The sequence below is a fragment of the Mycoplana sp. BE70 genome (genome assembly GCF_031455855.1).
GTDB lineage: Bacteria > Pseudomonadota > Alphaproteobacteria > Rhizobiales > Rhizobiaceae > Mycoplana.
The window spans coordinates 446,384-491,316 of the sequence record NZ_JAVDTM010000003.1 but is presented as its reverse complement, the minus strand read 5'-3'; the positions used below and the strand labels follow the sequence as shown (position 1 = coordinate 491,316).

Below are 44,933 nucleotides of genomic sequence, written 5' to 3'. Positions count from 1 at the left end.
CTCGGCGACCGCCACAAGCTCGGCCTCGCCTTCAACGAGATGGTGAAGAACGGCGAACTGAAGGCGCCGGTCGTCATCGGCCGCGACCACCTCGATTCGGGTTCCGTCGCCTCGCCGAACCGCGAGACCGAAGCGATGAAGGACGGCTCGGACGCCGTGTCCGACTGGCCGCTCTTGAACGCCCTGCTCAACACCGCCTCGGGCGCGACCTGGGTGTCGCTGCACCACGGCGGCGGCGTCGGCATGGGCTTCTCGCAGCATTCCGGCGTCGTCATCTGCTGCGACGGCTCGGAAGATGCGGCCCGCCGCATCGAGCGGGTGCTGTGGAACGACCCGGCCACCGGCGTCATGCGTCATGCCGATGCCGGCTACGACATCGCGCTCGACTGCGCCCGCGAAAAGGGCCTGCGCCTGCCGGGCATTCTCGGCAACTGAATCCTCTTTGGCCGCGGACGGTGACTGGCAGCGCGCGGCGAAAATGCTTAACAACTAAGCCAGCAAGGAGAACGGCATGAACTTTTCGAAAACCCTGAAACTGGCCCTGTTCGGCGCGGCCGCGCTGGGTCTGACCGGTCCGGCCATGGCCGACCAGCTGGCCGACATCAAGGCGGCCGGCAAGATCGTCACGGCGACCGACATGCACTACGCCCCCTTCGACATGCTGAACAACGGAACCTACGAGGGTGTGACCAAGGATCTGTTCGACGAGATCGCTAAGGAAATCGGCGTCGAGCCGGTCTATCAGGATATTCCCTGGACGGCCGAGCTGCCGGGCCTCGAGGTCAAGAAGTTCGACATCGTCATCGCGCCGGTGACGATCACGCCGGAGCGCCTCGAGCGCTACACCTTCACCCTCCCGATCGCCGATGCGACTGTCTCGCTGGTCAAGGCCGCCAGCAATAGCGAGATCACCAAGCCCGAGGACATCAAGGGCAAGACCGTCGGCGTCCAGCAGGGCACCGCGCAGTTCAAGCAGCTCGAAGCCTACGGCGAAAAGCTGGGCGGCGTGACCGTCAAGGAATACGGCACCACCGACGAGGCCTATGCGGACCTCGCCGCCGGTCGTCTGGATGCGGTTGCCGGCTCGCTGCCGAACCTCACCTACCTGGTGAAGAACCGTGGCGAGACCTTCGCGCTGCTGACGCCCGCCCAGTTCGGCGAGCCGAAGTATTTCGCCTGGGTACTGCGCAAGGAGGCCGACAGCGAAAGCTTCGCCAAGGCCATCAACGACGCGATGTTGAAGATGACCGACGACGGCCGTGTCAAGGCCATCCAGGAAAAGTGGTTGGGCACCTACACCGAACTTCCCCGCGAAGTCCCGACGAAGTGATGAAAACGCCGCGGGCGGGAATGATCCCGCCCGCGCGCATCGGCCAACCGGAGTGGCGATGTTTTCGATTTCGATCTTTCTGGACAGCTTTTGGCCGCTCTTCTGGGCGGCGCGCTACACGCTGTCAATCTCGATACTGGGCATCGGCCTTGGGCTGGTGATCGGTGCGTTGGTATGCGCCGCTGCCTTGTCGCACGTGACCTGGCTGCGCCGGTTTGCGGCGTTGTGGGTGAGCTTCCTGCGCGGGGTTCCGCTGCTGGTTCAGCTGCTGCTGTTCTACTACTTGCTGCCGGTCATCGGCATCGACGTACCGGCCATGGTCGCAGCCGTCGTGACGGTCGGCATCTGCGCCAGCGCCTACATTTCCGAAATCTGGCGCGGCGCCATCATGGCGCTCCCGAAGGGACAGGCCGAGGCCGCAACTGCCATCGGGATGGGGCCGCGCGACATCTGGGCCCGCGTGATCCTGCCGCAGGCGATCACGCTGTCGCTGCCGGCGCTGGTCAACGAATTGATCCTGCTGGTCAAGGCGTCCTCGCTGGTATCGGTCGTCGGTATCCTTGAGATTACGCGCGCCAGTCAGGCGCAGGCGGCGACGACCTTCCGTCCGCTCGAAGTCTATCTGGCGGCGGCCTGCATCTACCTGCTCATCAATCTCTGCCTGGCCGCATTGGGCCGTTATCTTGAACACCGGATGGCCGTGTAATGGAGTGGAGCATTCTGCAACAATACGGGCCGATGCTGCTGCGCGGCTTCGCGGTCACGATCCTGTGCTGGGCGCTGGGCACCATCTTCAGCATGGCGCTGGGCCTGGTCATCGCGCTGGTGCAGCGCTACGGGCCACGTCGGCTCGGCTGGCTTGTCCAGGCCTATATCGAGGTCATTCGGGGCACACCCTTTCTCGTGCAGCTTTTCGTGCTCTACTATGGCGGTCCGCTTGTCGGGCTGCGGCTGGATGCCGTGCCGGCGGGGCTTCTTGGCCTGACCCTCTATGGCAGCCCTTATTTCGCGGAAATCTTCCGCTCGGGCTTCAATGCCGTGCCGGTGGGCCAGATCGAGGCTGCCCGCGCGATCGGCATGTCCGAGCTGGCCATCGTGCGCCGCATCCTTCTGCCACTGGGTCTCGTCTCGGCTCTGCCGGCGCTGGTCAACTTCTCGATCATCCTGACCAAGGAGACGGTGATCCTGTCGATCATCACCGTGCCCGAGCTGATGTATCAGGTGCAGCGCATGTCCACCGAGACCTTCCGCTATCTCGAGGCGAACCTGGTGCTGGCGCTGTTCTTCTGGGCGCTGGTGGAAACAATCTCGCGCGTCGGCCGCCGGCTGGAAACGCGCATAACGAAACATCTTCTGATCGAAAGGACGTAAGATGCTTGCCGCCTCAGCCGTCGAGATCCGCAACGTCAACAAGTACTACGGTGGCTTCCACGCACTGAAAGACGTGGATCTGTCGATCCTGCCGGGCAAGGTAACCTGCCTGATCGGGCCGTCGGGCTCGGGCAAGTCCACGCTTCTGCGCTGCGTCAACTTCCTTGAGGAATATGATTCAGGCGAGATTCGCATCGACGGGCAACTGATCGGCTACGACACTCCAGGCGGCCGCAAGATGGCGGGCCGCAAGCTGCGCGAGATGCGCCGGTCGATCGGGATGGTGTTCCAGCAGTTCAATCTCTGGCCGCATATGACCGCACTTCAGAACGTCGCCGAGGGGCTGATCCGCGTGCGCGGTTTGCCGAAATCCGACGCTGAGGCTCGCGCCGCCGAGGCACTGAAGAAGGTCGGCCTCGGCGACAAGATGGGCAACCATCCCTCGCGCCTGTCGGGCGGCCAGCAGCAGCGTGTCGCCATCGCCCGCGCCATCGCCATGGAGCCGCGCCTGATGCTGTTCGATGAGCCGACCTCGGCGCTCGACCCGGAACTGGTGGGCGAGGTGCTGAATGTCATGAAGACGCTCGCCTCCGAGGGCATGACCATGGTCGTCGTCACCCATGAGATGGGCTTTGCCGCCCATGTCGCCGATCGGGTGGCCTTCATGGAGAAGGGCGAACTGGTCGCAACGGACGCCCCGAGCCGGATCCTGCACCACCCCGAGGACCCGCGCATTCAGGCCTTCCTGCGGACCTATCACGAGCGCAACAGCTTCTGAACATTGCTCCTTTGGCTGCTGCGGTGCGGCAGCTTTTCGCGAGAACGCTACCGATATCGAACCGTCTGCTTTCGGCCCCACACCAGTCATTCCGTTCAAGAAAAGGCCGACTCAACTCATTGAACGAGGCGGACATGATTTCCGCTTCAGCCGTCTCATTGAAGTGAAATGTACAAGTCTCTGTGGACTCGGCCCCCGCAACCAACCACACCGGCAAAGCCGCCCACTCGGGATTTGACCAAAAGCGCCTCCGCACCAGCGGAGAGGCGCTTTTTGCGTTTCTACTCCGTGTCCAACTCGCCGGCGTCCAGCTCCAAGATAATCGTGACGCGCCAGGGCCTCGAACCGCAAACTAACTTGCTGTCCTTTCGACTGAGACAAATGTATTTTCTCTGGCAGCGACCGCACTGTGAATTGGTCATTTCGCGGCCTCTGCATGTTCCGGTCGAGAGACTGGCGGCGCTTTCGCCCCATTAGTCCCCAAAAGGGATCTCACTCACCGCCAGCGGATCGATGCCGGTCGATGCTGCTTCGGCCTGGATTCGGGCCATGTCGATGGGGCTGTAGGGGATGCCGTGCTTCAGCCGGTCTTGCTCCAGCCGGCTTTCGAATTCTCCCGGCATCAGGATCTCGTCGAAACCCTCGGCGCGAGGGCAATCGTGTACGGCGCGCACCAAATCATCCATGCGCTGGCGGAAACCGTCTTCGGTGACGAACAGGCCCGGCCGGATGGCGAGGAAGAAATGGCCGACGTTTTGCGGCCGCTCGAAATCCTCGAACTGGTTCGCGACGCCGCCGGCGAAGGCCGCGCCGGAGAAAACGCCGCCGAAAATGTCCATGAGCATGGAGATGGCCGAGCCCTTCGGTCCGCCGATCGGCAGAACGACCCCGCCGTCGAGCGCCGCGTTCGGATCGGTCGTCGGCCGTCCTTCCTTGTCGAGCGCATAGCCGAGCGGAATATCCTGGCCGTGGCGTGCGGCGCGGCGGATTTTTCCACGCGCGGCGACGGCGGGCGACATGTCTAGGACATAGGGGACTTCCTTGCCGCTCGGGGCACCGGCGGCAAACGGGCTCGTGCCGAGCAGCGCCTGCTTTCCGCCCCACGGCGGCATGGCGCGGGAGGCATTGGTGAACACGAGGGCGATATAGCCCGCCTCGACGGCCTGCAGCACGTAGCAGGCGGCCATGCCGAAATGTGTACTGTTGTTGACGGAGACCAGCCCGATGCCGAATTCCCTGGCCATGTGGATCGCCTGGTTCATCGCGTAGGTCGCGGTGACGAAGCCAAACGCGTTCTGGCCGTCCACCAGCCCGGCGACGGGCGTGGTCTTTTGCAGCGATAGCGACGGCCGTGCGTTGATCAGTTCCTTCCTGACCCGGTTCAGGTAATGTGGCAGGTATTGCAGCCCATGGGTGTCGACACCGCGCAGGTCGGCCCTCACCAGGCAACCGGCTACCACCGCCGCGTCGGCCTCGGGCAGGCCGTTCGCCTTGATGACCTGTGTTGCGAACGCCTTCGCGTCCTCTGCCTTTGCATAGATTCTGGAGAGGGCCGGTTCGGCCGCGGCTGGCGACAGGGACATGTCGTATCCTTTCTGTGGCAAGTACAAGATCAGGTGAAGCCGTACAGCCTGGCCGGATTGTCCACGAGGATCCGGCGAAGCGTGGGATAACCCTCCGTCCATTCGAGCGTTCGGTTCAGCGCCAGCCCGTCGTCCTCCGGATAGAAGCCGTTGCTGCCGCAGACGGATGGCTGGTGCGCCCTTGCATGCGGCCAGTCGCTGCCCCAGAGCATGCGGTCGGGATTGGCGGCGATGAGGGCCTTGGCCCAGATTGCGATGGCGGAACAGTCCGGATCGGCGAGCCGACGGGGGGAGGAAAGCTTGACGTAGGTGCTGCCGCTTTCAAGCAGTGACAGGATTCGGCGGCTGTGCGTCACGAACCTGACGTCGTCCAGCTTCGGCTTTGCGAAATGATCGAGAACCGTCGCGACGGGAAGGCTGGCGAGCTCGTCGGCGACCTCGGCAAGAACCTCCATGTCGGCATAGAGTTGCATGTGCCAGCCGAGACCGGCAATCCTGTCGGCCAGATTTCGGATGGAGGCGGAGAGGGCGCGCCGGTCGGGCGGTGCGTCGCCGACGACCAGGTTCAGCCGGGCGCCGCGAATGCCTTGGAAATGGAGCTTCTGCAGGTCCTCCTCCGTGGTCTCCGGGGAGAGCACGGCAACACCACGCGCCTCCGGACCAAGCCGGGACAACGTGTCCAGCAGGCAGGAATTGTCGGAACCGTAGGGGCTTGGCTGGACCACGACGACGCGGCCCAGGCCCAGCACCTGCTGGTGTGTCACAAGGTCGTCGGCCGTTGCCGGCTGCGGCGTGTAGACCCGCCCCGGAGCGTAGGGATAGCGGTCGGCCCCGGCGAACACATGCACATGACTGTCGCAGGCCCCCGCCGGCAGCGCAAAGACAGGCGGACTGTGCCGCACCCCGAGGATCGGCACGGTCGGGAGAGTTTGGGGAGCCGCGACCGACATCAGAGCCTGATGTCTGCCACTTGCCTGGCACGCTGGGTGGCGGCGCCGAGAAGGAAGTTGATGTCGGTGCCGGTGGAAACGTAGCGGGCGCCCATCCGGATGTACCGCTCCACGAGGTCCGGCCGCGACGACAGACCGCCGACGCCCGTCTGCTTGCCATGCCGGCGGCAGGCGTCGATCGTCTGGCGATAGGCGTCCTCCACCAGCGGGGAATCGAAGTCGCCGGCGATGCCGAGATCGGCCATCAGGTCGTTCGTGCCGATCAGCACCATGTCGACGCCCTCCACAGCGGCGATCTCGTCGGCCCGGCGAACCGCTTCGCCGGATTCGAACTGGACGATCACCATAGTCGAGTCGTTGAGGGCGCCCACCAGATCTCTCGCCTTGAAGGAGCGGAAGGCGGTGTGTGGCAGGCTGCCGGAGAAACCGCGCGTGCCGAGCGTCGGGAATTTCGCCGCGGCCACGACCTCGCGTGCTTCCTCGGCCGAATGCACGTCGGGCGCGATGATGCCCATCGCCCCTCCGTCTAGCGCACGGGCGATGTATTCCGGGCGGTTGGCGGGAACCCGCACGAAGGGCGCCACCCCCGAGGCGAGCGCCATCATGCAGATCTGCGCCGTTTCGTTGAAGTCGAAGCTGGAATGTTCCATGTCGACATAGATCGCGTCGAAGCCGGCGGTCTTCGCCAGCGTGACGATCTCGACGGATCGCACCAGCCGGACCGTCATGGACGACACGACTTCGCCTTGCGCCATCTTTTCCTTGAAGGCGTTTCTTGTCAGTGCAAGCAGTTCAGTAGACACGTTTTCCTCCCGGTCTCCGATATGAAAGAGCCCTGTTTGGCCGAGAAATGCCAGCCACAATCTTCAGTACGGATATAAAAAGACGCTATGGAATGAGGCAGCCGATTTGGGTGCGTAATCGGTTTCAGCCGCCTCGGGTGAGGGGATCAGATGACGCCCTCCTGCCGCAGCGCCTCGAACTCGTCTCGGTCGAGGCCGAAACGGTCGACGAACACGCTCTCGTTCTGCTCACCGAGCCTGCTGCTTGGAACGAGCGGAAGGGGGGCGAGCCCTTCGTAGCGGATCGGGCTGTTCTGGACGACGATCCTGCCGAAATCCGGGTGGTCGATCCATTGCAGGCTGCGCCGCTCATGCATGTGTGGATCGAGGACCACCTCGTCCAGGTCGCGCACTGGTGCGTGGGGAACGCGATGGGCGAGAAAAAGCGCCACCAGTTCCGCCTTCGTCCGCTGCGCCGTCCAGTCGCCGACAAGCCGGTCGATCTCCTCCATGTGCGCCACGCGGGTCCTGAGGTCGGTAAAGCGCGGATCGTCCCGCAGCTCTTCCCGTTTCATCGCGTCTAAAAGTGCGTGGAAGTGACGGTTATTGTTGCAGATAATGGCGATGTATCCATCCTTGGCCGGATAGACGTTGTAGGGCGATTCCGCGAGCCCCCCGTGGCGGTTGCCGGTCCGTGCCGGCGCCTTGCCGCCATTGGCGTGGTAGAGCGCGAGGTTCGAGCAGAGCGAGGCGTAGACCGATTCCTGCATCGACACCTCGACGAGGCGACCCTTGCCGGTCACCTCGCGTTCGTATAGCGCCGTCATGATGCCACCGTAGAGGTGGATGCCGGCGAAGAAGTCGCAAAGGGCCGGGCCGGACTTGACCGGCGGACCGTCGGGAAAGCCGGTAATGCTCATGATGCCGGACATCGCCTGCACAGTGATGTCCATGGCGGGGTAGTCGCGATACGGGCCGGAGCGGCCATATCCCGTGCTCGAGGCGTAAATCAGCCGCGGATTGGCTTTCTGCAACTGCGCCGGGCCAATGCCCAGCCGCTCGGTGACGCCGGGGGCGAAATTTTCCACCAGAACATCCACGTCCCGGACCATGCGCAGCAGCAGATCACGCCCTTTTTCCGACTTGAGGTCGAGGGTGACGGATTTCTTGTTGCCGTTGAGCATGGCGAAGGGCAGGGCGGCGCCGCCTATGCCGGCCCGGACCCGCAGGTGCTCGCCCGTATGCGGTTCGATCTTGATGATCTCCGCACCCGCCATGGCCATCAGGAAGGTGGCATAGGGGCCGTTGTAGATATGCGAGAGATCGAGCACAGTGATGCCCGCCAGCGGATAATGCCGTGCGCCGGTGTCGGACGCCGGGCCGGGGTTCGAGAGATCGTCCGACATCAGAACGTCCCCAGCGCCGCGAAGCCGTGGACCTCGTCGAAGTCCGCCATGATCTTCTTGCCGATCAGGTCCTTCAGCGTCTCCGTCGTCCCGCCGCCAAGCGTGCCGTAGCGCGCCCCGCGATAGAGGCGGGAAACGGGATATTCGTCGGTGAAGCCATAACCGCCGTGGATCTGGATCGCCTCGCTGGTGACCCGGTTCGACATTTCGTTGCAATAGGTCTTGGCGACCGCTGCCAGATGCGGGTCCGGAAACGGATTGGCCGAGGCGCAGGCGCGGTAGAGCATGCTGCGGCCGACCTCGATGTCGCGGTACATCTCGGCGATCTTCCAGCGCATGCCCTGGAAATCGCCGATGCGCTTGTTGAAGGCGGTGCGCGCGCGCAGATAGCGGACAGATTCCTCGAACGCGCCTTCGGCGAGCCCGAGCGAGATGCTCGGGTTGAGGCAGCGCTGGGTGTTGAAGGCGGTGAGCAGCTTGCGGAAGCCGTCCTCCCGGATCACCACGTTTTCGAGCGGAAGTTCGCAATCATTGAACTGCACTTCGGCGAGGTTTTCCCCGCCCATAGTATGATAGCGGGCGGTGACCTCGAGCCCGGGCGTGCCCTTCTCGATAAGTACGCAGCCAATGCCCTCGCGTCCCGGTTGGCCGTCGATGCGGGAGAAGACCACGAAGGCGGCGGCCTCGTCGACGCGGCTGATCAACGTCTTGACGCCCTTGAGGATGACGCGGTCGCCCTTGATGGTAGCGTTCGTCCTGTAGTTGGCGACATCGGTGCCGGCATGCGGCTCGGTCATGCAGATGGCGAGGATGGCTTCGCCGCTGCAGACGGCGGGAAGAAGGCGCTGCTTGAAATGCTCCGGTGCATAGGTGGAGATGATGCGCGTCTGGGCGCCGACCTCTCCGAGCACGGCCATGGCGGTGACGTAACAGCCCTTGGCGATCTCCTCCAGCACCAGCGCCGTGTCAAACACGTTGAGGCCCATCCCGCCGTATTCCTCCGGCACGGCCATGCCTAGAACGCCGAGCTCCGCCAGCCGGCGGATGTTTTCCCACGGGAAAGTGCCATCCATGTACTTGTGCGAACGCGGCTTGAACTCGTTCTGCGTCACGTCGCGGATAGTCCGCACGATTTCCCGCTGCTCGTCGTTCAATTTGAAGTCCATTCTCGTCTGTCCTCCCTGCAATTGGATCATGGAACCGGGGAAAGGCCGCCGTCGACGTTGATGGCGGCGCCGGTGATGTAGGATGCAGCGTCCGAGGCCAGGAAGCAGGCGACGTTGGCGAGTTCTTCCGCCTCGCCCAAACGCCCGAGCGGCACTGCCTTGGCAAAAGGCGCGAGGTATTCCTCGTACGGGACGTCGTCAGGCGCGTTTTGTCGGTGGCGCCGCTCCCACTGCCCGCTCTTGATCGTGCCGATGCAGAGCGCGTTGACGAGCACATTCCACGGCGCCAGTTCCTGTGACATTACCTTGGACAGGGTGATGCCGGCGGCGCGGCTGAGCGTCGTGGGCGCGCTTTCCGCCTTGGGCGCCTTGGCGTTGATGCTGACGATGTTGATGATGCGGCCCCACCGCTGTTCCTGCATGTGGGGCAGCACGAGCTGCGAGAGTACGATGGCCGCGACGACCTTCAGATTGTAGTCGTCGAGGAGCGATTTGCGCGACAAATCTGGAAAGGCGCCACGGCTGGAACTGCCGGCATTGTTGACGAGGATGTCGATCGGTCCGATCGCATCGACGGTCGCCTCGACCGCCGAATGCAGCGCGCTTTCGTCCGTGACGTCGCAGGGATGGCCGAAAATCGCGCCGGGAGTTTCCTTCGACAGCCTTTCGACGGCTTTCGCCAGAACGTCCGGCCGGCGCGCCAGGATGCCGACCCTGGCGCCCGAACGGGCAAGCCGGCTGGCGATCGCGAGGCCGAGGCCCTCGCTTCCTCCCGTCACCAACGCTGTCCGGCCGCCAAGGTCGATATGCATGATCAGAGCTCGCGCAATGCGTTGAACTGGTCGACGTAGCCGGAGCCGTCGATCCGGACCCCGATGACGGTGGTCTTGCCGGATTTCAGCGCGATCTTGATCGCGTCCTGCAAACCGTTCTCGGTATCGACCGTGGTGCCTTCCGCGCCAAAACCTTGGGCGATCTTTTCCCAGTCGCAGCCGCCGACGTGGACGCCGTGCAGCGGAATGCCCTTGATTTCCTGCTTCACGCGGATGAGGCCGATCTGCTGGTCGTCGAGCACGATGACGATGATCGGCAGGTTCTCGCGGACGGCGGTCTGCAATTCCGCGACCGCCATCAGGAAGCCGCCGTCTCCGGTGAACGCGACCACCGGGCGGTTTGGATGGGCCAGACGGGCGCCGAGCGCACCGGGAACGGCGTAGCCCATCGAACCGAGGCCGTTGGAGGTAAGGAATTCACGCGGGCCGTAGGACTGCCATTTCTGCACGACAAGGAGGCGGCTGGCGCCGGCATCGCAGGTGGCGACCGTGTCGCGCGGCAGGACTGCGCGGGCAACCTCCATGGCGCGCTGCGGCGAAAGCCCGGTGGCGGGCGTGTTGAGCGCATTGACGACGTTTGTGCGGAAGGTCGCGGCGGCCTTTTCGCCCCAGTTTCCGCCACTGCCGCAGAGCACCGCCACCTTGGCCAGCAGGAGCTTGAGGTTGCCGAGTACCTCGATTTCCGAGGGAACGAGCGCGTCGAGAGAGGGGGTCGACGACAGTGCCACCACCGGAATGGTATAGGGCCAGGCCTTGGGCTGCAGTTCGACCGCATCCAGCCCGACGGTTATGATCAGATCGGATTCCATGACCAACTGACGCTCGATCAGGCCGCCGATGATGCAGCCGGCCCGGAGCGGATGGTCCTCGGGAATGGCGCCCTTGCATTTCGAGGTGACGAGTACCGGAGCACCAAGCGCCTCGGCGACCGCCACGAGTTCCTCGGAGGCCTGGTCCCAGAAGACGCCGAGACCGGCCAGCAGCACCGGCTTGCGCGCGGCGCGGATACGGTCCGTCAGCGGCTTGAGCGCCTTGTCGTCGGGCTCCGGGCTCAGGAGATTGGGCAGCAGCGAGGGCTCGGCGAGAAGTTCCGTGGCTTCCTTGGTGGTTTCGCTCTGCGGGATGTCGAACTGGACCGGCCCAGGGGCGGGGGCCGTCGCCGTGCGCATGCCCCGGCGCAATTGCTGGCGGATGGTTCGGGCATCGACCGTGGTGCCCCATTTCACCAGCGGAGCGTAGAGCGCCACCTGATCGATGCGCTGCCGCAGGCCGACCTCGTGCGCGGGATGGGAGTAGCGGTCAGTCAGGACGATCAGGGGGGCGCGGTCGAGCGCGGCATGGGCGACGCCGTTGACCATGTTGGCGGCGCCCGGTCCGCGGGTGGAAAGGCACACACCCGGCGCACCGGTGATCTCGCCCCAGGTGGCGGCGAGCATCGCGCCGGCGGTCTCCTGCTTCATCAGGATGAAGCGCATGTCGCGCTGGCGCGCCGCCTCCATCAGTTCGACCGACTCTCCTCCCGGGTGACCGACCAGGAACGGTGTTCCCGCCTCCTTGAACGCATCGGCCATTACTTCCACCGTTGTCGACATTTCCTATTCTCCTGTTCGATGCCACCATTGGGCGGCAGATATTGGGTGTTCGTCCGCAGCGGCCGGCAAGTCAGTCCACGTGCCAGTAGAGGCCCTTCGGCTCCATGTAGGTGCGCATTCCGTTGCGGCCTTTCTCTCGGCCGAGGCCGCTCTGCTTGAAGCCGCCGAACGGCGTCGAGATCGACGTTTCCTTGTAGGTGTTGATCCAGACCGTACCGGCCCGGATGGCGCGGGCGACGCGCCACGCCTTGGCGAAATCGCCTGTCCAGATGCCGGACGCGAGGCCGAATTCGATGTCGTTGGCTTGCCTCACCAGGTCCTGCTCGTCGGTGAACGGGATCACCACGGCGACAGGCCCGAAGATTTCCTGTTGTGCGACGCGGGACTGGTTGGTGACGCCGGAGATGACCGTGGCCGGATAATAGGCGCCCCGTGCGAGCGCGCCTTCGGACGGAACGTCGCCGCCCGTCAGCACCTTTCCACCTTCCGCGCGCGCCGCCTCGACCGCCTTCGCCACGTGCTCGCGGTGCTGGAAGCTCACCATTGGCCCCATGCTGACTGCCGTATCGCCCGGCGCGCCCATCCTGAACCTACTGGCCTGGTCGCAGATCGCCTTCAGGAAGGCGTCGTGCACGGAGGCCTCGACGAATATCCGCGATCCCGCCACACAGGACTGGCCGCCGCCGGAGAAGATGCCGTCGGCCGCCACCTTGCAGGCGCGGTCGAGATCGGCGTCGGCGAAGACGATGTGCGGCGACTTTCCGCCGAGTTCGAGCACGACCGGCTTCAGCCGTGCGCCACAGGCCTGCGCGATCGCGCAGCCCGACGCGGTGCCTCCGGTGAAGCTCACCATGTCGACATCGGTATGGTCGACCAGCGCACGACCGATATCGGCATGGCCGGTTACGACGTTGAGCACGCCGGCCGGCAGTCCGGCTTCGATGGCGAGGCGGGCATATTCAAGCGCGATCCGCGGGGTCACTTCGGAGGGTTTCAGGACGACCGTGTTGCCGGCTGCGAGAATGGGCGCGAGCTTCTGCGCTTCGAGGGTCAGCGGCGAATTCCATGGCGTGATCGCCGCGACCACGCCGACCGGCTCGTAGACCGTCATCGTCATGCTCGGGCCACGCTGGGTGTTGACCTCACTCTCGAAGGTCTCGCAGACGGCGCCGTAGTAGCGGAAGGTCGATGCGGCGCTCGTCGCCTGGCTCCGGCATTCGGAGAGCGTCTTGCCGTTGTCCTCCATCTGCACACGAGCCAGATGATCGATCTGGGCGAACATCAGGTCGGAGATCTTGTAGAGGAAGCCTGCGCGTTCATGGAACTTGAGGTCGCGCCAGGCGGGATCGGAAAGCGCCGACCTGGCCGCTGCGACCGCCGCATCGACGTCCGCGCCGCTGGCGGAGCCGATCTGCGCCACCTGCCTGCCGGTGCTGGGATCGATGGAGGCGAAGGCCTGTCCACCGCCCGTGCGCCACGCGTTGCCGATCATGAAAGGTAAGATGGTCATTGGACGTTTCCCTGAAATTTCCTGCCGGTTGAACCGGCCTGTTTTCTTGCCAACGGCCTCAGGCGGTCGTTCGGGGCGAGAACAGGACGAGGTCCTGCTCGGGGATGCTCATGCCGGTCAGGAAGCGGCGTGTGTTGTCGACAGCGCGTTCGAGCACCGAGCCGAAATTGTCCACCGTTCCGCCGGCCGAGTGCGGCGTCACCACGGTCTGGTCGAGCGTGAGAAGTGGGCTGCCGACCGGCGGTTCCTGTTCGAACGCGTCGATGCCGGCGGCATAGATGTGGCCGCTGACGAGCGCGTCATGGAGGGCGGCTTCGTCCACCAGTCCGCCGCGCGCGCAATTGATGAAGATCACGCCCGGCTTCAGCTTGGCGATGCGGGCGGCGTCGAACATCTTCGCCGTCTCGTTCATCAGCGGTAGGTGCAAGGAGAGGATGTCCGCGCGCGCGGTGATCTCGTCAAGTGAGGCATAGGTGACCTTGAGCTCGCGCTCAACCGACGGATCGCTCCTGTACGGATCGTAGTAGAGCACCGTCGCGCCGAAGCCGGTGAGCAATTGCGCGACGGCCTTGCCGATGGCGCCGAACCCGACGATGCCGACCGTTCGCCCGTTGATCTGCCGGCTCACGCCCCGGGCCGCTTCCTTGTCCCATTCGCCGGCGCGGGTCTGGCGGTCGAGATGGGGCAGGCGCCGGCAGGCGGCAAGCATGTGCAGCACTGTGTGTTCCGCAACCGGGATAGCATTGCCGGCCTGGAGCCTGGCGACGGTGATCCGGTGCTCGGCGCAATAGTCGAGATCTATACGGTCCACGCCCGCGCCGAGCTTCTGGATGAAGCGAAGCTTCGGCGCCGCCTGAAGCAGGGAGGCGGGCATCGGCGTCGCCATCACGAAGACGATGTCGGCGTCGCGAAGCGCTGCCGCTTTTTCCTCGGCGCTGCGGCCGGCGGAAACGCTCAGCGTCCAGTCCTTCGGGATGCCTGAGGCGATTTCCTCCATGATGCGAGGATGAAAGGGATCGATGATGCCGACGATGGACCGTACCATGAAACACAACCGCTGCATGTTGAACTGAGGCAAACATGCGGTTGGAGGCGATAACCGTCCAATCATTAAGTCGCAGGGGGGTATCAGGTGAGCTTATACGGTGGTGCTCAAACCAGGCCGATAATGCCGGCGAAACCGGCTGTCGCCAGAAGCCAGAGCGGGTTGATCCGCGTTGCCAGCACCAGCACGCCCACGATGCCCGTGACGGCGTAGCTGGCGAGACTCGAGTTCGCCGCGATGCAAAGCAGCCAGGCGCTGGCGATCATCAGGCCGGTCGTTAGGGGAACGAGGCTGCGCCTGAGGATGATGAACCAGCGCCGGCTTTGCCAGCGCTCCGAAAGACCAGTCGCAATATAGGCGATGACGGTCGCCGGGCCACAGATCGCGGCGGTGGAGACCAGAGCGCCGACGAGGCCATAGACCTGCCAGCCGATCAGTGTGACGAAGATGACGTTGGGGCCCGGTGCGGCCTGCGCCAGCGCGAACAGCGTCACGAACTGCTCGTTCGACAGCAGCGAATGCTCGCTCACGACGAAGCGGTGCAGTTCGGGAAGGATCGGATTGATGCCGCCAATCGCCAGAAGCGACAGGAGCAGGAGATGGATGGTGAAGTCGAACAGGGCGGAGGACGAACTATTCATTCTGCGCAACCCAGGTCCAGAGTATCGCGACGGGAAGCGCTAGAAGGATGATCCAGACCAGCGGTAGTCCGAGAAATGCCATGGCGACGAAGACCATCGCGGCGAGCACGATGGTGCGCGCCGAGCGCAGGACCGGCCAGGCGATCTTTGCCGCCATGGCAACGATCAGCCCGGCCGCGGCCGATGCGATCCCGCGGAAGGCATCCTCGACCGGTTGCAGGTCCCCGTATCGCGCGTAAAGCATCGAAAGCCCGATGACGACGGCGATCGGCATGATCATCAGCCCGAGGAAGGCGATGACCGCGCCCGGAATGCCGGCCATCCGGGCGCCGACATGGACCGTGATGTTGATGACGTTGGGGCCGGGCAGCAGTTGCGACAGGGCCAGAACCTCGGTGAACTCCGATGCCGTCAGCCACTTGCGTTCTTCTACCAGCATACGCCGGATAAACGGCAGGACGCCACCGAAGCCAGAGAGGCCGACGAGCAGGAAAGCCTGGAACAGTTGCGGCAGCCCCACACGGGGCACGCCCGCTCGCCGTGACAGGGCCGGGTTCTCTTTCTCTTCCTCCTCGGCCTCGAACCTCATGCTTTCCGCCCTTGCTGCGGGCGAGCACTGAACGGCATCCGTGCGACGATAGAGGGGAAGCGATTCAAGGCTGGAAACTCTGGACCTGACGACCGGAAAGCATGAAAAGCGCAAGGAAGCCATCAGAGTCAAATTAGTTTTTAACCCTAGTACATAAGTGCTGTTTATGTTTTCCTCTTGGCGGAGGAGGAATACCTACATGATGACACTTCGCCATATGGAAGTTTTCCATGCGATCATGGTCACCGGCTCGGTGACCGGGGCCGCGAGGTTGCTGAATATAACCCAGCCTGCCATCAGCGCAGTGCTGAAGCATTGCGAAAGCCGGCTGAACATGAAGCTTTTCCTGCGGGCGGGCGGACGGCTGCAGCCGACGGAGGAGGCGCTTGCAATCTTTCCCGACGTGGCGGCGATCTTCGGCCGCGTCGATGCGGTGGGCCGTCTCGCCCAGGATCTCGTCGGCGGCAAGCTCGGAACGCTCTCGGTCGCTGCCGCCTTTCCGATCGCCAACGGCTATCTCGCCAAAGCCATGGCCTCGTTTCTGGTGGAGCGGCCGAAGGTCCGGTGCACGCTGCAGTCGCTGACTTCGCCGCAGGTCCTCGACCGGGTGATCAACCGCGAGGTCGAGCTGGGACTGGCGCATGAGCCGATCATCAGCAATGCGGTGGATACCGAGGAACTGATGAGCTGGAGCCTCAACTGCGTCATGCCGGAGGATCATCCGCTAGTCGAGCGCGACGAGATCGACGTCCGGGATCTCGCGCCCTATCCAATCATCACCTATCAGCCACAGATCGTTTTCCGCCCCTATGTCGACCGCGCCTTCAGCCAGGCGGGTATAGCCCCGACGATCGCGGTCCAGGTCAGCATCGCGCTGACCGGCATCATGCTCGCGCGTTTCGGCGCAGGCGTCGCGATCGTGGATTCGCAGCTGGTGGATTCCATGGGCATTCCGGGCCTCGCGGTTCGCGAGTTGACGCCTCGGATCGAGGCGAAGACCCTTCTGATACAGCCCAAGGATGCGCCGCGTTCGGTGGTCGTGAACGAGTTCATCGGTCATTTGAGAAAAGTTATACGGGAGGATGGGGTGTAGAAGCCTGGGTTATGACCCGCTGTGTTTTTATTATTCGACAGTGTCAGGGCGATCGCTTTTGATACCGCTCCGGCGAGGGAGTCTCGACCTGTGCGACCAAAGAGAAATCAATCGAAATCGACAGGAAGGCTTCCGACGGTACCTGAAATTTGAATCGGAGGAGGAGACCGATGAAGTATTTGAGAAGCGCACTCGCCGCTGCCGCGGTGTTGTTTTCGACGGCGGCGCATGCCGAGTTCCCGGATAAGCCGGTGACACTCGTGGTGCCGTTCGCAGCCGGTGGGTCCAACGACATTCTCGCCCGCTACGTGGGCGACCGTCTGGGCAAGGCCTGGGGCCAGCCGGTCGTCATCACGAACATGCCCGGCGCGGGCGCCGCGATCGGATCGGCCCACGTCTCCCAGGCGGCGCCTGACGGATACACGCTGCTGATCGCCTCGGTCACCTTTACCATGAACCCCGCTGTTCAGCCCAATCTTCCCTTCGACCCGAAGGAAGGCTTCCAGCCGGTCGCGATGCTCGGCAAGGTGCCGCTGGTTCTCGTCGTCGGCAAGTCGCTGGAGGCGAACACCGTTCAGGAATTCGTCGCCACCGCCAAGGGACGCGAACTCGCCTACGCGACTTCGGGCCTCGGCACGGTCAACCAGTTCGGCGCCGAGCTCTTCGCCCAGAGCGCCGGGATCAAGATGACGCCCGTCCACTACAAGGGCGGATCGGAAGCGATGACCGACGTGATCGGCGGCCACGTGGATTCGTTCATGAGCAGCATGACGCAGGCCCTGCCGATGATCCGCGGCGGCCAGATGCGTGGCCTCGTCGTGACCAGCACGGAACGGTCGGCGGCCGTTCCGGACATTCCGACGACCAACGAAGCCGGTATTCCCGGCGTCGATGTCGAGCAGTGGTGGGGCATTCTCGCTCCTGCCAAGACCCCGGCGGATATCGTCGAAAAGCTGAACGCCGACATTAACGCGATCCTGTCGACGCAGGAAACCAAGGATTTTCTCGCCAAGGACGCGGGGCGCCCGACGCCGATGTCGGTTCAGGAGTTCACGGATCTCATCAATTCCGAACTCGATAAGTGGCGGGGCATCGCCGAGAAGGCCGACATCAAGGCCGAATAAGCTGCATTGAGCGGCGGCGGAAGCATCTGGCATGCCCGCCGCCGGTTTCGATTCCGGAAACTTTCAGGGTGAGCAATGGCATGAAGACCGTCAACCATAAGGATGTCGGGGCAGGTCTCCTTTTCATAGTGCTGGGAGCCAGCTTCGCGATCGGTGCTTGGGGCTACCGCATGGGCACCGCCGCGCGCATGGGGCCTGGCTATTTTCCCTTCTGGCTCGGTGTCATCCTGGCCGTCATCGGCGCCATCGTCACCTACAACGCGCTGCGGAATACCACCGAGGGCGAAGCACTGGAGCGATGGGCTCTGCGGCCACTTCTCGTCATTCTCCTGTCCGCCGTCGTGTTCGGATTTCTGCTGCCATACGCCGGGCTGCTCGTCTCCGTGCTCGTCCTCGTGATCGGGTCCAGCTTCGCCAGCACCGATTTTTCGTGGCGTTCGACGCTGCTGACCGCGCTCGTCCTGCTCGCGCTTTCGCTGGTCCTGTTCGTCTGGCTGCTCCACCTGCAGTTCGCGATGTGGCCGGTCTTCCTCAATCTCTAGGATTTCGCGATGGAATTGCTCGATCACCTCGCGCTCGGCTTTGCCACGGCGCTGACGCTGAACAACCTGTTCTACGCCTTTGTCGGCTGTCTGCTCGGCACGTTGATCGGCGTGCTTCCGGGCCTCGGCCCGCTGGCGACGATCTCGATGCTGCTGCCGTTCACCTTCGGGCTTGATCCGCTTGCCGCGCTCATCATGCTGGCGGGCATCTATTACGGCGCGGCCTATGGCGGTTCGACCACTGCGATCCTCGTCAACCTGCCGGGGGAAACCTCGTCGGTGGTAACCGTGCTCGACGGCTACCAGATGGCGAGGCAGGGTAGGGCGGGCGTTGCGCTCGCGACGGCGGCGCTGGGATCGTTCTTTGCCGGCTGCGTCGGCACCCTCATTCTCGCGGCCTTCGCCACGCCGCTGACGAAGATGGCGTTCGAGTTCGGCCCCGCCGAATACTTTGCACTGATGGCCATGGGCCTCGTCGGGGCTGTTTCCCTGGCGTCGGGATCGTTGATCAAGTCAATCGGCATGATTGTTCTCGGGCTGCTGCTCGGGCTGGTGGGCACAGATGTCGCCTCCGGCGCGATGCGCTACACCTTCGGGCTGCCGCAACTGTGGGATGGCATCGACTTCATTGTCATCGCCGTCGGCGTCTTCGCGTTCGGCGAAGTCATAACCAGCATCGAGCAGACCGAGGTGAGGGAGACGCTCAAGATCAAGATCAGCAGGTTGTGGCCCAGCCTGGAGGACTTCAAGCAGATGTTTCCCGCCGTCCTGCGCGGCAGCGCGCTCGGCTCGATCGTCGGCGTCCTGCCGGGAGCAGGACTCTCGCTCGCCTCGTTCTTCGCCTACAGCCTGGAAAAGAAGGTGTCGAGAACGCCGGAACGTTTCGGCAAGGGCGCGATCGAGGGGGTGGCCGGGCCCGAGGCGGCCAACAACGCCGCCGCGCAGACCGCCTTCATTCCGACGCTCACGCTCGGAATTCCGGGAAGCGCCACCATGGCGCTGATGCTAGGCGCGATGATCGTCCACAATATCCAGCCCGGCCCGCAGGTGATGACCAACAATCCGACGCTGTTTTGGGGGTTGATCGCCTCCATGTGGATCGGCAACCTGATGCTGGTCATCCTCAACCTGCCGCTGGTCGGCATCTGGGTGAAGCTACTGAGTGTGCCGTTCCGTGTCCTGTTCCCGGCGATCATCTTGTTCTGCTGCATCGGCGTCTATTCGGTCCAGAACTCCGTATTCGACATCTATCTCGCCGCCGCTTTTGGACTGTTTGGCTATATGCTGCGCAAGTTCGACTGCCAGCCGGCGCCGCTGATGCTCGGCTTCGTTCTCGGCCCGATGATCGAGGAGAATTTCCGCCGCGCGCTGGTGCTCTCCAAGGGCGACTTCTCGATATTCGTCACTCGGCCGATCTCCGCCGTCCTGTTGGCGATTGCGCTCGTCTTGGTGATCTCGGTCGCCCTGCCGGCGATCCGCAGCAAGCGCGAGGAAGCCTTCGAGGAGGATTGATCGAATGGACGCGCGGGCGAACCATGACTGAGAGTATCCGGGTTTCCCTTGAGCGGACAGGCGTGGCGCGGGTCACTCTTGCAAGGCCCGACAAGCACAATGCCTTCGACGCGGAACTGATTGAAGGTCTGACGGCGGCCATGGTCCGTCTGGACGACGATGCGGCGATCAGCATCGTCGTCCTGACGGCCGAGGGTGCGAGTTTCAGTGCCGGCGCCGATCTCGAATGGATGAGGCAGTCGGCCGGCAAGGATCGCGCCGGCAATCTCGCGGACGCGCGGGCGCTTGCCGAATTGATGCGTACGCTGAATGGCTTGCGAAAGACCACAATAGCGCTCGTGCAGGGTGCCGCCTATGGCGGCGGGGTCGGGCTTGTCGCCTGCTGCGATATCGCGATCGCCTCGGATGCCGCGCGCTTCTGTCTATCGGAAGTGAAGCTCGGCCTGATCCCCGCTGCGATCAGTCCCTACGTGATCGACGCCATCGGCGGCCGGCAGGCGCGGCGGCTTTTCCAGACGGCGGAAGTGCTTCCGGCGGTCGAAGCCGCTCGCATCGGGTTGGTCCATGAAGTGGTCGCCGCCGGCCGGCTCGAGGCGCGCGGTGAGGAACTCCTCTCGTTGCTGAGGAAAGCCGCGCCCGGCGCGCGCAATGAAGCCAAGCGATTGATTTCGAAGGTCGAGGATCATCCACGCGGTGAGGCACTATTCGCGCTGACATCGGAATGGATCGCCACCGTTCGCGGGGGGCAGGAGGCTTTTGAGGGCATGTCGGCTTTCCTCGAACGCCGGCCCGCGAGTTGGTGCCGGGAGGATTGAGGCATGGCCAACGGCGCGGTGCGTATCGTCGAAGTCGGTCCTCGCGACGGCCTGCAGAACGAGAGCTCGATCCTGTCGGCGGAAGACCGGATCGCCTTTATCGAAAAGTTGCTGGCGGCGGGGCTCGATACGGTGGAGGCCGGCAGCTTCGTCTCGCCGAAATGGGTACCGCAGATGCAGGGAACAGCCGATGTTCTCGACGGACTTGCCGGTTCCACCGCGCGGCTTCCCGTTCTGGTTCCAAACCTGATCGGTCTGGAGGCCGCCATAGCCGCTGGCGCCCGCGAGATTGCCGTGTTCGCTTCCGCTTCGGAAACGTTCTCGCGAAAAAACCTGAACTGCTTCATCGATGAATCGATCGAACGCTACATGCCGGTCATCGAGACGGCGCTCGACGCCGGCCTCGCCGTGCGCGGCTATATCTCCTGCGTGCTCGGTTGCCCCTATGAAGGCAAGGTGGAGACGGGGGCGGTCACACGACTGGCGTCCATTCTCCACGGCCTCGGCTGCTACGAGATCTCGCTCGGCGATACGATCGGCGTCGGAACCGTCGGAGAAGTGCGGAACTTGCTACGGGCGGTCGCCGGCGAGGTCCCGCTCGATGGGCAGGCGGTTCATTTCCATGACACTTACGGGCAGGCGCTCGCCAATATTTATGGCGCGCTGGAAGAAGGCGTTTCGGTCATCGATGCCTCGGCGGGAGGCTTGGGCGGTTGTCCGTATGCCCGCGGCGCCAGCGGCAATGTCGCGACGGAGGCCGTCGTCTATATGCTCAACGGCCTGGGCGTTGAGACGGGGGTCTCGATGCCGAAACTATTCGACGCGGTAGACTTCATCTCCACCAAGTTGGGCAAGCCGCCAGCCTCGGCCGTCTACAAGGCCCTGTGCGGCGGTGTCGCCTAAATACGTCGATCGGTCGCATCTTCTTTGTTAGTGGAATTGGCGATGCCGGCGGTGCGCAGACTGTTGCCCCAGGCGATATGCGCCTTGGTTTAGGCGGTCCATTTAGCGCAATCTAAGATAGGCAATCCGCCGACTACCGCGGGGAACGCCGGTCGAAATGGCCTTCAGGTCTTTAGCTTTAGTGATCTTCGCTGTCTTATCCGCGAAATTTCTACAACATGACTATCGTTCCTCGCCGTGGTGTCGTCCCCCTGTGCTACACTTCAGACACAGCCCGGCGAACCTGCCCGTCTGTTGCCGGGCTTCGTACCCACACAGCAAGGCGGGCCACTGATTTGCTGCTATGCGCCGCGCTCGTTTATGGCCCCAAGACGAGGGCGGGATTTTCACGACAAACCTTCACTTGAGCTCTATGGCGAGTGGAGAAGGCGATGAAAAGCAAGCTAACCCCCGAGGACATGGATGCATTTCCTCCCGAGGATTTGAAGGAAATTCAGCGTGTCTTTCAAAAACTCTGCAACGAGCGCGGTTTCGAGCGAGGCAGCGACGGTGCCAGCAGCCTCGCTCGATCGGTTCTGATCTATTATGGTCAGGGCGTGCGAGACACGAACACTCTAGAGAAAGTGTTGCGTGGTACCCATCCGGTGACGATCTGACCGGACTTCGCCGGTGACAATCGGCAGTTACATTGGTGACGTTGTCGTGCGTACCGGCCGATAGGGGTTGTAAACGCATGCCATGAGCATCCACTTGAAACCATTTCACAAATTAAGGAAGTCGGCCTTTGGTGGCGGTTACTAAGGTAATCCCTCCATCGCGATAGTTGTACTGTGTCATTTTGACGTTTTCCACAGGCCGACAAAGTCTCGTCGCATTTACATGTGCAGTCATCATTCGCGCTCTCGAAGGTTCGAATCGATAACCGGTCATCTTTGAGCAAAACAACCTTAGCTATACCTCAGTCGTTAGCAGACTGAGTCTTATGAGGATTCTAAAGAATGGCTTCTTACTACGTTTCTCCCAATGGATCGGACAGTAATTCTGGTCTGCTGGATAAACCGTTCGCATCGCTTCAGCATGCGCACGATATGGCAAAGCCCGGCGATACGATCTATATGCGCGGAGGTGTCTACAAGCTCACATCTGGAGTGAACCTCACGAAGGATGGCACGAGCGGCAATCCGATTACGGTGACAAACTACAAGGATGAGGTACCGGTCCTGGACGGATCCTCGATGAAGGGCGGCTATGTCGTCAACATGTCGAGTGCATCGTGGAACCACATCAAGGGTCTTGAGATCAAGAACGGCCCCGAAGGTGGCCTCATGATCCAGGGCGCCTCGAACAACAACACAATCGAGCAGTTGGACGTTCACCACAACGGATGGAATTCGGAGTGGGAGGGCAAGGGCATTGTGATGTTCGGCTCCAGCGCGAACAACCTGCTTCTCAATAACGACTCTCACCACAACCAGGATCTGCATGGCGACAACGCCGACGGTTTTCAGATCAGCACCACGGGTGCGGGCAACGTCCTGCGCGGCAATCGCGCCTATGCCAACTCGGACGATGGCTTTGATTTGTTCAACGTGCAAAACGGCACGAAGGGTGCGCCCGTTGTTCTGGATGGCAACTGGGCCTTCGACAATGGCTACGCCAATGACGGCAGCGCGGGCGGTGATGGAAACGGCTTCAAGCTGGGCGGTGCGCGCGCAGGGACGAACACCACCTCGGGTGGCCATACTGTGACCAACAACGTTGCGTGGGGGAATCGTTCGATTGGTTTCGACGAGAATGCCGCCTCCAATCCGATCAAGCTTGAGCACAACACCGCGTATAACAATGGCCTATACAACTATGGATTCTGGGATACGGAGCATACCTTCCGGGCCAACATATCGGCCGGCACCGGAAAAATCGCGGCGTCCGGATCGACCGAAGGCAACTCGTGGACGTTGCCGGTAAAGGTGGACGCCAACGACTTTCAGTCGTTGAACGACAGCACGGCGCGGGGCGACCGTGGAGCCGACGGCTCCCTCCCGACCACGAAGTTCCTTCATCTCGCGGACGGGAGCGATCTGGTCAATCTGGGCGCTTTCGAGGCGGGTACGCCGCCCACCGAGGTTACGCCGCCTACTGGGGTCACGCCGCCGACTGGCGTTACGCCGCCTGCCGTTGACGTTCCGGCTCCTGTCGGTCTACCCGACTACGACTCGCACAAGATGATCGACGGCAATGGGCGTGCAAACACCATCAACGGCACCTCGGGCGCCGACTTGATCGACGGCAAGGGCGGTAACGATAAGCTCTTCGGCCTCGGCGGCCATGATATCCTCGAGGGTGGCAATGGGGCTGACCAGTTGCAGGGGGGGACCGGCAACGACTTCCTTCAGGGCGGCAACGGTGCCGACCTCTTTATTTACCGGGAAGCCAACTGGGGCACGGACGTGATCCTGGACTGGCAGGACGGTTCCGATAAAATCGACCTTCGCAAAACCGGTCTCACGTTCAAGGACCTGGGCATCGTCCGCGCCGACGTCGATGGCGATGGCGCCAAGGACGACGTGTTCATTCTCAGCGACCACGGCAACATCGGCGTGCTCGATAGCAATACCTCGGTGATCACCGCCTCTGATTTCTTGTTCTGACGGGGTTTGGACCAGCGCGGACTCCGTTCGCGCTGGTCTTCCATGTCGCGGCGCCATGCCCACTTCTCCGGGCCGCCGCAAGGCGACACTGGCGGCGATATTCGCGGCCTGATAACTGTGCAGGGATCCCCCGACAGCGTTCAGGAATCGGACGCGCCTGGGGCTGCGGTCAACAATCCAAGATAATGAGATCGCAGAAACGGAATACCGGCCAGGAGCGGATAGGTGATGGCTGCCGTGGGTCCTAGGCTATCGGCCAAAGGAGGAAGCAGCGAAATCGACTTAAGCCGTATGACAGTCGACGGAAACAGGCGGCTGATCCGCCTTCTTGTCATTGCTCGAACCGAGCGATTCGTCGGGCTGGGATAACGGAGATCATACCACAAGATCGCTCCCGATTTCTTGAGCACTCGGAGCATTTCGGACGCGATGTTCCCCGCCATTTCGTTCTCAAACACTGATGAGAAAATGGTGAAAGCGACTATTATGTCAAAAGAGTCATTTGGGAAGCTCAGGCGTTCGGCATTCGCTTGCATCAGATTGAAGGCCGGGTAGCGTCTGCGTGCACTCTCTATGTGAGCAGACAAGAGATCCACCCCGAAAAGATTCTCCGGCGGCACTCCGCGCTCATTAAACCAGCGGAGCTGGCTTCCGTAGCCGCATCCGACGTCCAGAACCCGGCATTCGCAGAGAGGTCGCCCGAACCATTCGTCGATCAAAGTTTCGATTGCATCACTCCGTTCCTTGCACAGTTGCTGACGACCGAGGCTGTCGTATTTCCATCGTCCTTCCCGCAGGTATTCGGTATAGATTTTTCGAAGTCGCTTAACCTCGTCGCCGCTCTCTGGGGACTCTCCTAACATCCTCTCGGCCCTTTTCGATCAGGTCGTTGGCAGCCGTTTACTGGTCCGACACTGCCGAACGCGCATGGCAATCATCGCCCGGGCGAAGCCCCGACAGAATGTTTCCAAGTCGACGCCTTTGAGATTCCAAAAATTCCGGGTCTTGAGTCCAGTGCCTCCAGGAGGCTCCTATGGTTCGGGCGATCTCCCCGCCGACCTCGCCGCAACCCTTGCGCTTGAGGATCTCGACGAATTCGTAATCTTCGACTCCATCGCGAAGCCATTTGAGCCGCATGGAGGGCACCACGCCCTCCACTCCGACGGGTTGCCCCGGGTAAAGAAGCAGCCCCTCTCCCGGATACTCGTTGCCTCCCGTCCGGTACGTCTGCACGTTCTTCCAAGGGTTGTCGGTCCAGAGATCGACGCGCCAGTACAACAACCCTGTCAACCCGAGGCTCTGATTGATGAAGCCGGGCTGAATACGATAGTTGATCGGGGCAAAATCGATCTCCCACTTTGGAGAATATTCGTCCTGAACGAGGGCATTGTATGACCAAACCTCATCGCCCTTGGCCAAGACCTCAGCGACCCGCTCTGAACTGCTCTCGTACATTGTGGGAAGAAGCACCCAGATATCGACCGCAGAACGGCCGCTTCCGGTGCCATCGTCATAGAGCTCGGGGGCAGGTTTCATCGTCACGAGATTGTCGACACCCGCCTCATGCAGCACGCGTGCCCAGGCTTTCATGGTTTCATAGATACCGCCGCAGCGGTCGATTTCATCGGCCGTATAATTGAAGAGACGGAGCTCAGGATTGTGCTCAGCTGCGGCCTCCTGCACCTCTTCGAGCGATGGGGGCGGCGTCATCGTGCATTGAGCCATGCTGGCATTGCTCCACAGGCCGAGATTGACGGATTTCAGTCCGAACCTGTCGATGAACGAGGCCTGATCCTGAACTCGCACGTCACGCGGCATTAGCCTATGCTTCAGCAACTCGGCCTGAGCCTGCGGAGTATTCGCTTTCCAGATAAGGAAAGCCGAGTTTAACGAGGGGATGAGCGGGAGTGTGAAATTCCACACATGAAGCACAACCTCGCCGACGGCATTACCCTGATCGCTTGACACCGTCACGGCGCCGCTATAGCGGCCGGGCAACGTATCGCGTGGAACGAAGACGTCGATCCAGATCGGCTGGTTTTGGCGCGAAGGAACGGAAAAGGCAGTTGCAGGTGGGGAGTGGCCGTCTCCCGCTGGAGCGGTTGCTTCGGCGCCGAGCGGTATCAGTGCATCGGCGTACCATCCCGGGCCGAGCGGTCGGTTCGATCCGTGCAGGTCGGGACTGGATCGCGTCACATGGACGTAGTGCTCGCGATAGCGTGTCACATTCGTCGCTGCGATATGGGCTCGGTCGCCGTTGACCAAATCTTGCAGCTGGATCGTTACGTTGGTGAGGCCGGTGTCCGGCGCATTGATCCCGAGCTGAAACGACTCGGTTTCACCGCGGGCGGCATAAAGTTCGATCGCCAGCCGGTCACCGGGGACAGCGTCACGCTCAATGCGTTCCAAACTAGGCACGAGCCAGATGGCCGGTTCTGTCCGCGCTGTGCCGGAAGGCAGCAAGAAATAGAAGATGCCTGGCACGAGCCAGAGGGTCAGCCCAGGGTGCGGCCAACGCCAGGGACCAGGTCTTCGGCGGGTGCTGATGGAACGAGCAATCGAACCTGAAAGGCGCGTGACGAGGGAGCGGGATCGCAAAGCAAGACCGTAAAGTGAACCGCATCCATAGCTCAAGTGCAGCGAAACGAGCACCACGGGAAAGAAGAGCAGATGCATGCCGGGCGATGTGCAAGCGGCCAGTAAGGTCGCGGACAGCAATGCAATCGAATAGACTAACAGTATACCTGATGTTGCGACGAGCGCGGCAGGCCAAAATAGAGATACGGCTAATGAGATTGACAGGCTTGCGACTAAGGCGAGCGGAGCGAGATGACGCAGCCGCAATGCGCGCCAGTTCTCGACCAACGCGAGGGTGCCGCCGAGTCCATTGCCGAAATACTGTTTGCAGAGCGCAGGTAGGGATTGTCGGGGTTGGTAGAAAGCTCGGATTTCGGGCGAAAGATAGAGGCCATAGCCGAGCCGCCGTATTCTCTCGTTGAAGTCGTTATCCTCGGCACGCCAAAGATCTTCCCGTAGTGGGCCTACTTGGTCGACGATATACTTCCAATAGCAGCCGTTCCATACGGTATCGGCCCACCCTACGGCTCCTTCTCTACGGAACTTGGCAACCCCGATGCCGAAAGGGCTTCGATGTGCCGCAACGATCGCCCGGCCAACGATCGATTGTGCTGGCAAGGGACGCGCGATTGCTCCCACCCCCCCGGCACCTGTCGCGAGCAGTGTCGAGACGCTTTGCCGGACGACGTCGGGTTGGTAGCGGGCATGGGCATCGAGACGCAGCACGATGTCGGTCCGGATGCGAGGAAGCGCCAGATTGAGTGCGGCGGCGGGGCTACCATGCGAGTTCTCGATGACCCGCACCCGTGGGTCGATCCGCTGCATGTCTTGCAACATCTCCAATGTTCCATCGGTTGACCCGGCGTCAGCGAACCAGATTTCGGCAATCGAAGGGTAATCCTGACTGAAAACGTCGGAAGCGAGTGTCTTGAGATGTGCGATCTCATTGCAAATCGGAATGACAATGCCGACGGTCGGCTGCTCCGGAACCGGGGGGGCCGGGTAATCGGCGAGCGCGGACCGGTATTCAGGCGGCATTTGAGAAGACTTCAGCATGAAGTACTCCAATCATCCGTGCACGATTGACTTCCAACGTGTTGTCAGCCATCAGCGCGCGCCCATTGCGACGCAAACGCTCCTGTAGTTCCGGGCTGCAGACAACTTGCTCGATCGCACCTGCCAGCGCACAGACGTCGCCCGGCGGAACAAGCATGGCCGTTTCATTGTCCTTCAGCAGGTGAGGGATGCCACCCACGGCAGTGGCGATCGTGGGTAGGCCAATGCAAAGCGACTCATTGATGACTTGCGGAAAGCCCTCCGAGAAGGATGGGAGCACAAGCGCTCCGGCTCGCCGGTAAAGTTCGAACAAAGCCGGTCCATAGGACACAAAACCGTGGAATGTGACAGTGTCGTCAATGCCGAGGACCATGGATCGCGCCTTGAGCTCCGCCTCCAGCGGACCTGTGCCAACGATATCGAGGTGGCACGACACACCGCGCCGCTTAAGGTGCGCGAGAGCCTCGAGAAGAACGTGGTGCCCCTTTTCCAGAGCCAACCGACCAACGCAGATCAAGCGCGTTGGATCGGGCCCGGAAGACATTTCTGCAAAGGCTCTGAGCTGCGCGTCTCTGATAAGACAGGGCATATGGTCGTGCACCCGGTTGCTAAATCTGCGGTACTCCCGAGCAAGGTCTTGTCCTACAGTGAACACTGTTCGATCACGCGCAAGCCGCTTGAAGTGCCAATCAAGTGCCCTGGCGGCCGACACTGCAACATGACGCTTCAGACCCCGATGCGTACCCAGCTGTTGGACCAGGTTCTGGCGAACCACCAGGCCGACCGGCACGCCGAGGGCAATGCACTCCGTCGCGATCATCTGCCCAATCGGATGCGGGCCGACAATCAGGATCGCGTCCCAATTCCGCGCCTGCTCCGAGATCCGGCGACGGATCTCCAGGAATGCACGAGGCCCGACGCGCCAAAGTTGATACAGGTTCGGATAATAGGGGAGAGGGCAAAGTGTGATCGCCGGATGGTCAAGCAAATAGGGCCCGCGTCCCGGTTGCATTGCCTCGCGCCCGATGAAGATGATCTCGTCGACGAACTCGATTAAACTGGCCGGAAAGAGGATATATGACTCATCCGTCGAAAGAGTGTCGCCGTCGCGCCAAAAAACCTGATCAACGAAGATGGCGAGTCGCATGGCCAATCCACTTCTTTGCATCGACGTCGTTTCCCGTAGCGCATAACGTCCAGAGTTGGCCGGTGACCAATTTCGGCTGGAACTTCTGCTCGATCCATGCACGTGCGCGGGTGCCGATCTCGCGCCGTATGTCGGCATCCGTCGCAAGACGAAGAACTTCGCGCGACAGGTCATCCTGTTTGGATCCGGCTATGACCCCGGTCACACCGTTTTGGATCAGGTCGGCGACGCCGTTCACTCGCGTGGCGACGCAGGGCACGCCCGCTGCCATGGCCTCCAAGACAACATTGGGCATGCCCTCGTAGTCGGAAGACAGAAGGAAAATGTCTGAGGCGCATATGAGCTCTCGGGCATCCGGCACACTGCCGAGAAAGCGGACCCTGTCGTCGATCCCAAGGCGCCCCACCTGGCTCTTCAATGCGTCGAGACAGCCGAGTTCTTGTCCGGCGATCACGGCCTGCACAGTGCAGTGCCGACCTACGCTTTCGATCGTATCGATGAAGCGGTCGAAGCGCTTCTGGGGCACAAGTCGGCCTACCCCAAGTACCAACACCGCGTCATCGCGCAGATCAAGCTGCTGACGCCAATCGGCACGCCACCGTGCCATCTGGTCAGACGGAAAGATCTCGACCGCGTTCGGCACATAGACAACGCGCTTTTTGGAGCCGAGGCGGTGCGCGAGTTGCCTCTGGGTCTCACGCGAATTGCAGACTGCGGTCGAGATGCCGGCCACGCTCATCCACGACCACAAGCCGCGTAGGCCTGTCGGCAGGTCTGCAAACAATGCGTTACGGAACGATCCGATGCTTCGGATGCCCAGCCCCGTCAAGGCGAGCGCGAAGACATTGGTATAGGACGACCACGAGAAGAGGCATCGCGTTTTCTGAGCGACGCATGCCGCGCGAAATTGCCGCATCTTTTCCAGAGGGCGGCCCTTCAGCAGCACGACAGGAATACCGAGTTTGCGGATCGGTGCTTCCCAGAACCCGAGCTCGCCGGACACGTAGACGGTGGGGGCCCATCGAACGAAATCACAATGCGCGAGAAAATGATAGAGTTGCCGCTCGGTTCCGCCTTGCCCAAGCTGCCCGACGACCACGGCGATGGATTCCGGTTCCCCGCGCGCCTCTCGCATTAGTCAACTTCCCCTCTTGCTGGTGAGCTATACAGCGTCCTCCATGTCGAGCATGGGCTCCGTTTCTGGCCCCCCGTGGATTGCAGATGACCGTTCGCCGGCTGGGAGCTTCCCGATATCCCCTCTATTTCTCCCCGATCGCCGCCATGCTCCCTGGCATCGGACCGGAACGGAGCAAGACTTCGATTACATCGCCCGGTAACAGCTCGGTATGCACGTCTGCCGGGAAGCGGCGCCAATCCTGCTCGACTTTGCGCATGATCGCAATTTGGGGCTGCGCAGCCGTTCCGAGCATTTGATCGGGTAAGGTGGTTCTGCCGGGCTGAAGCTTCTCGCCGGCACTCCTCAATCGCAATTGCGATTCGGCCAATCTCTCACTCGTCTCTCTGAAGTCCTTGAGAAGTTCGATCCGACGCAAGTTTATCGTCCTGTCGAGACTCCGCGCCAAGTCCCCCCGACCTCGCTGGATCTCCATCATGTTCACAGTGGTCTGAAGCTGGCGCGTGGAAGACAGAAGCATTGCGCGGCGTGCCTCCGACACACGCGTACTGGGCACGCTGCCGGCCTCGAACGCCTTGATAAGCTTTTCAAGCTCTTCCGCATCAGCCTGCGCTCCGCTGTCTTCCTGCTTTGCCTGTTGAGCGAGAACTGCGATCTGCTCATCCGCTTGCTTCATTGCGGCTCGAATGGAGGTGATCTCCTGGTTGTGGTTTTGCTGTGCGAATTTCAGCGATTCCCGTTCGGACCGAACGAGATTGGCGAGCGTAGCAGCTGGAACCGGTAGGTCTGCCGGGGTTTTCTCTTCGAACGTGTCCGCATCGTTCAGTTCGGCCTGCAGGCGTAGCAGGTGCACGGTATCTCTCGCATATTCCAACCCGTGAAGATTGTAGTCCTCGCGCATGTCCACCATTTGATCCGGATTAGACATGGTAGGGCTCGCTCGCATAGTGCTATAGCCCCCAGAGAGGGCCACGGCCTGGCGGACCGTCATGAGGGGCCGGAAGGCATATTGACCTGGCGTCAAGACGTCGCCATCAACGTAGATAGGTCGGTATTCGACCACGGTTGCGGCGACATCGGTCGGGAGAACGACAACGGTATATTCGCGTCCCTCCGGTGTCTGCTCCCGGAAGAGTCGTGTCGGCAGGACGGCAGCGATCTGATTCCGCATTTCCGCCGCGGTCAGACCTGCAATTTCGAGAGTCCCAAGCGTCGGCAGAGATATCGTTCCATCGAACTGGATGGCAACACGGTAGTGCCACTCCGGCAATCCGGCGATGGTGATCTCCACCACGTCTCCGGGCGCAAGCTTGTACTCCGTTGCTGCAGCATTGCACACGAGCGTGAACACGAGCGGGATCCAGCCAACACTTAGCGCTCGGCGCCATGCGCCTATCCTTGCTATCCTCATGTCATCACCGACGTGTTACCTCGTGGACCGGTGCGCTCTCCCCAAAAATGATCTGCAACTATCTTTCATCGAGGCAGAAACGATGTACCGGATCAAGGGTGTGCTCTAGCAAGGCAGCTAAAGTCATAGCATTCATTCGAACACTGCTCGATCGAAGCGCTCGATCGAACATGGCGAACAGTAGCAGCAGGGTTCGAAGTGTCTTCATTCGTTTGCAGGATGGAGAGGTGGCTCGATTGTCTCAACAGTTCCGGGCCGGCCGTTTCGCCGTGAGCTTCTCTGCTGTCGCCACTCGAACCGCTTCGTTATCAGGCTCGATCAGCGCCATCGGCAGCATTGTCACGCCTGATCCACTCGGCGACCTCATTTCCCGAGCAAGCTTCTTGCGCCAAGTGTAAATGCTGGGGGGGGGAACATCGTGCCCGTGGGCAATCTCGACACCGGAACCGCTCGTCTCGACCTCCTCCAGAAACCGAAGCTTGTCCTCGTCCGTCCAGACGCGGCGGCACTCGACGCCCGTCAGAATCGCAATCCGCCCCATCGGTTCACCCTTGGCTACGTCGCAAACTACTGAATTAGCGACGTAACCTCAGGGCATCGGGCAAAATTTCAATGGCTGCTCGACCGAACGCCGGCTGACATGTCCGGCGAAATGGGCACTCCTACGATGCTCCGCAGGTCCAAATCTTGTGCTTGATCCAATCGCGCTCCATCCTGACACGCTCCGTTGTGTCAATGACGTGCTCGCCACGCTGTTGCCGAACATAATCGAGGAACGTCGCCACTGGTGCGAACCAGCCATTTTTCGATGCAAGGCGCCTCATAAGTTCCCTGAACCGCTGATTGAGATTTCCGTTCGCATCCTGGAAACCCGCTGCGAAATGCGTGTACATGATGCAGGCACCGCCCTCAGCCTCAAGGCGATCTTGGTTTTCTTCCGATATGACGCGAAGAAACGAATGGACCTCCGGTCCCTCAGATGATGAGAACCATTGCTTCACAAACGGCCGCTTCGGATCGTAATATGGCATACAAGGAAAGGTCTTCAGTGTATTTATATCCCCGGCCGTGAAATTGCGCACATAATCTATACGATCGCGGCAGAGATCCCCCCAAAAATAAGGGCTTTCTTCGCAATGACCATAGAAACGGGGCCTTTGGAATCGGAGAAGTCTATACGCTTGCCTCCTGATCCCGCTCAGCCGAGCATCTCCCCAATAAATATTGTCGGCGGATCCCGCATGGTTAGCCATGGTTCGAGGGTAGCTGCCGAACAACTCGTGGAAGCATTCAAGGCTACGCACGATAGTGGCCCGCTCTGAGCTGTGGTAGGTTGCGCCGTGGAAGCCTATCTCAAATCCGTCACGGTGCAGTTCACGGATATACGCCAAATAATCCGGGTCCTCACAGGTAGCACCGCCTAGCCTGGAAGTTTGGGAGCCGCGAATTGGCCAAACAGACTTGGTCGTGCGAAGGCCGTTATCCCGCAAGCATTCATAAACCTTCTCAAAGTTCCCGGGAGTTGCACGGTCAGTGTCGTCAAACACCGTGAACGCAAAGGACTTTCCGTCTGGCCAGCATAGCTTGTCCATTCAGGTTTCCTCATGTCCTCAATCATTGCCCACGACTAAGATCACTCCTGCCATCGGCAACGCGACACAAGGAGACGTAGGGTTAAGCCGATCTCGATTTAAAGATTCGGCGATTCCAATCACGTGGTGCATAGTACAGTGTTCTCCCAGCATCTCGAAGCATCGATATAACAACGCTCGATGATGCCCTAAACTGTGGGTAGCTTATCGGGTCGCCACCATATTTTTTCTTGTATGATCCGTCGCCGCCCCAGTAGTACCAATGCATGCCACGGCGCTTCCAGTACTTCATTGCATACCAAAGCATGGGCTCATTCGGTCGCACGATCTGATGTTCACGAAGGCTAGCGTTTCCCCAGAAATAGGAAATATCGTTAAATCCAGTAAATATACCCGTGGCAATGCTCTGCCCATCTGAATCACGCGCGCGCAAGAGAAGGAGGTCTCCGGTCGGGTAGACGTGTCTGATAAGCGCCTCTACGCGATCCATGCCATATGTTGGTCGCATGTTCTGCTTGGCGAAGACGTCTTCCAACTGTGTGAAGTACTCCGCCGCAAATCCATCCGGCACGGCTTCCTCGATGACGACTCCGGACCTCGCAGCTTTCCTGATACAGTTCCTGCACGCTCCTCCGTCCATCCTGGCGAAAAGCTCGTCCTCTGTCATCAGAAGGTTGGATCGAAAGGTCCGGACGAACTGCGCTTTGACTCTACCGTCTTTGAAATGCTCGCTGACCAGATAGGGATCTGAGATTTCCAGATGATGGCAGCCTAGCACAGAGAAAACGAACGGGATCAGCGCGTCGACTGCATCGGTTCTGGACACGTCATGCCGCAGATTGAATCCCATATACGGGGTTGTCCAGCCTGGGAATGGACTTCCTAGTATTCGGATACCCATCCGCCGGATGATGACGCCTACAAAAAAACCGACGGTCACGCCAGCGTTGTCCATTCGAGCCACAACCGGTTCCCCGGCTTGGGTCTCGCAAACGAAATCGATCCACGCCTTTCGCTGCGAGAAAGTTCGGTCGGCGAAAGAATCAAGAAGCGACCAATTTACGTCGGCATAGACTTCTCTTTCCAGTCTCATCCGGCTCATTCACAATGCCCTCCGAATTCACGACAAGCTCGGACTAGGCTCCTGAAAATCGGAATTACGGTCATATGGCGCAATCGCCGAGGATGCGTACCAGACATCGAGGATGACCGCAGCCGGGGGAGGCGATGTAGTCAGCGAATACGTCCGGCGTGCCTCCATGGTTTCAGGGCAACACAGCGATGCGATCCAGCAACGCGACGAGTTCGGCCTGGCGGTTTGTCTCCGTTTTCGCGAAGAGCGAAGCCAGTTGGGAGCGGATCGTCGTCCGGCTGAGGTGGCGGAATCGAGCAATCTCCAAGGGAGACCCTCCTCGCGCGATCTCGATCGCAAGACGGGTCTCAGCGCTTGTCAATCCAAAGATTTCCTGCAGCGTCTGCGGATTGGGTTCCGGCCGCACGGTCCGATCGAGCAGCGCGATAATACTCACGCCGTCCGAGACGCCCTCTGCTCGTTCGCTGAACATCACGGGACGCCCTTCACGGAAGGACATGACTACCCACAAGATCGAGCCGGGCAGAACGTTCTCCCAGCCGCCAATCAACCGCCGGAGACTGGCGGAAATCTGATCCGGTGTGTCGGCGATGGCGTCCGCGTTGGCCAGAACAGCTCGTGTGCTTGCATTCCACCCTACTACTTTCTTGTTTCTGTTCAGGGCGACATAGCCACAACCGATACGGTTCATCATCCGCTGAACCGGGTGCGGAATGGCCTCCAAAGCACCATCATGCTGACCGAAAGCCGGACCCGGTCCTAGAGCCCAAGCGTCGTTATCACGACTGGAGAGTTCCTCCATTTTTTCAACCTCTGACTGCAATCTTTGATTGTCATATCGCTCCACTTTACGGCGTGCGTGGAGGAGGCTGCCTGGGCACTTTGTCGGCCCGTCGTTTTGCGTCGCCTAAGACGCCGATCAGCATCGTGATCCGGCGGAGCTAACTCCTTTCCGAATTTGCAGCGAACACGTTTGCCGAAAGCGGGGGTATACTAATTTTTGTGACGGCAGTCAAATACCTCTAAAGTATTACCTCGTGGCGAGATGTCGATTAGCTCCTAGCACAATTATCGGATGTCAGCGGCTCTTTAGGCTGCTTGAACGAATTGACCCAGGTATTGTTTGAGGGTTTCTAAAAAGAACCTAAACTGCGGCAATAATGCGAAGAAAATCCGGATCGCCGCACTTTGCGGCCGGCTCGGCAAGCGGTAAACTGTCGTCGGTCACAGGGGCGCTCTCTCGTTAAGGTTGTGGTCGAGCGATTCCACCTTCTCCGAAATCCGGCGCCCACCTGACGCGGTAAAACGGAAGCAGATTCTTGTCGCCATCTATTGCGCCGGACAAGTGATGGCGTTCAAAGAGGACGAGGTCGAAGGCCTGATGACGGGCGCCGACGGCGGGGATAGTGCCCATGTCAAATCCAGAGCAATGTCTTGAGCGAACGTAAGCCGATGATGACGCATGCCGATAATCGATCTGGCACTTTTGGAAGAGGGCGTCATGTTGTTCAACAGTTGGGCGTTTTGGGTCTTCTTTGCCGTTGTCATCTCAGTATATTGGTTTCTCCCATTTCGCCTTCAAACATTCTTTTTATTGGCGGCTAGCTATTTCTTTTATGGCTGGTGGGACTGGCGATTTTTGCCCATCATTACCTTTTCTACATTTATGGATTTTTATCTGGGCGTGATGATTGCGTCCACTTCCTCCGAAGTTAGCAAACGGCGATACGTCTGGCTGTCCGTGACCGTAAATCTGCTCCTGCTCGGCCTCTTTAAATACTATAATTTCTTTTCCAACGAGTTCGTCACAGCGCTTAACTCAATTGGCATCCAAGCATCGCTGCCGGTTGTCCAAGTGCTTCTTCCAGTGGGAATTTCGTTCTACACCTTCCAAAGCATGAGCTATATCTTCGACATCGCCCGCGGAGTGACAAAGCCCGCTACGAATTTCTGGAACTTCGCCCTCTATGTCTCATTCTTCCCGCATCTGATCGCCGGGCCCATCATGCGTTCTGGTGCCAAAGGGCAGGATGCCCTTGGACGGGGACTACTGAAGCAGATCGAAACGCCGCGGGTCCATCGCTCCGACGACTTCGCAGTCGGGCTTTACTATATTCTACTAGGTCTTTTTAAAAAGGTTGTTATCGGCGACAACATGGCCGCGCTGGTCAATACCATCTTCAATCGCGATGCATCCCAACTCACTGGCATCGAATGCCTTGTCGGAATCTATGCGTTCGCTTGGCAGATTTATGCTGATTTCTCAGGCTATAGCTCTATAGCCCAAGGCGTCGCCAGATGGATGGGCATTGATCTGATGGATAACTTCAAAGTCCCCTATCTGGCTATATCCCCCAGCGATTTCTGGCGCCGCTGGCACATTAGCCTCTCCACGTGGTTGCGCGACTACCTTTACATCGCACTCGGTGGCAATCGTGGCGGGGGGAACATGGTTCTCCGCAACCTTATGATCACAATGATCCTCGGCGGCATCTGGCATGGCGCCAACTGGACCTTCGTTTTCTGGGGCCTCTATCATGGGGCACTGCTATCGCTTTACCGGCTCATGGGCTGGGAAAACGTGCGCCCGCGGTCTATCATTGATCGTAGTTGGCGGATCGTGCTGATGTTTCATCTGATCTGCTTGGGCTGGCTTTTGTTCCGTGCCGAGAATATGCAGCAGGTAGGTGAGTTCCTCTATCTTATGGCCACGGACTGGCGCGTCACGCCCACCGCTATTGCCATGCTCGGTTTGATCGCCTTCTATGCTCTTCCGCTGTTTATTTTTGAGTATTGGACCACCTCTCACGCGAACAATCTTCTTGGCCTCACACAAAGTCCTTGGATCGCGCGTGCATCCGTATACGCCTACGCAGTGCTAATGCTCATCGTCTTCCAAGCACCGGAAAGCCATGAATTCATCTACTTCCAATTCTAGGTCCGAATGGAAAGTGATTGCGAGCGTGCTGGCCGTACTGCTGATAGGAGAAATCAGCCTTTACTTCACCGAGAACCGGCTGTCTTACGATGTGCAGCACATTGGGCAGATACCGGCTATCGTCAACGACATTAAACAAGGGAATTCTCCACGCGTCCTTTTCCTGGGCAACTCATTGACGCGCGCGGGGATACGCCCGGATATCGTCAAGCGAGCATGGGCGGGTGTAAATCTCCCAGATGCAACGATCGGTCTTATTTATCCTGACGACACGGTGCTTACTGATTGGCTCTATGTATACCGTCGTTTCGTTCAGCCGGCCAACACTCAGCTTCGCTTGGTCATCATCTGCTTTGCTAATGACCACCTCGATGATGGCCCAGTCCGCAATTCTGAGCGTCTCGGCAGCCAGTTTGCCGGGTTGTCTCTTGCCGCCGAGGCTTTCTCCCACGACGTTCTCTCACTCAGCGATCGTGTCCGATATTTGCTTGGCGCCACTTCTCGGCTGTGGGCAAACAGAGAGCGCATACAGAAACGGGTTCTCGCACTGATCCCTGGCTACCAGGAATTCGCTCCAATCATCAATGATGTTGTTCGTAGTGATGGGCAGGCTGCAGCTCACGCTAAGCCTCCCACCTATAATCAGCTTGCCAGATTTCTTAATATCGTCACAAGCGATGGCACCAAGGTCGTCTTTGTCGCCACACCTGTTCGTCAACCCTATCCTCTCCCCGATGAGCTCTACAAAGCCATCCGCCGCGGTGGCGCAGAGATCATCGATCTGCGCGGCTTCGAGCGCACCGGGCCCGGCGATTTCCTTGATAGTCTTCATCTCGCACCCGCCGCGGCTGAGCGGTTCTCCAAAGCTCTCGGCAGCGCCTTGGTCGGTAATGACTACGCCCACACTGCTCTTTGGGGTACCCGCCTCCAAGGCTACAGGACTGAACCCAGTGGGTCATCTACCGTCGGATCTGGTATGGCGCGGTGATCGTCGATCTCTTCGCTCGGCGTCTCATCGGCCGGGCCGTGAGTGATCGCCTGCATTAGGAACTTGCGCGGAGGCGCTGCGCAAAGCGTTGACCATCCGACGACCATTAACGGCCCAATCCATCATGCGGACCGCGGCAGTTAATATCGCTATTCGACGCAGTCCAGAAACATGAGGATCCGGCTCTCGAGATCTCGATGTCCGGGAGAGGCAACTAATTCAACAATGCGGTGGCCCAGACGTAAGCCCCCGGAGAGGAACGGTGAGGCTACGCCAGACGGCCCTGCAGACCGCAGAGCTTCTCGTCTTCACGGGTGTCGGACAGGCGCTTACGCGGCTTGCCCAGGTCGCAGCAATCGGGCCGGAAATACGAGAAGCCCCAGGAGTACGAAGAAAGTCGGGTGAGCGTCCACTCCTCCGCCCTTCAGCCAGGAGGCGAAGTAGCCCATGGACACACCGAGCATCAGCGGAAAATAGCTCGCGACCAGCGCATCGTGAGCATATAGCTTGTGGCGTTGCCGAAAGAACTGCCACACAGCGAGAACAACCGCGCCGGCATAGAGGAAGACGCCGAGCACGCCCGTCTCTACTGCCACCTCGAGCAGCGGACTATGACTCGGCAATTGAGGACGATGTGCGTAGATGCTCGTCAAGGAAGCCACATATCGATGGAGCTCAGTCGGGCCGTTGCCGACTCCCACACCGGTCCACAGGTTGTCCTGTATAAGCAGCAAGCTCGCATGCCACAGCACAGCGCGTCCGCCCAGATCTCCTCCTTCATGGTCTTGGAAGCGTTGCATGAGGACATCCGTCGCGAATGGTACAGCGGCAAGCAGGACCACCACCAGTATTATTCCAACGATACCGAACGGTCGCATCGGCTTGTAGAAGAAGAACGCGAGCAGCACGATCACGAGGGAGACAGAACTTCCACGGGAGCCGCTTAGGGCCACAAGACCCAAGGTGCACAGGATGAAGAAAATGCTGAGCCCCAGATGGAGCGTGCGTTTTGCGCCGGATGAGCGCAACACCGGCCAGATCGAGCCGGGAAGTGTCAGGACTAGCTCCACGCCGAAGAGGTTCTCGTTCATACCCAAGACTTGCAGTCTCTCGCCAGGCTGGAAATCGCCTAAGAAAACCGCATACAATCCCCCCAGGAGGAGGATCCAGCCCATCAACCTCAGGACGCGCATCAATTCGTCTAAGGCTTCTATTGATCTGACCTGCTCGGAAATGAGTAGCAGCAGAATGAATCCAATGACATAGGTGACAAGTTCCTTGCGGGCCAGGATGAGATCGGGAGCCCAAAGCAGCGTGACGATCGCCCAGACAAGATAAAGGGCCAATACGATGCATACGGCGTTCCACTGGATAGGCTGCCGCTGAACGATGACGTTGAGCAGCCACGCACCAAACGCAAGCGCAAGGGCCGAATTGACCGCGAGAGTAAAGACAGGTTCGAGCCGAAGCCCCGTTGGCATTAGCGAAAGGAAGATCGCGGCATGCAGGGCGCCCCGCGGCCGTTGCACCAAATAGAGAGCGATCGCGGCGCCGCCGGCGCCACCGACGGCCAGAATAGGGGCGCGGGGATCGCCCCACAGGATCAGCAAGGAAGACATCAAGATTGCTAGCAGGACAGCCGAGGCAACGTACAGCAGGCTCATCGGCGGTGATACAACACGAAAAAGGTTCAGCACCGCCGTTCACCCCTGCCTTTGAATCTGGATCAGCCGCGATCCATGGACGGTATCGTGGGCGCCACGCCCATTCGTACTCCGGGAAGAGCCTCGTCTAGAGCCCGGCATACCGCCTCGAGGCTATGCCGCCGACGAACATAGGAAAGCGCGACTTTTCCGCACCGCTGATTGAGCGCCTTCGTTCGCGTGAGCGCATCGACATCATGGACCAGTTGAGACACGGTTCGGCTGACGAAGCCCAAGCCCTCCTGCTCGATCACTCCTCCCGGATCCACCGATAGCGATACAACCGGAACCCCTACGCTCCAGGCCTCAAGCATAGTGTTAGGAAATCCTTCGGCGCGGGAGGTATTTACCAGCACTTTGCTTTCCGCAAGCAGAGCCATGACCTTGTCGTCGCGCTGCGGGCCGTAGAAAGTCAAGTTTTCTAGTTTGGACATCCGCTGCTCGAGCGCTGCCTGGCGCGTGCTGCTCACTGTGGGATCGAATCCGCCGATCAATGCGAAGCGCAGGCTGGGCAGCGCTGCCGCCAAATCCAAGTAGAGGTGGAGTTGTTTGCTGTTGCGGATCTTCGCGATCCAGATCGCATCTATGGTGGTCGTGTCGTAGGCGCGGGGAAGATCGCAGACCGAACGCACCAGATTCGGCACGTGTACCGAGCGCTTTCGCAGCCGCGGATTGAGGAGCGCCACTTGCTGAGCGTGCTGAACCGCGATCAGGTCCGTGCTTCGCAAACCAAGGCTGAATAGCGGCGCGTGGAACCATTTTTTGTGGCCGTAGGCGGTCCAGGGCGTGCAATGAAGGTCATGGGCCAGTGCATATATGAAGCATGTATCCCGGCGGCGCCGGGCAAAAAGGCCCATTAGCCAAAGAAAATCCATTGGAAGGCGCGCATAGAGCACGTTCGGGCGCAACATGTCCATGGCACGCCAGAATACCGGGAGACTCCCAGGAAATCGCCACGCCGGTACAGCTTCGATGCAGGTGACCCCCGAGATTTTGTTGAAAGACTGCGTCTGCCCGTTGCCGTATAGAAGTCCTACTTCGTGTCCAAGACCCGCAAGAGCCGCCGCAAGATAAGCTATCTGTGCTTCAGCGCCACCTGATGAGCGGGAATCGCCGGCGAGGACCTGAAACGATCTATATCCAGGAGAAACAAAGCACCACCGCAACGTTTAGGCTCCTGCTCTAGGTTGCAACGAATTCGGTGCTGATCATCCGCTCCGACCAGTGCCCCATGAGTTAGGGTTAACTCCACAGGCCGGAACGCGAATAATGTCTTCGGTGCTTGTGGAGGAACTCACCCACATCCCCGAGCCGATACCGTGCATGCTTTCTCAGATGGACGCGCGTCAACACAGCATGAACATTGGCCAGGCTCTCGAACCGATTGGAGTGCTGCAACTGCTGGAGGGCATTGCCGGCGACCTCGCGCCGTGTGCTGCCCCAGCGCACCGCAAAGATCACTTTGTCGGCTACCGTGGAAAGGAGGCGGGCTTCCGTTGCGAAGGCCGGCGGGCCATCAATGATGACGCAATCGTAGCTCCCGCGCAGCCGTTGACAGATTTCCGAGACTTTCTGAGCCGCAACAAGCGAAGGCTGCTCGGCAGCTGTCCGGCGCACCGGAAGATAGTCGCATTCCAGATCTGAGCTCCGGCCAATCGACCCAACGCTCGTCAGGCTCTGAGCGAGCGGGCATGCATTCTCGCCCGCTACCATTTCCAATTCCGCTGTGCTCCCGGGATCTTTGAGGTCGCGGTCGACTAGAAGAACGCGACGTCCAAGACGCACCGCGCAGGCAGCGAGGCCCGTGGCCAGCGTGGTCTTGCCTTCGCCGGGCACACTGGATGTCACGAGGATGATCATCGGCTCAACACTCGGACCAGCAGGCTGGAGCGCTGCGGCTGCGATCGAGTAGATTGCCTGGCCGTAAGCTGATGAACCTCCATCGAACAAGTAACGGGCTTTTCGGTGTGACCAGTAAGTAGACGGAATATTCGGGAGAAGGCCGATGCAGGAGACGCCGAGGACGTCGATTATGTCACGTTCACTCCGCAGAGTGCGATCCATGCTCTCAAGAAAGAATGCGATGGCCACTCCAAATGCCGAGAAGGCGATCAGTCCGGCTGGTATGAAGAGGATCGGGTTGATTGAGCTGGGGCGGGCCGGCGCTCGCGCCGTTGCGAGGATATGCGCCGCAACCGCCGCATTGTCCTGCGCCTCGGCTATCTCCTGCTTATGCCGGAGGAGACCGCTGTAATGTTCCGCAGCGGAAGCGGCTTGGCGCTCGAGAAAGCGAAGCTCGGTTTCAGAATCGAGACGGTCGGCGGCGCCGCTCTGCAGTGATTTCAGATATTGCTCAAGCATCGACGCTTGTGAGCGAATAATTTCAGTCTCGTTGTTGAGCGGCGCCTGCAGACGCTCATTTTTTAAGTCGCCCGTAGCACCTAGGTCTGGAGTCAACGCATCGCGAACCTTGGCCCTCTCTTCCTTTATGGCTTCGGCACTACGAGGCGTATCGATGGCAGCTTCTCTTGCCGCTATTTCGGACCTCGCGCGTGCAAGCTGCCGCCTCGTTTGGGCGATAAGTTCCGCATCAGACTCGACATTGGTCGTTCCATGAACGATGCGGAAAGATTGCACCCTCTCTTCCGCTTCCTGAGCCTCGGCCTTGACCTCCGCAAGGCGCTGGTCCAGCCGGGCCACCAAACGTTCGGACTCCTGCCGGTTCTGGTCGCGCAGTTCTTCGATGTGGAGGTCTACGAACTGGTTTGCGATGATGGCGGCCTTTTCGGGACTTTTGCCGGTATAGCTCACGGAGATGATGCGGGAGCGGCGCTCTTGGTTGACCGTTAAGCCCGCTCTGAGTTCCCCCACGCTGGGAATACCTGGCCGTGCGTCACCACTTTTAGCTACCGGATCATCCGACATAGGAAGAATGCTTTTGATGGAACCAACGAACGCACGAAGCCAGGCTCGTAGTTCCTCGATGGACTTCCTTAATGCCGACGTCTCTTCTCGCGTTTTCGACTGAAAGCCGGGGTAATCGTACAGGCTGGCGCGCACCGAACGGAAATGATCTTCGGAAGTTAGAATAGCGATCGCCGTATCAATCACGGTCGGATCGACGGTCTCGAAAATGGTCGAATGTGTTGAGTTCGCGTCCGGCGGACCAGGGTCGATAACGATCTGAGCCGTCGCTGTGTACGAGGGCGGGACTGCCAACGCGGCAATGACGGTCACAAAAGTACCGAGCCCTGCCATGGCGCCGATTAAGACCTTGTGCCGTCTTATAATGTCGACGAGTTCGGAGAACTGAGATGCAGGAGCACGTCGCGAATCCGAAGGCGCCGGACCGTCTAATCGAGAATATCTCCCGCTTGGTGGCCTAACACGTTCCATAGTTGGCGACCTCTATTTCGACAGTGCGAGACAACTTCGGCGATGTTGATGGCATGATCCCCGCTTGGGATGCATGATTCAGATCCTGCCTCGTCAGTTGCAGCAAGCCGAGAATTAAAGCCTAAGGAGCCCGGTGTCGGGCGTCTTCATTCGTTTGCATGAGGCCCGCAGACGGAAAGTAGTGCGACATTGAGGAGCGTTGACCTGCCACCGGTGGACTGCTTCCGTTGACCCACTGCGCTGGTCTAAACGAGGCAGCAGGATGGGAATGCCATGTTGAATGCAGGCATCACCGGTAAGTCTATGACTGACGTCGCGAAAGTTCGCTTCGTCAGCAATGTGGCTTCCAATGCAGGCTATGTCGTTATGAACACAGCTCTCATGCTGTGGTATGTTCCGTTTCTGGTAAGTCATCTCGGCGTGGCGGCGTACGGGATGATTGCGCTAGCAAACTCCCTCGTCATGTATGGAGCGTTGGTCGGAACCAGCCTGAACGTTTCGATTAACCGTTTTCTGGCGATAGACCTCAATCAAGACGACAGCGCCAGCGCCAACCGAACTTTCAACACAGCCCTGGTGCTTTCGATAGTTGCTTGTAGCGCCCTGTTGGTCCCGGTAGTCATTCTGACCTATTTCCTTCCGGCGCTGTTCAATGTTCCCGCCGGGCTGGAGCCGGCGACCCAGTTTCTGTTTGCAAGCGTCTGCGCTGCGTTCATCGTGACAATTCTGAGCAGCAATTTCGGTGTTGCAAGCGTGATCCGACATCGCTTCGACCTGCGAAATATCGTGAACGCGCTGATGATGCTGACCCGGGTTGGCATCATAGCGCTTTGTTTCATGGTCTGGCCGGCAACCCTCTGGCAAGTCGCAGCGGCTTTCATCGTCTCCGCCATGATCGGGCTTGCGGGTGACGTCGTCGTCTGGAGACGCTTGACGCCGGAGTTGCATCTCGATTACCGCAGCATCGACAGTCATCGCTTTCGGGCACTTGCGAATTTGGGCGGCTGGTCGGCAGTCAACCAGACCGGCGCACTCCTGCTGATGCAGGTGGACCTCCTGATCGTGAACGCCATGTTCGGCGCCGAGATGACCGGACGATACGGCGCCGTGCTGCTCTTCCCTGCGATGATACATACGCTCACCGAGGCCGTCGCCGCTGTGCTAAGTCCGGCAATAATGGCGCGCTACGCCGTCGACGACATCGAGGGAATGCGACGGATTGCTTGTCATTCCGTCAAGCTTCTTGGGGTTGCGCTAGCCCTGCCGGTTGGCCTGCTGTGCGGATTTGCCGGGCCTTTGCTGCATCTGTGGCTGGGTCCCGAGTTTGCTCAACTGGACGTGCTGCTGATCCTTCTCGTTGGCCATTTGGCCGTCAACCTGGCCATCAGGCCACTTTTGTACGTAGTGACGGCGTACAACAAGGTCAAAGTGCAAGGATTGCTCACACTCGCGCTCGGCTTCGCGAACATCGGCTTGGCGATAGTGCTTGCACGCTGGAGCGGATGGGGAGTAGCCGGGATCGCGGCGGCCGCGGCCATCGTGTGGACGGTCAAGAATTGCCTGTTCTTGTCCAGCTACTGCGCGGTCCTGTTGCGTCTCCCCTGGTGGTCGTTCTACGCGCCCTTGACAGCCGGGGCACTCGGCACGTTGGCTATCGGCTGCGCCGGCAGGGTCATTTCACAGC

Annotated in this window: 39 protein-coding genes and 1 pseudogene (1 of these 40 cut by a window edge); 17 read left to right on the top strand and 23 right to left on the bottom strand. The window is 60.4% G+C overall.

Going from position 1 to position 44,933, the window contains the following annotated elements; all coding sequences use genetic code 11:
• From J2Y48_RS08515 to J2Y48_RS08495, 5 genes and pseudogenes are all read left to right on the top strand, one after another.
• Positions 1-435 (top strand): annotated as a pseudogene (locus J2Y48_RS08515) (urocanate hydratase); the annotation flags it as partial.
• A 76-nt stretch (positions 436-511) separates the two neighbouring features.
• Entirely contained in the window at positions 512-1,330 is an 819-nt protein-coding gene (locus J2Y48_RS08510) for a transporter substrate-binding domain-containing protein (protein ID WP_310415691.1), read from the top strand.
• A 58-nt stretch (positions 1,331-1,388) separates the two neighbouring features.
• Positions 1,389-2,036, top strand: coding sequence for an amino acid ABC transporter permease (locus J2Y48_RS08505; protein ID WP_310415688.1), 648 nt, complete (start codon positions 1,389-1,391; stop codon positions 2,034-2,036).
• Positions 2,036-2,701, top strand: coding sequence for an amino acid ABC transporter permease (locus J2Y48_RS08500; RefSeq protein WP_310415685.1), 666 nt, complete (start codon positions 2,036-2,038; stop codon positions 2,699-2,701). Before J2Y48_RS08505 ends, J2Y48_RS08500 begins: the two co-directional genes overlap by 1 nt.
• Before the next feature lies 1 nt (position 2,702).
• Positions 2,703-3,479, top strand: a complete 777-nt coding sequence (locus J2Y48_RS08495; RefSeq protein ID WP_310415683.1) for an amino acid ABC transporter ATP-binding protein — start codon at positions 2,703-2,705, stop codon at positions 3,477-3,479.
• A gap of 473 nt (positions 3,480-3,952) precedes the next feature.
• On the opposite strand, the gene J2Y48_RS08490 is transcribed toward J2Y48_RS08495, so the two are convergent.
• The 11 genes from J2Y48_RS08490 to J2Y48_RS08440 all read right to left on the bottom strand — a co-directional run bounded on the left by J2Y48_RS08490 (position 3,953) and on the right by J2Y48_RS08440 (position 15,576).
• A complete protein-coding gene (locus J2Y48_RS08490; RefSeq protein WP_310415681.1) occupies positions 3,953-5,062 on the bottom strand; it encodes an Ldh family oxidoreductase in 1,110 nt (369 codons plus the stop codon).
• 29 nt (positions 5,063-5,091) lie between these two features.
• Entirely contained in the window at positions 5,092-6,012 is a 921-nt protein-coding gene (locus tag J2Y48_RS08485; protein ID WP_310415678.1) for an amidohydrolase family protein, read from the bottom strand.
• Positions 6,012-6,815 (bottom strand): aldolase/citrate lyase family protein, encoded by an 804-nt coding sequence (locus J2Y48_RS08480; protein WP_310415675.1) that lies wholly within the window; start codon positions 6,813-6,815, stop codon positions 6,012-6,014. The genes J2Y48_RS08485 and J2Y48_RS08480 overlap by 1 nt, the downstream gene beginning before the upstream one ends.
• A gap of 146 nt (positions 6,816-6,961) precedes the next feature.
• Complete coding sequence (locus tag J2Y48_RS08475) at positions 6,962-8,200, bottom strand: CoA transferase (RefSeq protein WP_310415673.1); 1,239 nt, start codon at positions 8,198-8,200, stop codon at positions 6,962-6,964.
• A complete protein-coding gene (locus tag J2Y48_RS08470) occupies positions 8,200-9,366 on the bottom strand; it encodes an acyl-CoA dehydrogenase family protein (protein ID WP_310415669.1) in 1,167 nt (388 codons plus the stop codon). The genes J2Y48_RS08475 and J2Y48_RS08470 overlap by 1 nt, the downstream gene beginning before the upstream one ends.
• A 26-nt stretch (positions 9,367-9,392) precedes the next feature.
• Complete coding sequence (locus J2Y48_RS08465; RefSeq protein WP_310415666.1) at positions 9,393-10,178, bottom strand: SDR family oxidoreductase; 786 nt, start codon at positions 10,176-10,178, stop codon at positions 9,393-9,395.
• A 2-nt stretch (positions 10,179-10,180) separates the two neighbouring features.
• Positions 10,181-11,791 carry a thiamine pyrophosphate-binding protein gene (locus J2Y48_RS08460; protein WP_310415663.1) on the bottom strand — a complete coding sequence of 537 codons (1,611 nt, stop codon included), beginning with the start codon at positions 11,789-11,791 and terminating at the stop codon, positions 10,181-10,183.
• Positions 11,792-11,861: 70 nt separating this feature from the next.
• Complete coding sequence (locus J2Y48_RS08455; RefSeq protein ID WP_310415659.1) at positions 11,862-13,301, bottom strand: aldehyde dehydrogenase; 1,440 nt, start codon at positions 13,299-13,301, stop codon at positions 11,862-11,864.
• Between the two features lie 58 nt (positions 13,302-13,359).
• Positions 13,360-14,346 carry a 2-hydroxyacid dehydrogenase gene (locus J2Y48_RS08450; protein WP_310415656.1) on the bottom strand — a complete coding sequence of 329 codons (987 nt, stop codon included), beginning with the start codon at positions 14,344-14,346 and terminating at the stop codon, positions 13,360-13,362.
• Between the two features lie 107 nt (positions 14,347-14,453).
• Positions 14,454-14,987 carry a chromate transporter gene (locus tag J2Y48_RS08445; RefSeq protein ID WP_310415653.1) on the bottom strand — a complete coding sequence of 178 codons (534 nt, stop codon included), beginning with the start codon at positions 14,985-14,987 and terminating at the stop codon, positions 14,454-14,456.
• Positions 14,980-15,576: a chromate transporter gene (locus J2Y48_RS08440; RefSeq protein ID WP_310415650.1), complete on the bottom strand. Its 597-nt coding sequence runs from the start codon at positions 15,574-15,576 to the stop codon at positions 14,980-14,982. The genes J2Y48_RS08445 and J2Y48_RS08440 overlap by 8 nt, the downstream gene beginning before the upstream one ends.
• 199 nt (positions 15,577-15,775) lie before the next feature.
• Between J2Y48_RS08440 and J2Y48_RS08435 the strand changes: the two genes are divergently transcribed.
• The 8 genes from J2Y48_RS08435 (at position 15,776) to J2Y48_RS08400 (ending at position 24,213) form a co-directional block, all read left to right on the top strand.
• Positions 15,776-16,669 (top strand): LysR family transcriptional regulator, encoded by an 894-nt coding sequence (locus tag J2Y48_RS08435; RefSeq protein ID WP_310415647.1) that lies wholly within the window; start codon positions 15,776-15,778, stop codon positions 16,667-16,669.
• Positions 16,670-16,839: 170 nt separating this feature from the next.
• Positions 16,840-17,793 (top strand): tripartite tricarboxylate transporter substrate binding protein, encoded by a 954-nt coding sequence (locus J2Y48_RS08430; RefSeq protein ID WP_310415645.1) that lies wholly within the window; start codon positions 16,840-16,842, stop codon positions 17,791-17,793.
• Between the two features lie 80 nt (positions 17,794-17,873).
• A complete protein-coding gene (locus J2Y48_RS08425) occupies positions 17,874-18,335 on the top strand; it encodes a tripartite tricarboxylate transporter TctB family protein (protein ID WP_310415642.1) in 462 nt (153 codons plus the stop codon).
• Between the two features lie 9 nt (positions 18,336-18,344).
• Positions 18,345-19,847, top strand: coding sequence for a tripartite tricarboxylate transporter permease (locus J2Y48_RS08420; RefSeq protein ID WP_310415638.1), 1,503 nt, complete (start codon positions 18,345-18,347; stop codon positions 19,845-19,847).
• A 23-nt stretch (positions 19,848-19,870) separates the two neighbouring features.
• On the top strand, positions 19,871-20,662 hold the full coding sequence (locus J2Y48_RS08415; protein ID WP_310415636.1) for an enoyl-CoA hydratase-related protein: 792 nt from the start codon (positions 19,871-19,873) through the stop codon (positions 20,660-20,662).
• 3 nt (positions 20,663-20,665) lie between these two features.
• Complete coding sequence (locus J2Y48_RS08410; RefSeq protein ID WP_310415633.1) at positions 20,666-21,565, top strand: hydroxymethylglutaryl-CoA lyase; 900 nt, start codon at positions 20,666-20,668, stop codon at positions 21,563-21,565.
• Between the two features lie 431 nt (positions 21,566-21,996).
• Positions 21,997-22,221, top strand: a complete 225-nt coding sequence (locus J2Y48_RS08405; protein WP_310415630.1) for a hypothetical protein — start codon at positions 21,997-21,999, stop codon at positions 22,219-22,221.
• A 342-nt stretch (positions 22,222-22,563) separates the two neighbouring features.
• Entirely contained in the window at positions 22,564-24,213 is a 1,650-nt protein-coding gene (locus J2Y48_RS08400) for a right-handed parallel beta-helix repeat-containing protein (RefSeq protein WP_310415627.1), read from the top strand.
• A 140-nt stretch (positions 24,214-24,353) separates the two neighbouring features.
• Here J2Y48_RS08400 and J2Y48_RS08395 read toward each other — a convergent pair whose 3' ends face one another.
• From J2Y48_RS08395 to J2Y48_RS25330, 6 genes are all read right to left on the bottom strand, one after another.
• Complete coding sequence (locus tag J2Y48_RS08395; protein ID WP_310415624.1) at positions 24,354-25,076, bottom strand: class I SAM-dependent methyltransferase; 723 nt, start codon at positions 25,074-25,076, stop codon at positions 24,354-24,356.
• 37 nt (positions 25,077-25,113) lie between these two features.
• Positions 25,114-27,846 (bottom strand): glycosyltransferase, encoded by a 2,733-nt coding sequence (locus J2Y48_RS08390; protein ID WP_310415621.1) that lies wholly within the window; start codon positions 27,844-27,846, stop codon positions 25,114-25,116.
• Positions 27,818-28,993 (bottom strand): glycosyltransferase, encoded by a 1,176-nt coding sequence (locus J2Y48_RS08385; RefSeq protein ID WP_310415618.1) that lies wholly within the window; start codon positions 28,991-28,993, stop codon positions 27,818-27,820. The genes J2Y48_RS08390 and J2Y48_RS08385 overlap by 29 nt, the downstream gene beginning before the upstream one ends.
• The gene (locus J2Y48_RS08380; RefSeq protein WP_310415616.1) at positions 28,971-30,128 is read right to left on the bottom strand and encodes a glycosyltransferase family 4 protein; all 1,158 of its coding nucleotides are present in this window, start codon (positions 30,126-30,128) and stop codon (positions 28,971-28,973) included. The genes J2Y48_RS08385 and J2Y48_RS08380 overlap by 23 nt, the downstream gene beginning before the upstream one ends.
• A gap of 124 nt (positions 30,129-30,252) precedes the next feature.
• A complete protein-coding gene (locus tag J2Y48_RS08375) occupies positions 30,253-31,479 on the bottom strand; it encodes a polysaccharide biosynthesis/export family protein (RefSeq protein WP_310415613.1) in 1,227 nt (408 codons plus the stop codon).
• Between the two features lie 301 nt (positions 31,480-31,780).
• The gene (locus tag J2Y48_RS25330; protein WP_405030183.1) at positions 31,781-32,008 is read right to left on the bottom strand and encodes a hypothetical protein; all 228 of its coding nucleotides are present in this window, start codon (positions 32,006-32,008) and stop codon (positions 31,781-31,783) included.
• On the opposite strand from J2Y48_RS25330, the gene J2Y48_RS08370 reads away from it, so the two are divergent.
• Positions 31,958-32,113 carry a hypothetical protein gene (locus tag J2Y48_RS08370; protein ID WP_310415610.1) on the top strand — a complete coding sequence of 52 codons (156 nt, stop codon included), beginning with the start codon at positions 31,958-31,960 and terminating at the stop codon, positions 32,111-32,113. The two genes, J2Y48_RS25330 and J2Y48_RS08370, sit on opposite strands and share 51 nt — an antisense overlap.
• An 88-nt stretch (positions 32,114-32,201) precedes the next feature.
• On the opposite strand, the gene J2Y48_RS08365 is transcribed toward J2Y48_RS08370, so the two are convergent.
• The 3 genes from J2Y48_RS08365 to J2Y48_RS08355 form a co-directional block, all read right to left on the bottom strand.
• Entirely contained in the window at positions 32,202-33,131 is a 930-nt protein-coding gene (locus J2Y48_RS08365; protein ID WP_310415607.1) for a hypothetical protein, read from the bottom strand.
• Positions 33,132-33,213: 82 nt separating this feature from the next.
• Positions 33,214-34,233, bottom strand: a complete 1,020-nt coding sequence (locus J2Y48_RS08360) for a GNAT family N-acetyltransferase (protein ID WP_310415604.1) — start codon at positions 34,231-34,233, stop codon at positions 33,214-33,216.
• Between the two features lie 163 nt (positions 34,234-34,396).
• Positions 34,397-35,026, bottom strand: coding sequence for a helix-turn-helix transcriptional regulator (locus tag J2Y48_RS08355; RefSeq protein ID WP_310415601.1), 630 nt, complete (start codon positions 35,024-35,026; stop codon positions 34,397-34,399).
• Positions 35,027-35,686: 660 nt separating this feature from the next.
• Here J2Y48_RS08355 and J2Y48_RS08350 point away from each other — a divergent pair.
• A complete protein-coding gene (locus J2Y48_RS08350; protein ID WP_310415599.1) occupies positions 35,687-37,162 on the top strand; it encodes an MBOAT family O-acyltransferase in 1,476 nt (491 codons plus the stop codon).
• On the top strand, positions 37,137-38,150 hold the full coding sequence (locus J2Y48_RS08345; protein ID WP_310415597.1) for a hypothetical protein: 1,014 nt from the start codon (positions 37,137-37,139) through the stop codon (positions 38,148-38,150). The genes J2Y48_RS08350 and J2Y48_RS08345 overlap by 26 nt, the downstream gene beginning before the upstream one ends.
• 329 nt (positions 38,151-38,479) lie before the next feature.
• On the opposite strand, the gene J2Y48_RS08335 is transcribed toward J2Y48_RS08345, so the two are convergent.
• From J2Y48_RS08335 to J2Y48_RS08325, 3 genes are all read right to left on the bottom strand, one after another.
• Positions 38,480-39,847, bottom strand: a complete 1,368-nt coding sequence (locus J2Y48_RS08335; RefSeq protein WP_310415594.1) for an O-antigen ligase family protein — start codon at positions 39,845-39,847, stop codon at positions 38,480-38,482.
• A gap of 29 nt (positions 39,848-39,876) precedes the next feature.
• Positions 39,877-41,019, bottom strand: coding sequence for a glycosyltransferase family 4 protein (locus J2Y48_RS08330; protein WP_310415591.1), 1,143 nt, complete (start codon positions 41,017-41,019; stop codon positions 39,877-39,879).
• Positions 41,020-41,095: 76 nt separating this feature from the next.
• Positions 41,096-43,249 (bottom strand): AAA family ATPase, encoded by a 2,154-nt coding sequence (locus J2Y48_RS08325; RefSeq protein WP_310415588.1) that lies wholly within the window; start codon positions 43,247-43,249, stop codon positions 41,096-41,098.
• Between the two features lie 273 nt (positions 43,250-43,522).
• Here J2Y48_RS08325 and J2Y48_RS08320 point away from each other — a divergent pair, with 273 nt between their 5' ends.
• On the top strand, positions 43,523-44,933 hold the 5' portion of the coding sequence (locus J2Y48_RS08320; protein ID WP_310415585.1) for a lipopolysaccharide biosynthesis protein. The gene runs 146 nt beyond the window's last position; the window shows 1,411 of its 1,557 coding nt (coding positions 1-1,411); its start codon is at positions 43,523-43,525; the stop codon falls past the right edge of the window.

What these genes read in the sequence shown, in the direction of transcription:
- J2Y48_RS08415 (WP_310415636.1), top strand. Translation starts at nt 19,871, where the DNA reads ATGACTGAGAGTATCCGGGTTTCCCTTGAGCGGACAGGCGTGGCGCGG.
- J2Y48_RS08425 (WP_310415642.1), top strand. Translation starts at nt 17,874, where the DNA reads ATGAAGACCGTCAACCATAAGGATGTCGGGGCAGGTCTCCTTTTCATA.
- J2Y48_RS08460 (WP_310415663.1), bottom strand. Translation starts at nt 11,791, where the DNA reads ATGTCGACAACGGTGGAAGTAATGGCCGATGCGTTCAAGGAGGCGGGA.
- J2Y48_RS08360 (WP_310415604.1), bottom strand. Translation starts at nt 34,233, where the DNA reads ATGAGCCGGATGAGACTGGAAAGAGAAGTCTATGCCGACGTAAATTGG.
- J2Y48_RS08400 (WP_310415627.1), top strand. Translation starts at nt 22,564, where the DNA reads ATGGCTTCTTACTACGTTTCTCCCAATGGATCGGACAGTAATTCTGGT.
- J2Y48_RS08510 (WP_310415691.1), top strand. Translation starts at nt 512, where the DNA reads ATGAACTTTTCGAAAACCCTGAAACTGGCCCTGTTCGGCGCGGCCGCG.
- J2Y48_RS08505 (WP_310415688.1), top strand. Translation starts at nt 1,389, where the DNA reads ATGTTTTCGATTTCGATCTTTCTGGACAGCTTTTGGCCGCTCTTCTGG.
- J2Y48_RS08445 (WP_310415653.1), bottom strand. Translation starts at nt 14,987, where the DNA reads ATGAATAGTTCGTCCTCCGCCCTGTTCGACTTCACCATCCATCTCCTG.
- J2Y48_RS08465 (WP_310415666.1), bottom strand. Translation starts at nt 10,178, where the DNA reads ATGCATATCGACCTTGGCGGCCGGACAGCGTTGGTGACGGGAGGAAGC.
- J2Y48_RS08350 (WP_310415599.1), top strand. Translation starts at nt 35,687, where the DNA reads ATGCCGATAATCGATCTGGCACTTTTGGAAGAGGGCGTCATGTTGTTC.
- J2Y48_RS08395 (WP_310415624.1), bottom strand. Translation starts at nt 25,076, where the DNA reads ATGTTAGGAGAGTCCCCAGAGAGCGGCGACGAGGTTAAGCGACTTCGA.
- J2Y48_RS08420 (WP_310415638.1), top strand. Translation starts at nt 18,345, where the DNA reads ATGGAATTGCTCGATCACCTCGCGCTCGGCTTTGCCACGGCGCTGACG.
- J2Y48_RS08450 (WP_310415656.1), bottom strand. Translation starts at nt 14,346, where the DNA reads ATGGTACGGTCCATCGTCGGCATCATCGATCCCTTTCATCCTCGCATC.
- J2Y48_RS08485 (WP_310415678.1), bottom strand. Translation starts at nt 6,012, where the DNA reads ATGTCGGTCGCGGCTCCCCAAACTCTCCCGACCGTGCCGATCCTCGGG.
- J2Y48_RS08500 (WP_310415685.1), top strand. Translation starts at nt 2,036, where the DNA reads ATGGAGTGGAGCATTCTGCAACAATACGGGCCGATGCTGCTGCGCGGC.
- J2Y48_RS08490 (WP_310415681.1), bottom strand. Translation starts at nt 5,062, where the DNA reads ATGTCCCTGTCGCCAGCCGCGGCCGAACCGGCCCTCTCCAGAATCTAT.
- J2Y48_RS08410 (WP_310415633.1), top strand. Translation starts at nt 20,666, where the DNA reads ATGGCCAACGGCGCGGTGCGTATCGTCGAAGTCGGTCCTCGCGACGGC.
- J2Y48_RS08385 (WP_310415618.1), bottom strand. Translation starts at nt 28,993, where the DNA reads ATGCGACTCGCCATCTTCGTTGATCAGGTTTTTTGGCGCGACGGCGAC.
- J2Y48_RS08380 (WP_310415616.1), bottom strand. Translation starts at nt 30,128, where the DNA reads ATGCGAGAGGCGCGCGGGGAACCGGAATCCATCGCCGTGGTCGTCGGG.
- J2Y48_RS08345 (WP_310415597.1), top strand. Translation starts at nt 37,137, where the DNA reads ATGAATTCATCTACTTCCAATTCTAGGTCCGAATGGAAAGTGATTGCG.
- J2Y48_RS08390 (WP_310415621.1), bottom strand. Translation starts at nt 27,846, where the DNA reads ATGCTGAAGTCTTCTCAAATGCCGCCTGAATACCGGTCCGCGCTCGCC.
- J2Y48_RS08495 (WP_310415683.1), top strand. Translation starts at nt 2,703, where the DNA reads ATGCTTGCCGCCTCAGCCGTCGAGATCCGCAACGTCAACAAGTACTAC.
- J2Y48_RS08405 (WP_310415630.1), top strand. Translation starts at nt 21,997, where the DNA reads ATGAAAAGCAAGCTAACCCCCGAGGACATGGATGCATTTCCTCCCGAG.
- J2Y48_RS08325 (WP_310415588.1), bottom strand. Translation starts at nt 43,249, where the DNA reads ATGGAACGTGTTAGGCCACCAAGCGGGAGATATTCTCGATTAGACGGT.
- J2Y48_RS08435 (WP_310415647.1), top strand. Translation starts at nt 15,776, where the DNA reads ATGATGACACTTCGCCATATGGAAGTTTTCCATGCGATCATGGTCACC.
- J2Y48_RS08430 (WP_310415645.1), top strand. Translation starts at nt 16,840, where the DNA reads ATGAAGTATTTGAGAAGCGCACTCGCCGCTGCCGCGGTGTTGTTTTCG.
- J2Y48_RS08455 (WP_310415659.1), bottom strand. Translation starts at nt 13,301, where the DNA reads ATGACCATCTTACCTTTCATGATCGGCAACGCGTGGCGCACGGGCGGT.
- J2Y48_RS08440 (WP_310415650.1), bottom strand. Translation starts at nt 15,576, where the DNA reads ATGAGGTTCGAGGCCGAGGAGGAAGAGAAAGAGAACCCGGCCCTGTCA.
- J2Y48_RS08365 (WP_310415607.1), bottom strand. Translation starts at nt 33,131, where the DNA reads ATGGACAAGCTATGCTGGCCAGACGGAAAGTCCTTTGCGTTCACGGTG.
- J2Y48_RS08475 (WP_310415673.1), bottom strand. Translation starts at nt 8,200, where the DNA reads ATGTCGGACGATCTCTCGAACCCCGGCCCGGCGTCCGACACCGGCGCA.
- J2Y48_RS08470 (WP_310415669.1), bottom strand. Translation starts at nt 9,366, where the DNA reads ATGGACTTCAAATTGAACGACGAGCAGCGGGAAATCGTGCGGACTATC.
- J2Y48_RS08355 (WP_310415601.1), bottom strand. Translation starts at nt 35,026, where the DNA reads ATGGAGGAACTCTCCAGTCGTGATAACGACGCTTGGGCTCTAGGACCG.